The following is a 54,781-nucleotide window of genomic DNA, read 5'->3' as shown; positions in this document are numbered from 1 at the left end:
TTCGTTGAGATCAAAATCCACTCCAACCGTTTTGCCCAGATCGCCAAGGTAGTCGTTGTCTTCCGTGTAACGGCCCAGCGGGAAGGAAGTGCTCACTGCCGGACCATATTCCGTGGCAGACAAAGTGGATGAACGATTTCCCGCGCGGGCTGCCCACGCAGGAATGGTCGTGCGACCGGTGGCCGCGAGATTGGCGGTGCCGTATTGTCCGTTGCGCAGCACAAATCCCGAGATCATGCGCCGCACTCCGCTTGCCGGGTTGGTCGGATTGGAATAGCCGTATGGGCCATACAGAGGAAAACCATCTTTCATCCAACCCACAATCGGCGAGTGTTTGGTGGGCGCATTCGTGCTCTCGGTGTAAGTCTTGGTGGCAGTGTTGTAATCCACATGGTCGCCTACCAGATAACGAGTGGCGATGGGGTTCGCGTGATAATGATAGACGCCGGTGTTTTGCTGATGCGCGAGTGCCGGATCGAAGGTGATGGTTTCGTTCACGTAGGCGTCGCGATTCCAGATGCCATCGCCGGTTGTGCCGCCGCCGCCCGGCGGTGAACCATCGCTGCCCGTAGAGTTGATGTAGGAAACGGCATCGCGCGAATCAAACGCATCCACGCCATCCACGAAGTAACCAATTTCGCCGCCTACAGTGGACTTGGTGGCAGGCACCGTCGGCGTGCGCGGGAAGCGGACGAGCACCTTCTGGTTGGCTGGGACATTGACGAAGAGCGTCGTGCGCGTCGCATCATTGTACCAGGGTCCCATCTGGTGGCTGCCCAAACCGGTGGTGCGGATATAAACCCAGTTGGACGAGGAATAGATATTTTGAATGCCGCAATAAGCGGGCAGGCTTTGGCTCACGGAATTGCGGCTCCAGGTTGTCTCAGTAGTGCCTGTGGCAAGTTGGGCATCGGTCTCGGAGATCCGGGCATATCTGCCGGAGTAAGTCGTGAGCCATGAAGTCAGTTGCGGATCGGCATGGAGGGATTCGGCGATGAACAGAATGGCGGCCATCAAGTAGGGATAGCGTTTCGCATTCATGATTACTGGATTGTTTGATGATTCACTCCAGTAATAAAGCCCACCTCTGTTAAGCCTTTATGTGGAAAGCCGCAGAGAATTGTAAAGGGTGTGTAAAAGCTTAAAAGAATTCAGCAACTCTCCCTGACAGATGGCAAATAAGCATCCCAGAGCAGACGCAGCTCAATGCGACTGCCATCCAGCGGAAATCAAAATTGCCAATTCCGAAATCCCATCACGCCTGACGTTCCACCGCTCAAGATACGTAAATAAAGTCAAAATATTTTAGACGAAACCTGCAGAACATAAACTACCCGCATTGAAAACTCGCAATGCGGGTAGTTTAAAAATGGTGAGATTGCGTGTCGAGGGAAATCGTTTTGTGATAATATTTTGGGGCAGAACCCATTTAAATGCGTCTGCCCCGATAAGCATCCTGTCTCCCGTTGACTCTTTGACACTGCCGGGTATTATCAAAGCCTTATCAACAGTGCTGTCAGGAAGTTTCTTTTGAAATCTGGCTGTCCAGGGCAATCTCAGTGGTCCCGTTTTCATTTATGAAGAACCCAGTTTTTGGAAATCAATCTGTCCCATCAGCGTTGGCGGCTCCGGAGATCATTCGTGCACGGTTCCCGGCACTGACGCGCGAGCATAATGGAAAGCCAGTCGCCTATTTCGACGGGCCGGGTGGCACACAGGTCCCGCAGGACGTAGTGGAGGCCATGGTGGATTATCTCTATCACCACAATGCGAACACTCATTGGAATTTTCCCACCAGCACGGAAACCGACGCGGCACTTGCAAACGCGCGCGAAGCCTTCGCAGATTTCTTCAATGCCTCTCCGCGCGAAGTTGCCTTCGGCAATAACATGACCACCATCACCTTTCACGTTGCCCGCGGTTTGGGACGTGCGTGGGGGCCGGGCGATGAGATCGTCGTGACGGAACTGGATCATCAAGCCAACGTGGCTCCGTGGCGCGCTTTGGCGAAGGAGCGTGGTGTGACCATCCGCTCGGTGCCGTTCGATGTGAAGACCGGTGAACTGGTGTGGAGCGAGCTTGAGCGTGCAGTGACGTCGAAGACGCGCCTTGTGGCAATCGGGGCTGCCTCCAATGCGCTGGGAACCATTTCATCGGTTCGCAATGCTGCGCAGCTTGCTCATGCCAAAGGCGCGCTTTGCTTTGTGGATGCCGTCCATTTTGCGGCTCATCGTGTGATTGATGTGAAAGCCATGGAATGTGATTTCCTGGCCTGTTCCCCTTACAAATTTTATGGACCTCATGCCGGCGTGCTTTATGCGCGCGCCGAAGTGATGACTTGGCTGGATGTTCCCAAATTGGATCCGGCGTCCAATGAAATTCCCGAACGAATGGAAACCGGAACACAGAACCACGAGGCCATTGTTGGAGGCGGTGCAGCCGTGGAGTTTTTGGCGTCCCTGGCTTCAGGTGCGACGCGACGGGAGCGGCTTGTTCTGGCAATGTCAGAACTGCACGCGCGAGGCGATGCTCTATTTGCGCGGCTTTGGAGTGGGTTAAGTGAAATTAAAGGCGTGACCTGCTACGGACCACCTCCCGGACAGCCACGCACCCCGACCGTTTCATTCGTCGTTGCCGGGAAGCCTTCTGCAGAAGTGGCGCGAGCGTTGGCCCAGGATGGCGTGTTCGCTTCCAATGGGAATTTCTATGCCACCAATGTGCTCGAACGCCTCGGTCATACACGTGAAGGCTTGGTGCGAGCCGGATGTGCCTGCTACACTACCGAAGGCGAAGTGGATCGCTTGATTGCCGGTGTGCGTCGCATTGCCTCCTGATTATTAGGCATTCCGCAGAAACATCTTGCCCGGCAATTGGCGGATGAGGCGTTTCATTTCCAAGCCGAGGAGCGCTACGGACACGGCGGAACTGGGCAGGCCGGAGTGACGGATGATTTCGTCGATGTTCGATTCCTCGTTGCTGAGGGCATCATAAACTTTCTGTTCGTTCTCCGAAAGATTGAGTGCGGGCAGCACGCCGGTTTCACTCGCTCCGGGTGGACGATTTGTGGAGGGAAATAGATATTCGAATTCGCTGAGGATGTCTTCCGCCCCTTCGCAGAGCTTCGCGCCTTTCTTGATGAGTTCGTGACAGCCTTTGCTGCGCGGGGAATCGATGCGGCCGGGCACCGCGAAGACCTGCCGTCCGGCTTCCACCGCCATGTTGGCAGTGATGAGGGCACCACTGGTAAGGTTTGCCTCAACCACGACCGTGCCGAGAGTCATGCCGGCGACGATGCGATTGCGAATGGGAAACGTCTGCTTGTCTGCATTGCGGTTGAACGGAAATTGTGAAAGCACCGCGCCATTGGCAGCAATGCGTTCAAAAAGGTCTGCGTTTTCAGGTGGAAAAACCAGGTTGATGCCGGTGCCGAGCACAGCAATCGTGCGACCCTTCGCGCTGAGCGCCCCTTGATGCGCGGCGGTATCGATGCCGCGTGCGCCGCCGCTCACGACCGTCACGCCGATATAAGCGAGTTGATAAGCGAGCTTGCGTGCAATTTCGAGGCCGTAATGCGTGGTCAGGCGTGAGCCAACCAACGCGACGCCATTCTTGTCCTTGGTCGAGAGACGACCTTTTACATAGAGTACGTATTGTGTTCCAATATGTAAAAACGTATGATGCCCCCCATGAAAACGACGACAACGGTGGGACGAAAAGCAATCAGCTATATACGTTTCAGCTCATTGAAACAAGAGGAGGGGTTCTCCTTGGCTCGTCAATTGGAGGGCACGAAGGGATTCTGTAGCCGCCACAATCTTTTTTTGGATGAATCACTGACAGTAAAGGACCTTGGTCTTTCAGCCTTCAGAGGTAAGAATGCTGACAGTGGAAATCTTGGAGTTTTTCTAGCCGCAGTCCGTGAGAACAAAATTCCCAAAGGCACGGTGCTCGTAGTGGAGGCTTTGGACCGTCTAACTCGAAACAACATCGTGGAAGCCTCGCATCTGCTGACCGACATTCTACGACAAGGAATCGACGTTGGATTGGTGACGGAGGACAAAGTCTATTCCTACGATTATATAAATAAAAACCCGTTCGAGTTCATCGTCGCTACCACCTACCTTATCCGGGGTGGTGACGAGAGCCGGATGAAATCGGAACGCATCAAAGATGCTTGGTCACGCAAGAAACGGTGCATAGTGGAAACGAAGGAGGCTGTTAAAATTCCGGCCCCTTGTTGGTTGAAACGTGAAGGCCAGAAGTGGTCTGTGATTTCCAAGAAGGCCAAGGTGGTGAAAGAGATTTTCGCAGCCTACTTGAAGGAAAGCCTTGGGATTTGGAGATTGTCTCAAACCATGAACTCGCAAAAGGTGCCGGTGATTACGAATGGAGCTACGCCTGCATCAAAGTGGCATCGCATCACATTGCACCGAATCCTCACGGACAAAGCCGTGATTGGAACCTATACAAAGCTGGACGAGCCCGTTGAAAATTACTTTCCAGCCATCATTCCACAGAAGGACTTTTATGCTGTGCAAGCCAAGTTGCAGGAACGCCGTCATTATCGTGGCCGCCATTCGCTGAAAGATGTGTCGTTGCTCAAAGGTATTTGCAAGTGTGGAAAGTGTGGCTCCACGATGACTCGCATCACCCGCACACGCAAAATCAAAGGAGGGGGTTCCAAACTTTACCGGTATCTATACTGCCACAACTCAATTCTTGGCTTGTGTAAGCCCGCAACATCGGTGGACCTGAATGAACTCGAACGCATCTTTTTGCATTACATGTTCACAAGTGAGACGGCTCTCACATTTTTGAGTGAATGCAAAGCCGACGACTCAATTCAAACTGAACTGAGGACGATAGACGGCCAGATTGAAGACAAGGCTGCCAGACGTGATAGGCTGATTGCCGTGATTGAATCGGATGCAGCCGCAACGCCATCCTCCGTGCTGGAACGTATCGCCAGCTTGGAACAAGAAATCAAAATGCTTCGTGTTAAGAAAGACAGCCTGACTGCCACTCTGAATCGCAATCCTCAGGGAGAGGCCGCACTCAATGATTTGTTTGTAACTGCCGAAAAGGTCCTGAAAAATAAGCCCGCCGATAGGTTGAGATTGAGGGAACTGATTCGCCAGTTCGTCCGGTCCATGACCGTTTACCCCGAACATCGCAAGGCCATCTTTACCACGATTGCAGGTAAAACACGCGAAATGACTTGGAACAAACGGCCACGTGATCCCGTGACTAACGGGAAGCCTGTTCCGTTCTACATGAGAACATACAAGAATTCCTAGGCCGATAGTTGGTGCAAAGAAGGTAGGCAAAACTGAGCTGATAAATATAAAAATTGGCTCCCTGCAAATAGTCAGAATGCTTTTCCCTGCCCGCATATACTTATTAACGAGGGGAAGACTCGACACGTCCTCCCTTTGGTGGTTTCAGTCAGACACGAAGGAGTGAATCGAACTTTTAAAAAAACCCCCTACCGAATTCTTTAGGATTTGGGCTTGGTAATCAGTGTGTCGAGACACGAAAACGAAATGAACACGAATACATTGTATCAATATGACCCGAGTCGAGAACGACTCAACCACATCAAGACATGGAAAATCATGGGACATCTGTCATTCCGTAGTCCCGTTTCCTCAGTCAAAAGAATGGAAATGTTTCAGGCCGTCATCCATTTGCTCGCACGCCGTTACAAGATGCCGGTTGCAGAGCTTAGGTGGGTGCTCAAACAAGAGGGTGACTTTACAAACAAACGCTACCACTTCCATTTCCTGCTCGATGGCTCCAACCTGTCGAACAAGGATGTTGCCAAGCTCGCTGTCAATTTTGGAAAACTTTGGGAAAAAGCCGGTGGAGGAAACCACGATGTTCGCCCCTATGCCATCGAACTTGACCCAAACGGATACCAGAGGGCCGTAAACTACCTGACCAAGGTTGAAGGCTTCCGTGTCCCATTTTCGAAAGTTTTCGATGCGGGAGAGAACTGCCATTTAAAATTTAGTGAGGCCATGGACAGACATATTGCTGCTGTCTGCACCGACTCAGAACCTCAAAAGAAAGATACGCAATGAATAAAAATATAAATAACACCGCAGCTCGCTCGCCAGATGAAAGGGCCGCATGGATTGAAAAGGTGGCCAATGAAATCATAACAGAGGCCGAGAAAAGTGAGGCACAGAGACGCCGACATAACGAAACTGAGATGGAAAAACTTAAAAGATTCCTATCTGCTGCTCAGGAGAAGGACTCAAAGGCCGAAAGGGGGAAGTCATGAGTTTTGCTCCACAAAAGAAAATCAAATCGGACGCCGTGCTCGACCAAGTGTTTCGCCAGGCTTTCACTGACGTGCTCTATGAGGAGGCCAACAAACGGCTCTGCCCTCACTGCTCCAAGGTCTTGGAGAGTGCTGCACTTGACCGTTACCAAATGTTGGTGGCCAAACGTCGAGAGGAGATTGCTTCTCTCCAGACCAAAATTCAAAAGAAACGTCAGGTTGATACTCGACGCAAGGAACTTGAAAAACAAAACCGAAGGAATCGAAATGAAAAGTAATAACAACGAAACGCCGGAATTTCTAAAGGGTGCCATCGTGGACGATAAGGGCCTACCGCTCCGCATGAAGGTCGAGGGTGAACGTCGGCTCGACCGACCCTACGATGCAACCAAAAAGTTCAAGCTGGTTTGGAATCGACTGCAAGGTGTGGTGATTGTGCCGGAGTAGGATTAGACCTCTGGAACTTGAACAACACCCTATCATCGCCAAACGCTTTTGGAGAGTAGGAGGTTGGATGTTCCGGATTCATGAGAAGTCCGGGCCCCATATTTTCGAGGAGTTCGTATTCTTCAATCAGGGGTTTAAATTTTTTGACCCCATATTCGCTAAGGCCGTTATAGTGAAGCAGAACGTGTTCGTAAGCCGAAAGTCGTGCCCGAACGATGCTGGTGTAACGCTTTTTATCTGCAGGCCGACTGTCATCCACAAACTTGATGATGTGGTAGAGACTCCGAAAATAGTGACCCAGCACCTCCGGATTTGAATCAAACACTCCTTGGTAACACTTAACTGCTGAGGCTTCGGTGTGATGCTCCATCGGCCCGCCTTCAACATCCTGATAAGCCACCACTGTTCTTCGATGCATCACTCGAAAGATGAGGCTGCCTTCCGCTTCAACGTCCTCGCACCGCAGGGTTTTCACAATTTCATCGTGCAACGTGAGGAGTTGAAAAAAATGATTTTCAAAACTCTGCTGTTCAAATTGCCTTTGCTGCAATGTGAGTTGTTGTTGCTGTGCCAAAAAGGCTACGAAAATAATTAGCAACCCTGCCAAGGACCAGAGAGATGCAGTCGTCCCTTGGAGATAACTTCCGAAGTTCCCCAAATCGGTGAGATGGTCCAGTCCTGGTCGTGGAGTTTGATAGCCCAATCGTGCAGCCACAAATCCAAGAATCACAAAAACGATTGCCGCAACAATGCAAATCCAAATCCCATATCGCACGCCAGTTTGGTTCCAAGTCGGATTCGCTTTTTCAGATTTCTGATTCATTGCATGTTTAGGCTCCCGCAATGCCCTCGCTGTGACAATTACAATGTTGACAGCCCTTTGTAGTCAATCGTCGGAATCCTGCTCGATTAAAGGTAACTGCTACCTCGATAAACCATACGCCTCCCTCAAAAGGATTCGCCTGCTGCCGATGATGCCAAAACTGCCCCTTAGGCTCCGAGGAAGAAACTTAAAAATTCTCCTTGCAACCTGACATCTAATTAGGCTAATTAGTTGTTTAGATGGAAAATGATTCTCAGTTCGTCAGACAGCAAGTGGCCACCACAGCATTGCCAATGCAAGTGGTATGCAAGTGGACAAGGCCTCTTTTAGACGAAGGATACGTGCCGTTTCCTAAGAAATTGGTTCGTTGTCTGCACCGATTATTTACCGACGCCAACGCTGCCAAAGATTTGGCCGTCATCCTCGCAGTCGTGGACTACCATCGCCCCAAGCTTTCCAGAAACCCGAGTATCGAATACCTGTCTTTTTTGGCTGGGCTTGAAGTGGCTGAGTTTGAAGCCAGTCTGTCTCGCTTGGAAGAGAGGGGGTTTGTTCGTGTTGTCGTCATACGAGACGAGCTTGGTGGTGTAGAAATCTCCTATGCTGGACTGCTCGCAGAAATTGATAAACTAACACGAGGAGATGCCCAATGAATTATTTCACAGAAGTTCACGGATGGTGGTATGTCGGGGCCGTGATTGTGGGCCGTCCGCTCATGGTGTTTTCCAAAACTGTCGCAGTGGTAGTAATCGGTTGGTGTCTTTCACCAGAGCTGGCCAAGATGGCCATCCCGCTTGTTCTTCGTCCTGTGCAAATGCCCTGGCCGTCTCGGGCTCTCAAAGCTAAACGTGGTGTTGATGCCAAAAAAAATGGTGCCCTTCTGACTTAGAACGCGAAGACGCTGCTTCGAACTACCTAGGGTTGTTTGCATTGGGTCCGCCATTTTTTCCGCCAGACCGATTTTGTAACGCGAAACTAGTATAATAAATTGTGCTGAGCTGAATTTTTGGATAAACTGTCGTCCCCGACACGGACTGGGGGTCTGGGGGTATTTAGAAAAACTTTCTATAATTTCAGTCAGAACATCCCCCACCGCAGGCCAGACGCAAATTCTGCACGAATGTCACCGCTTCTGAGTTCCGGCCCAACTGGTCTGCTCATTTCTATAAAAAAGCAGTCAAGATTCCGGATGCCACATGTTGAACTTGTCTGCCCATGTTCTCATGACCCTTCGCGTGGCTCGCAACGTCAGACGCAAAATCTGCAAGAAAGAACCCACGCCGGAGGGGAAATCCGAACGTGGGCTTTGTAACACGAAATGATTACCCATAAATATCAGCCGAGGTGACCAAATTGCTGAAAAACGGCCAGTTCTCGCAGCTTTTACAAATCGAAGTGTCGGTTTTATTTTGTAAAAAATGCTGTCGCCAAACGTATCGGCAATTTGTTCAGTGTCCCCATGATTACAAAACGATATATCTCCTACCTGAGAGTTTCCACCACCCGCCAAGGTGAATCAGGTTTAGGATTAGAGGCCCAACGTGCTGCCGTCACAAATTTCGTTTGTTCCATGGGGCCAGAGGCCGAAATCGTAAGGGAATTTGTGGAGGTTGAATCAGGTAAAAGGAGTGACCGTCCTGTTCTGGCCGAAGCCGTCCGTGAGTGCAAGGCTAAGGGTTGCATCCTGCTGGTGGCCAAATTGGACCGACTTTCCCGCAATCTTCATTTCGTGACCGCCCTGCAAAACTCAAAGGTGGATTTCGTGGCTGCTGATAACCCTCACGCCACCCCTTTTCTGATTCATATCTTGGTTGCTGTCGCAGAACACGAACGAACCATGATTTCCGTCCGCACCAAGGCCGCACTGGAGGCAGCCCGCAAACGTGGTGTGACCTTTGGTAATCCCCAGTATCGTGATGCCATCCCTAAGGCTAACAAGGCTTGGAAGAAACTGGCCGCCGACCGGAACACGGAACTTCGCCGGACGGTCACAGAGGTCATGGAAAAGACAGGGCTTACAAAGTTGGCTGAAATCGCAAATGCCTTGAACCTCCGAGGAATCAAAACAAACCGTGGCTGTCAGTTCACCCCTACCCAAGTTCACCGGCTGTTGCAGCCTACCTGATTAAAACTGATCCCGACTCCGCCTGGCGGAGTCGGGATACTGGTATCCGTCCATTCCTTTCCAAAATCATTGGTCCAACTTTATCGGCGTTCTACCGTGGTAAATAAACACCTCATCCAATGAGGAAACAGGCTTGTTACTCTCTCTGACAAATTTGTTGGTCTGCTGACCTTTGACCCACATCAAACCATTGTCGCAGATGGCAAATTGGTTCCCATCCCAAGTCAGAATCCAACAGTCATCGCTCTGTTTTTCAAGCGTGTATGAATCCGGTTTATTTTCCATTAATTTACCAAATGGTGTTATCATTTTGAGCCTGTCGTTGAATGCCCATGAATAGATTTTCCCTTCGGGAAGGACACTAAAGAGAAAGTAGTGGTTTCCCGGTGACACACCATCTGGGCGATTTAGGTCATTCTTTGCGTTTTCAGTTTCCCGTTCCAGCGAGTCGTCATAGACCTGTTTGTAAATGCCCAGAACATGTTTCGCAGCATCTTCTTTGTTCTGAAATTTGGTGGGTTGGCCCACAGACGAACCGCAGCCGCTAACTAGGAACAAGCAGCTCAACGCAATGCCGAGCAAGTATGCCTTGGGACATTTGTGAATCGTTTTCATTACAATAATTGTGGATACTGATTTTGTTAATTTAATAGATGGTTTCATAATCGCCGGGAAGCAACACCTCTTCCACCGCTCCCAGCAAGCCTCAAAACGGTTGGGATTTCACACCTACTGGTGACAACACGCAAGCTGAAACTAGTCGTTACCGACATGGTCGTTTCCTTTGGTTACTGCTTCTCTGACTTTGCATGCTGGCAAATCAGAAGCACCGCCGCCTCTTGGGTGAGGCCGTTCGAGCCAAACGAAAGGAGGCTGGATTCAGTCAAGAAAAGTTGGCTGAGAAGGCTGATTTGAGTGCAGTGTTTGTCAGTCGAATTGAACGAGGAAAAGAATCCCCCACTCTGGACAACTTGGTGAAAATTGCCAAAGCCTTGGGAACTCACGTGAGGGATTTAGTGGCAGGGTTCTGACCGTCCAGAGAAAACGGTTCCTCAATTGAAGGCTAATTGACTTTCACCGATCCCGACGGAGCCTGGCTCCGTCGGGATTACTGGTTGCAATCGCACGGATGATTCGTTTGATGCACCGTGACGGGTTTCTCTTCAGGTCACATTCCCAAATACGGATTACTTTCCATCCTTTCGCCCTCAGCATCTTATTCACCCGTCGGTCACGTGCCCGATTAACTCGAATCTTCTCAATCCAAAAGGCCTTTCTGCTTTTAGGCTGCCGGTAACATTTAGGACATTTGTGCCAAAAGCATCCGTCCACGAAAATTGCCACTCGCTGGCCTAAGAAAGCGAAATCTGGCCTGCCCACCAAGCTCATGTGTCGTCGCCATCCATGAGCCGAGGACCGTCGGAGGAGTGAAGCCAAATATAATTCTGTGCTCGCATTGCCCCGACTACGAACGCGAGACATTACATCAGAACGCTCCTTTTTGCTGAGAACGTCCATTCTTCAAAAGTTGTTTTCGCACCGATGCTCCGACCACGTGAGCGAGTTCGACAGGAACCGCATTCCCAACCTGTCTCATGCCTTCGGTCCACGAACCGCAAATATGGTAATTGTCGGGAAATCTCTGAATCCTTGCAGCCTCACGTGTGGTGAAATAACGCACCGTGCCGTCGTTAAACAGAATCATGTTCTCTCCCCCCGGAACGCCATGTCCGCCTGCTTTCAGAGCTTTCGATGGCTCGTCAATGGGGCTGCCCGTATGTCCCGGATAGGAACGTGCCTTTAACCTAAGTTCGTGGTTCGTTAGCCCAACGCCATATCCTTCCGGCTTCAACTGTGGTTCGGGTAAACCAACCAGTGCATCCCTAACGGTTCGCATCCGTTCGTGCATGTTGAACATATCGAACTCTGAGCTAAGAAATTGAACTTGTTTTTTCAATGTATCAGGAATTTTGGGCCGGTGCTTCTTCGCAATTTTGTGCTGCTCCCAATAGTCACCCGTCACCCATTTCGCTTTGACCAACGCATCATAAGAATGGGTTGGTTTTGGAAATGACCATTCAATGCCCAAATCGTGACGAAACCCTACGATGAAAACACGTTCCCGAAATTGAGGGACACCATAATCAGCCGCATTTAAAAGCCGAAACACCACTCGATAAGCCAATTCGCCCGCCTCGCCTGCCTTTGTATGGTGTCGTTCCAGCCTTGAAAGATGGTCACGCCAATCTTCACCAACCCGACGTAAAATCGTCGGATATGATAACTGTAGCACAACAAACTCGAAATACTCCGTGAAACTTTCCCTCAACAAGCCTTTTACGTTTTCAAAAATAAATGCCTTAGGTTTCAAAGTTCTGACTGCTCGCACGGCTTGAGGAAACATGTCCCGTTCGTCCTGCCTTCCTTTGTGTTTGCCGCCGATTGAGAATGGTTGACACGGTGGGCCTCCTGTTACCACGTCAACAGCATCAATTTCGGCAAAATCGACCTCGCGCACGTCGCCAGCAAATAGTTTCGCACCGTTCAAGGTTTCGAATCCATTGTCGGCATTGAACCGCAAAGTTTCGCACGCGTGACGATTGAACTCGACCAGAGCTCGAGGTTTAAACCCCGCATGGTGCAATCCAATTGCGAGTCCGCCTGCACCTGCAAACAATTCCAAGCTCCTGAGAATTTGTATTGAATCACTCATTCAGAAAACCGCTTGGCTTTACTATAACTTAAAATTTTTTCAAGGATATCCTTGGTTTCTGGTGATACTCCTCGAAGCCGTTCGGCCCAAGGTCTTCCTTTGTGGAGGACATCCCATTCCGAACGTGCTTGTTCGTATCTTCCTTTGCCGGGGTCATGATTTCCAAAGCCATCCACGACGGAATTCCAAAGGGGCATGTATCTTCGAATCAGGGCCGCCTCAACAGTGCCTATGAGGTCACTTTGGGCACCTTCCATAACCATGAAACGGCATGTAAAATCACCCAGCTTTAAACTCGGAGTGTGCTTGATGCTCTTTGCATGTTCTCGGAGCCTTGAATGCAACTCCTCGCCCTCCTCATCTGCAACGGTTCGGCCCTGTCTCCATCCTCTTGGAACTGCTTTCCCTACATATACCGCTCGGGAGCCTGCATTCAGTTTGTTGGTCTTCGCAATCTCCAGATAGGGCTGAAAGTCGCCGCTATAATAGAGTGCATAAACACCCGAGCCCGTGAAAGATTGCATTGGGGGCAGGGTGCACAACGGAGTTTGGTTGAAGAACATGAACGCTTCGTCAATTAGCTTCAAAAAATCCTTTGACTGAAGACGGTGATTGCTGATGTTGAATTGCTTGGCTTCCATCCTTCATAGCCAAGCAATCATCTACGAAAGCCGCAAGTAGATTATGAGTGCCACAGCCTTTCGCCGAAGAGCCGCATTAGGAAAGGTCTATTGCGTCAGGGAAAAGTTTACTAAATTGTTCCGCAAAATACGAAGGGAGGATCATAAATCTGGCGCAGCAACTCGGGATATTCATCATCCGCCTGTGTGAGCACATGGCACCCGTAATCAGTGATCCGTTTGAGTTCACCGGCGAGATCGATGGACTTTTCCCAATTGGCTATACATTCAGCGGTTTCCTCGCCAATACCGCGGACCCGCATGAGCTGCTGTTTGGAAGCGGACAGAATGGCGGGTGCGTTGCCGAACTGTTCGAGCAATTGCCGCACTCGAACCGGCCCTACATGGTCGATCATATTGAGCGCCACCAGCGCTTCCCTGGAATCCATGCGGGTTGAATACAAGCAAGCAGAGGAAGGAGCAAGCCAAACGTGAGACGGGATGGCAAAAGATTAATGCAGGTGATGGGGTGCATGCAAGTCATTAATCCCACAAGGTAGCACTTTTCCTGCTAGCCAGATAAATATGAGCAAGGCACGATGATATGTGATAAGCTAAATAAATTTTTAAAGCAGATTTTAAATGTCGTTGTTCAAGAAACAAAAAACAGCAGTGGAAGCCATCGAGTTGCTCGGTGATTTGCATCCACTCGTGGAGCAACTGGGGTCGCTGGATGGACTGGTGACGCTGGCCGGGGCCTCCGACTCGCTGCAGATGCAGCAAATCAGCAATTTGGAGGAGTTGCGGACTTTTCTACGAAATTATCACGCGCGCATTCTCAGGCCGCTTGAGTTGCCTTACATTCAACGCGCGTTCCTCCACGCGAGCCGCAATGAGATCCGCGAACTCGTGACGCTTGATCAGCAATTGGGCCGGGAATCGATCCTGAAGAATTTTTCTGCCGCCAGCAAACGGGTGGGACGAGGGCAATTGCAGAAGCTCAGGCCTTTGAAGGATCAGCGTCCGGTGCAGCGGTATTTAGTGGCCGTCGATGAAGGGCAGGCGACCGGTTGGCATACGCTTGTCTACGGGTTGACGCTGGCAGTTTATTCCCTGCCCCTGCGACAAGGTCTATTTGGTTACGCCCATCAAACCACCCGAGGGTTCATCTTCGCGGCAGCACGGACGTTAAAGCTTACCGATGAGGAATGCCGTTCTCTCTTTGAAGAGGTTTGCAACGACTTGCCGGCCGCCGTTGAGCCGCTGCTGATGCAGGGATTGGTGGCCTGAACGGAAGCGAGGGCGGAGAATGGATTGCTTCTGGAAAAGCCGAATTTTTGAAGAATATTCGCTTTTTTCCTGCTCAAAGGTTCATTTCAAATTACGTTGGCACCTTTTAAACCAAAGTGTCTGGCTGCATCCAACAGGCGGATATCATTGGAATAAATCTCTTTAAAACCGTTTTCTGCCGCGGACGCCAGCTGAATTGAGTCCGCAGCTCGCAAGTGTACTGCCGCCGGAAGGGCCAGATATGCTTTGCTTAACCGTGCAACAATGCTGGGAGACAAAGCAAGCCATCTGAATGCGCCTGCCTGACATTCCTTTTCGAACTCGGCCAGCAAAAGCCGCAGCTCTTGTTGATTGAGAACACCTTCCCTGAATTTGCGATGGAATGCCGCCGTGGATTCCGCCTGTCCATGCAAACAGCAAGCGATTTGGTCCGTCGCAGCCAAAGCGCGCACTTTCTGCCATCCGGGGTCCTGAAGATACAGCCGAACGACATAACTGGTATCAAAGTAGATCATGAAATGGTGTCATCGCGGTCTTCCGAGATAGCCAGTGTGCTGTCCACACCGCGGCTCAATTTGCCGCTGGCGGCAAGTTTCTGGAATCGGGAAGAAAGCTGGCGTCTGGCAAAGTAGGGTATTTCCCGAGCTTCAACTTCAGGAACAATCCTAGCCACGGTGCGGCCATGATCGGTGACCAAAATTTCACCGTGACGAGCGGCGTCCCGAACCCACTTTCCTGTTTTCGCGTGAAGCTCTCGAATGGTGACCGTTTTCATGTGACACAGCGTGACACAACCGGGTGCATAATTCAAGGTTCTAAATAGTCGCGTCGATAGAAGGTCTTTGCGTCGCCCCGCCCTGAAGTTCTATTAGATTCAGTACAAGTGCACTTCAGGTTGCCAAACACTCCTGATTCCGGCATTCTATTTATATGAGCGACAAGCAAGTTGCCTTGGAAACTATCCAGCGAATGCCGGAGAATGCCACACTCGACGACATCACGCATCGTCTTGAATTTCTTGCAGCCGTTCAGAAGGGTCTTGATCAAGTAAAGCGTGGGGAAGTTGTCTCCCATGATCAGATCAAAAGGGAATTGGCCTCATGGCTTTCAAAGTAGTCTGGACCGAGCAAGCCAGAGAGGATCTCCGGGATATCGTCCAATTCATAGCCGCTGACAATTTCGCAATCGCAGAAACGTTCGGCTTCCTCATAGTCTCAAAAGTGGATCAGCTGATAAATTTTCCCTTTTTGGCCGAGTGGTTCCCGAGATTGGAAAAGAATCCATACGCGAGATTATTGTTCGTCCATACAGGGTTATTTACGAAGTTGCCGAGTCGCAGCAGACAGTAGCCGTTGTACGCGTTTGGCACGCGGCTCGTGGAGAACCGGAAATCGGTTAACGATTTAGGGAGACCGCTCCGTACTGGGTTGATTGATACGAATTAACCCGGCGGCCAGGCCAGATCTCTCCCGCCGAGAATGTGGCAGTGGAGATGCGGGACAGACTCACCAGCGTGAGGACCGTTATTGATGACGAGACGGTAACCGGAATCCTTGACTCCCAGTTTGTCGGCGACTTCTGCAGCCTTGAGGAGCAGGTGACCCAGAAGCTTGGCATCATCCGGTTTCGCATCGGCGATGCGCGGAATGACTTTCTTCGGAACGATCAGCGCGTGAGCGGGGGCACCGGGTTTAATGTCCCGAAAGGCGAGCACGAGATCATCTTCGTAAACGATGTCCGCCGGGATTTGGCGGGCAATAATTTTTTCAAACAGGGTCATAGAATTCCAAGATGTAATCCGGGTGTCAGAATCCCGAATTCAGCAGCAGTGCTACTTTACCACAAGGGCGCAACTGGTGCCATGCGTCTCCTTGCACATGCAAGTGCGGAGAAATTCAACAATCTGATCTTCCACCTGCTGGCAACGGACACTCCAACGCTGGGCGCCAACGAGCTGTTTCACGCAATTGCGCAGTCCCTGGAAACAAAGCATTTGGGGTGACTGCTGCAGTTGCGTGCGTAATTCATCGCGCAGCCTGGGAAAGAACAGGAGTTCGCAACCCTTATCAGAATCGGCGACCAGCTTGGTGAGGTCGGACTGCACGACGCGCGGGATGGCCGTCTCGAGCGACGGTGTTTGCGCATCGAGCTTGAACCCGCGCAGGACCTGTTCCAGGGCTTCGGAGAACTCCGCGATCGTCACCGCTTCGCGCTTGAGATCGTTTTTAAAGAAATGAAACACGGCGGCGGCGGCGTGCTTGATGAACTCCGGGTCAAAGAGCTGGGCCGTTTCGCCCATGAGTTCGACCGAGATCATCTCGGCGGAATAGGGAATATTCTCGCCGTCACTGGTGCGAAAGATGAGGCAATCATCAGCCAAAATAATCATTGGGCGCTGTCCTCCAATTTTTTGACTTCCTGGACGAAGTCGGTGGCTTCCTGGAAATTGCGATAGACACTGGCGAAGCGGACGTAGGCAACCTGGTCAATCTCGCGCAGGCCGGCCATGACGCATTCCCCGATAAATGCACCTGGCACTTCGCGTTCGTACTTCTCGTTGATTTCGTTAACAATTTTTTCCAAAAGCATTTCAATTGCCTCCGGACTGACTGGACGCTTCTGAAAAGCCTTTTTCAGTCCGCTGAGCAACTTCTCACGAGAAAATTCCTCACGACGCCCATCACGTTTGACGACCATAAGGTCTTCGCGCTCGATTTCCTCATAGGTGGTGAAGCGATGGTCACATTGAATGCACTGGCGGCGTCGGCGGATGGTGGCACCCTCGCGAGAGGCGCGAGAATCAATGACTTTATCGTCCTGACAGCCGCATTTCGGACAACGCATAGGTAACCGGTGCCACTTGATATTGTGGTAATTAATTTTTAACATACTAAATGTGGTGCAGTCAAGAGAAGTAAAACTGATTTATCGCTGAAAGTGCTTTGAAATCAATCAAGTAGATAAGCTAAGCTTTTGGCCGTCAAAGTTCCAAAGGAGTTAAAGCCGCCCGTGGCGAAAAAAGTTTGCAGGATTTGGAGGCGAGGGACGTGTGTCTGAATGAAGAAACGAGAGTTTATCTTATGAAAAAGACATTAATCATATTGATGGTTGGGAGCACTTGGTTGCCAGGTGCATTACTGGCGCAATCGGAACCGCCTGCCGCACCACCTGCGAGAATTTTGCGGGAACCACCTGCCGCATCAGCGCATGCTGCCCACTCCCAAGGTGAACAAGCCGATAAGCCGAAGTCCGAATTAGCACGATTCAATCTGGATTTTCCGGGCGGCGTGCCTGCGGACTTAGTGGCGGCAATTGTGGAAGCCAACGGTAAGCCATTGAATGTAGTCATCCCTGAGGAACATGCCTCCGTACACATACCCGCGCTAAAGATGAGGCAGGTTACGGTGCCAGAATTGTTTGAGGCAGTTGGAATGGCCAGTCAAAAGACGGTGGCTTATGTAACCGGCACCTATTTTGGCGGAGTGAATGGAAGAGCGAGCTCACAATATCAGCAGAGCGTCACGGCATATGGATTCAAAACAGCCGGCCCGCCGAGAGAGGATTCGATCTGGTATTTCTACAATCAAGTGCCTCCCAAACCGCCTGCCGAACTCGAGGAAAATGGAACCATTTGCCGGTTCTTTCAACTGGCTCCCTACCTGCAAACGTATAAAATCGACGATATCACCACGGCCTTGGAGACGGGGTGGAAGATGTTGGGTCAGGGGAAACCGCCTAAATTAAGTTTTCATAAGGATACCAAACTCTTGATCGCCGTAGGCGAGCCGGAGAAGTTGAAAATGATTGATGCAGTGTTGGAGCAATTACCTCTAAAGGAAGCGCCACCCGCAGCCGCTGAGAAAAAAGAACCTACACCAGCGAAAAGTGGAGAGCCCAAGCGGCCATGACGGATTGCTGAGAAGTGCGGGTTTACATGTTCCGCTCCAACCACGAAGTGTGCTCAAGGAAAGTTCCAAAGTGGAAAGTGCGCCCGACGAGCGGACAGATGTCGCGCGATTGACCTCCGATATGGCTGCAAATGATGAGGCCGCCTATCGGAAGTTCTACGAGCTCTATTTCAATCGCCTGTTGCGGTACTTGCTGGTGTTGAGTTCCGGGAATGAAGAGGCGGCGCGGGAGGCCCTGCAAACGACCATGTTGAGAGTGGTGCGGCATGTAAGGCGGTTTGATCCGGAGGAGGTCTTTTGGAGTTGGTTGACGGTGTTGGCGCGGAGTTCCGTGGTGGATGCCGAGCGAAAGCGGAAGCGGTATTTTGGGTTGTTGGAACGGTTCTTTTATAGCAAATCTTCCAACCCTCCAGGAATCGATGAGACCGAAAGCGGGTTGATCGAATTGTTGGAAAAAAGCCTGGAGAAACTTTCTTACGAGGATCGTGAGTTAATGGAAAGGAAGTATGGCGAAGGCGAATCCGTGAAGTCGATTGCCAGCGGGATCGGTGCCACGGAAAAAGCGGTGGAGTCGCGATTGGGGCGGATACGGCGTCAGTTGAAGGAAGTTATTTTGCACCATTTGAAGCATGAGAAATGACGGACAAAACGAATTGTGGAACGACATTCTCTCGGAAGTTGCGCCGGGAGAATTTCGGGAAGCCCTGTTGAACCAGACGTTAAGGCGGGTGCGGCGACGGAAGCAGGCGCGACGCCTGGGCCAAGGTGTAATGGCTCTGGCATTGGTCATTGGAACAGGTTTGTTGCTGTGGCAGGGAAAGACAAATAAAATAGTGAAACAGCCTAGTCTGGAGATTTCAGGGGTAGAGATGATCAGTTCCCGGCCAATGGCTGCCTCGATGATGGTGCAAAGTGTTCCCGGTCTCGTGGAGTTGGTCAGTTCAAAATCAACTGAAATGGCTTTTGTCGATACGCAATCGCCGCAACAAGAGTTTCGGAAGATCAATGATGACGAATTGCTGGCGTTGACCGAAGGCAAGCCTGCGGCGTTGATCAGGAAAGGGCCACACGAAGCGGAATTGTTGATCGTGGATGCCAAGGGGCAAAGCATCATAACCGCAGGAGAAGAAACCCTTAGGCAGTAGGGGGAAGCAGCTCAAAAAGAGGGGCTGGCGTCAGGTGCGTTTCGCCGTTATGCTGGCGGTCTTTGAATGCCAAAGTTTAGTAATATAGCTGCGTATAAGTTTGCCTCGTTGACTGATCTGAAGACGCTTCGGTCACGGTTGATAACGGTGTGCAAGGATTGGAACTTGAAAGGTACAATTCTGTTGAGCACTGAAGGGATTAATCTATTTGTCGCGGGTGCGCCGGAAAAGGTGGAGTTGCTGCTGGCGGAACTGCGCAGCATTCCCGGGTTGGAAAAATTTGAAGTAAAGGTCAGTGAAAGCGATCATCAACCATTCAACCGCATGCTCGTGCGGATTAAAAAGGAGATCATCGCGTTTGGTGTGCCGGGAATCGATCCCGGAAAGCGCACCTCGCCGAAACTGGCCGCCAAAACGCTCAAGCAATGGTTGGACGAAGGGCGTCCGGTGACGTTGCTCGATACGCGAAACGATTACGAAGTGAAGCTCGGCACCTTCAAGAATGCATTGCCAATTGGCATCGATCAATTCCGTGATTTTCCTGCCGCGGTCAGCAAGCTTCCCGCCGGAATGAAAGAGCAGCCAATTGTTATGTTTTGCACCGGCGGCATCCGCTGTGAAAAGGCCGGACCATTCATGGAGCGGGAGGGTTTCAAAAACATTTTCCAGTTGGACGGCGGCATCCTGAAGTATTTCGAGGAATGCGGTGACGCGCATTACCAGGGCGAATGCTTTGTATTCGATCAAAGGGTGGGAGTGGACCCGACGCTGCACGAGACCGACTCGACACAATGTTTTCAGTGCCTCACGCCCTTGGACAAGGAGGACCAGCAGGACAGTCGATTCGTGGCGGGAAAGTCGTGTCCTTATTGTTTCAAGACCAGCCTGGAGCAGGATGCGCTGAACCTGGCGCAACGACGCGAAGCGATTCGCCGCGCAGTGGCGCCTTTGCCTGGCAGTCAGCCGTATGACAATTATCGTCCGCTGAACGTGCCGCAGCATTGCGACGGGATGAGTTTGTTCGACTTTTTGCATACGATTCTTCCTCATATTCCACGGGCGGATTGGGAAGGATTGGCGGCTCAGGGATTGTTGGTGACGGACGACCATTTACCGGTGACGGGAAAGCATATCGTCAGTGCAGGAAAACGAATTCTGCAAAAAATGCCGAATCTCACCGAACCGGAGGTGAATGGCGACATTCAGATTTTGCATGAGGATGAGGCGCTCATTGTGTTGAACAAACCAGCACCGTTGCCGATGCACGCGGGTGGACGGTTCAATCGCAACACACTCGAATACATCCTGCACCAGGTTTATCACCCGCAAAAGCCACGGGCGGCGCATCGATTGGATGCGAATACGAGCGGCGTGGTTTTGGTGACGCGGACGCGGCATTTCGCCTCCCATTTGCAACCGCAATTTGCGCATGGTGAAGTGGGGAAGTTTTATCTCGTGAAAGTGCAGGGCACTCCGAAGGAAGATAGTTTTAGCTGTAACGCCCCAATCAGTGCTGAACCCAGTGAAGCGGGTGCGCGGGAGGTGGATTTCGAGGAGGGACTTCCCTCCAGAACCGAGTTTCGCGTCCTGCAACGAAACGCAGATGGAACGACGCTGCTGGAAGCGCGTCCATTGACCGGGCGCACCAACCAGATTCGCGTACATCTCTGGCAAATGGGATTGCCGGTGTGCGGTGATCCGGTCTATTTGCCCGGCAATAAGTTGGGCGAGACACAGACCTTACGCGTGGAGGATGCGCCACTCTGTTTGCATGCATGGCGGGTGACTTTCCTGCATCCACTACACCGGCAGCGCATGGAGTTTACGGCTCCGAAACCTGAGTGGGCCATGCAGGTTCAGGGTTAGGAACCGCTGCAAAGGTCAACAGGACGACATTTATTTAGCTGCCGCATTCAAGCCCTCAGGATGAAGGTCCAGTTGATGCACCAGGAAAGCCCATTTGTCTGATTCTTCTTCGATGGCTTTGGCGGTGGGTTTGCCGGCACCATGCCCGGCGCGGGTTTCAATGCGGATCAGAACGGGTTTTGGTCCGGCCTGGGCCGCTTGCAAGGTCGAGGCAAATTTGAAACTATGCGCGGGAACGACGCGATCATCGTGGTCGCCGGTCAGAATCAGCGTGGCAGGGTAATGGGTGCCTGGCTTGATATTGTGCAGAGGGGAATAGGCGAACAACGTTTTGAATTCATCCGCATTATCAGCAGAGCCGTAGTCGGAGGTCCAGGCCCAACCAATCGTGAACTTATGGAAACGCAGCATGTCCATGACCCCGACCGCGGGCACCGCGGCGCCGAATAAATCAGGCCGTTGAGTCACGCAGGCGCCGACCAGCAAGCCGCCATTGCTGCCACCGCCGATGGCCAACTTATCCCTCCTTGTATATTTGTTGGCGATGAGCCATTCGCCGGCAGCGATGAAGTCGTCGAAGACATTCTGCTTTTTCGACTTCATGCCTTGCTGGTGCCATTCTTCCCCGTATTCACCGCCGCCACGCAGGTTCGCAACGGCAAACACGCCGCCCATTTCGAGCCAAGTCATCGAGGAGGGACTGAAGCCGGGTGTGATGCTGATATCGAATCCGCCATAGCCGTAAAGATAGGTAGGATTGTTGCCATTGAGCTTTAGTCCCTTTTTGTGAGTGATGAACATCGGAATACGCGTGCCATCCTTGCTGTGAAAAAAGACCTGCCTGGTTTCAAACTCAGAACTGTCCAGGTGAATCTTGGGCTGGCGAAAGACAGTGCTCGTGCCGGTGGTGAGGTCGTAACGGTAGATGGTGCTGGGCACGGTGTAACTCGTGAACGAGTAGAATGTTTCCCTCTCGTAACGTTTGCCGCCAAATCCCCCGGCCGTTCCCAGGCCGGGCAATGCAACCGTTCGGATCAAACTGCCATCGAGAGAATAAATTTTGATTTCTGAATGGGCGTCCTTGAGATAGTCCGCAATCAACTGATTATTCACCGCCGAGACGCCTTGCAGGCGATCGCTGGTTTGCGGAACCACTTCAAGCCAGTTCGCCTTGTCCGGTTTGTTGATATCAATGGAGATGATCCGCCCGCGGGAAGCGTTGAGATCGGTGTGGAAATAGAAGATGGAGCCGACATTATCGATGAAATGATAAGCGGCGTCGAAGTCGTTCAACAGTTCGACCACGGGACTGTTGGGCGCCTGGAGGTCGCGGTAAAACAGGCGGTTGCGCGTATCAGTGCCTTGTTCGACATGAATAATAAGGTAATGACCATCATCGGTGACTTCGCCGCCGAAGGTCCAATCCTTGTGGTCCGGGCGTTCGTAAATCAGCACATCGTCAGATTGAAGAGAGCCCAGGCGATGATAATAGAGTTTGTGAAAATAATTGGCCGCTTTGAGTTCGTCGGTCTTGCTGGGTTCGGCGAAGCGACTGTAGAAGAAGCCTTGATTATCCTTCCTCCACGAAATGCCCGAAAATTTTGCCCAGTTGATCTCGTCCGGCAGATCCTTGCCAGTGCGAATATCGCGCACTTTAAACTGCTGCCAATCCGAACCGGCTTTGGCCAGGCCATAGGCAACCAGGTTGCCGTCATGACTGACATGAAAACCCGACAGCGCAACCGTGCCATCGCTGGAAAGGGTGTTGGGATCCAGCAACAGCACGGGTTCCGCATCCAATGTGGACATCGTAAAAATGACCGATTGGTTTTGCAGCCCCGTATTGTGGCTGACGAAGTAACGGCCACCTTCCTTGAAGGGAATGCCGAAGCGTTCGTAATTCCAGAGTTGCGTGAGACGTTCCTTGATGTTGGCGCGTTCAGGGATTTGTGCCAGGTAATCAAATGTGACCTTGTTCTGGGCTTCCACCCATGCCTTGGTGGTGGGAGCGTTGTCGTCCTCAAGCCAGCGGTAAGGGTCCGCGACGCGTGTGCCGTGGTAATCATCCCATTGATTGGTTTTGGCCGTGGCCGGATAAACGAGCGGAGGGAGGGTTTCGTGTGAACGAGTGTGCATACAGCCGGAGAGCAACCCGCTGGCCAGCAGCAGGCAGAGGAATAAAGATAAAAATGGAGTGGATGGTTCGGTGCGTAGATTCATGGCTCGACAGTACAGCGTTTCAGGCAATCAAAGTGGCCGCGCGTGTCCGCAGTGTCAAAGCAAAAGCTGCGCCAGGCAGAATATTGATTGGATTTAGCCGTTGGAAATGGCAAGGTGCAGCCCATGCGCCATTTGCTCGCCAAGCGAACTGCTCACCCGGGAAACAATAAGGGTCTGGGCCACCTCTTTTGCACACTGCTATGTACTCTCGCGCTGATAAGTCAAAGCCAGGGGGCGCCAGGTGCAGGGACCAGCGAGGGCCATCACAAAGTTCAGGTGAATGATCCAACCCTGGCACGGGAGATTCAGGCTGAAGGCGGAAAGCTGGTTGCGGATTACGGTGGTTATCAGGTGTTCCAGGTGCCACAGTTGAGTCTGGGGCTTGCCACCAATCACCACGCAGAAATTCGTGATGATTATAACACCATCCAACTAAATGCAATTCATTTGGACAGCACGAAGGCGGAGGTGAAAGCGTTGAGGAAAAGCCTGGGCAATTTTCAAGGCAAACATCTGCATCTGGTGCACTTTGTGGGGCCGGTGCAGCCGCAATGGCGTGATGAATTGGAGGCTGCGGGAGTGAAGATTGTTTCTTATATCCCGGAGAATGCCTATTTGGTTTATGGTGATGCTGCCAGCCTCGCGAAAGTTCAAGGTCTCGCGACCTCTGCGCCGCATATTCAATGGGACGGTGTTTACGAGGATGAGTATAAGATCCATCCGGGTGCTCGCACGGTGGGCAAGCATGGCAAAGCACGCCTGATTGGCACCGAGTTTTTTGCAATTCAGCTCATTGATGATGCGGAAGCCAATACCAATACGGTGCAACTTCTTGAGCAATTGAAGCTGGAACCAATCCAACAGCAGCACCATGTATTGCATTACCTTAATCTGGTGGTTCGGCTCTCACCCGCAGACCTGATGAAGGTGGCGGCCCAACCGGATGTTATTTCCATTCAGCCCTACTTCTCGCATAAAAAGCTGTGCGAAAGACAGGACCAGATTATTGCGGGCAACCTGACCGGGAGTGTTCCCAGTGGGCCGGGTTACCTGGCCTGGCTGGCGAGCAAGGGATTTACGCAGGCGCAATTTACTGCTTCCGGTTTTGCCGTGGATGTGAGCGACAGTGGCGTTGATGATGGAACCACGGTTCCCAACCATTTTGGGTTGTACACTGGTGGACTTACGAGCAGCAGCAGCCGGGTAATTTACAACCGTCTGGAAGGTACCGCGAATGCAGGCAGCACACTCAGTGGTTGTGATGGCCACGGAAATCTCAATACACATATCATTGGTGGTTACGACAATCTTGCCGGGTTTCCCTTCGCGGACAGTGCCGGCTTTCATTATGGCCTGGGGGTGTGTCCGTTCGTCAAAGTGGGTTCATCGGTCGTTTTCGACCCAAGTAACTTTACGAGCCCAATCTATAACAACCTGATTGCAGATGCTTATCATAGCGGTGCGCGTGTCAGCAACAACAGTTGGGGCAGTTCATCAGCGGGCGCCTACGATATCGATGCTCAATCATACGATGCGCTGGTGCGGGATGCTGAGCAGAGTGGTTCGACTTTTCCAGTGGCTGGAAATCAGGAGATGGTGATTGTTTTCGCGGCTGGCAATGACGGGCCGGGTGCCTCCACCGTCGGTTCGCCGGGTTCGGCGAAGAACGTGCTTACAGTCGGGGCGGCTGAAAATGTGCAGGCGTTTGGGGGAAGCGATGGCAGCGGCATTAGTGACACGCAAGCCAACAGTGCCAATGACATCATTTATTTTTCCAGCCGCGGTCCCTGCAGTGATGGACGCCATAAGCCGGAAATTGTAGCTCCGGGAACCCATGTGAGTGGCGGCGTGGCTCAGGCGGCAAACCCGGCTGCGACCGGCACTGCTGATGGTTGCTTTACGGGCGAGGGCGTTTCCGGGGGCGTGGGCATTCCCTATTTCCCAGCGGGACAACAATTCTATACTGCTTCATCCGGCACCAGCCATTCAACGCCGTGCGTTGCCGGTGGCAGCGCTTTGTTGCGCCAATATTTTATCAATAATTTTACCAACCCGGCCAGCCCGGCGATGACCAAGGCCTACCTGATGAACTCAGCCCGTTACTTGAATGGCGCTGCTGCGAATGACACGCTCTGGTCGGACAGCCAGGGAATGGGCGAGATGAATCTAGGCAGGGCTTTTGATGGAACGCCTCGCATTCTGCGTGATCAAGTGGTTGGTGATTTATTTACCGCCAGCGGACAAACCCGCACCTTTACTGGAACGATTTCTGATACCAACAAACCTTTCCGCGTGACTGTGGCGTGGACTGATGCGCCAGGCAGCACCACCGGTAATGCTTACAACAACGACTTGGATTTAACCGTTACCGTGGGAGGAGTTTCTTACAAAGGAAACGTTTTCAGCGGCGCCTTTTCTATTCCCGGCGGAAGTGCGGACACCAAGAACAATGCTGAGAGCGTAATCGTGCCGGCCGGAGTTTCGGGACCGTTTGCTGTCACCATCACGGCGGCGAATATCAATTCTGATGGCGTTCCCAATAACGCCAACGCGGTGGACCAGGATTTTGCATTGGTCATTTATAATGTGAATGGTGCATCCATACCGGTGCTCTCAGGCGCGGGTGTCACACTGAGCGCCGAGACCTGTTTCCCGACCAACAACGCGGTGGACCCGGGTGAGTCGGTGACCATGAGTTTCGCCCTGCAAAACGTTGGCACGTTGCCTACCACAAACCTTACCGCCACACTTCTGGCAACCGGCGGTGTGACTTCGCCGAGTGGTTCCCAAAATTATGGGGCGCTAACCGCTGGCGGCGCGGCAACCGGCAGACCTTTCACATTCACCGCCTCGGGGACATGCGGGGGAACCATAACCGCGACCATGCAACTGCAGGATGGCGCAACCAGCCTGGGCACAGTTAATTTCCAAATTCAACTTGGCCTATTTAATCCCACCAACGCTCTGACAGAAAACTTTGATGGTGTGACCGCGCCTGCGTTGCCGTCGGGATGGAGCACAACCTCCTCGGGATCAGGTACCGGTTGGGGCACCTCCACCGCTTCACCAGATACTTCCCCCAATGGTGTATTTGTATCAGAACCTGATGCCCCGGGAATCAGTGCCCTGGTGTCCCCGAGCATCGCCATTATTTCATCTGTTGCGCAAGTGACCTTCCGGAATAATTACGATCTGGAAGAGGATACCTCAGGTTCCGGCCTGGCTTATGATGGTGGAGTGCTGGAAATTCAAATCGGCGCCGGTGCATTTACGGATATTCTGGCGGCAGGCGGCAGCTTTGTGACCGGCGGGTATAACCGGATCATTGACAGCACCGATGACAATGCTGCCCTGGATGGAAGGCAAGTCTGGAGCGGCAGTTCCGGCGGCTTTATTACGACCACCGTGAATCTTCCTGCTGCAGCAGCAGGTAAAAACATAGTATTAAGATGGCGCGCCGCCACTGATTCCGGGAATGATTTCGGTGGCACCGGGTGGTATATTGATTCTGTTTCGATCGCCGATGGTTTTTATACCTGTTGCAGCTCGATAGCCGATTTGAGTGTTTCGCAGAAGATTTCGGCGAACCCAACCGCGATAGGACAGAATGTGACCTACACAACGACGATAACCAACCTGGGACCATCGAGTGCATCGAGCGTGACCTTTACAGATGCGTTGCCAGCCAACGTTACATTCGTGTCAGCATCTCCCGGGTGCACCTTGATTGGCACCAACGTGGTTTGCAATTTGGGCACGGTGGGAAGCGGGACTTCAAGTAATATTATTGTGACAGTGAATCCTACAGTAGCGACATCGCTGAATAACAAGGTGGCGGTTGCTGCTGCCACGTCGGATCCGAACACAAGCAACAATACCTCCACGCTGGTGTCGCTCGTGCACAACCCGGTGGTCATCACCACGCAGCCGACGAACCAGACAGTGCTGCCTGGTGGGAGTGCGAACTTCCAGGTGGGAGTGACAGGAACCGCGCCCCTTGGTTATCAGTGGTTGTTCAACGGCACCAACCTGGCCGGTGCGACCACCAGCATTTTGGGGTTGGCGAACGTGCAGACTAATCAGGCGGGCGCTTATAGCGTGGTGATTACAAATGACGTGAGTTCCATCACCAGTGGAATCGCCAACCTGAGGGTGCTGGTCTCCCCCAGGACCACGGGAATCACGACAGGTTCTAATAACGTTGCCGTCTCATTTACGACGGTGGCGGGTTTGAATTACACCCTCGAATATAAGAATACGTTGAACGACACCAGCTGGGTGATTTTGCCGGGGACAACTCCGGGAACTGGCGGCACCCTGACCCTCCACGATACAAACGCGCTGGTGGGCAGCCGGTTCTATCGCATCCTGGTTAATTAATGTGCCATGGCAGAATGTTGAGCCACCAGTTGCCTTAAGGAATGGGACGGGTCTGATTCAGGTCGGACTCGGTCATGAGGTTGCCGGGAGAGATAAACAGGGCAGGACGCCTTGATGGAGAGCCAGCGGTTTTAGCTCGGCACGTTCACGGAGGAGATGCCACATTTTTTCGACGGCTTCGGCCAAAAGTTCCACGTCGCCTCGTGCATCGTGACGGCGGACGCCGTGATTGGAAATCTGGAGCCGGTTCAAGACAGAATCCAGTCCATGACCGCCCGGGCACTTGCCCCAGACCAGGCGCGACAGGTAAATCGAGTCATGATAATTAACCGCGCGGGTCGGCAGGGCGTTCCGGGAACAACCGGCGTGCAGAAACTTCATGTCAAAACGGTGTCCGTTGTGGGCGATCAAGGTGGCCTTGCCGGCATAACGCGAGAAGTCTTTCAGCACGGTTCCGACTCGGGGAGCATCACCAACATCCTGGTTGGTGATGCCGGTATAACTCGTGATGAAAGAGGAAATGGAGCGGCCAGGATTGACATAAGAAAAGAAGGAATCCGAGCTGCAAACGACACCGTTCGACATGCGGACAGCGGCAATCTGGATGATCTCGTCCTGATACGAGGAGAGCCCGGTGGTTTCCAAATCGAAAATAACGTAATCCTGGTGCAATCTGCCCGAAGATAGCAGGTGTGGCCTTGGATTCCAGAGCGATTGTGTATTCAGACATCAATTGAAAGCGGAGCTTTCGCAAACAAGCTTGTCATTTTTAGCGGTGAATGAGACAGCAGATGCCGGAGAGTTGAGCAGTGTCAGGAGTGAAAAGTGGTGAAAGGAAGATAAAAAAATCTCGGTTTCCACATAGAGTAGAAACCGAGATTTGAATTTAGCTGCGGCTTATTTGAACAGCATGTTAGCGATGTCCGCCACCGCCACCCATACTCGAACCACCTCCGCCACCGGAGTGACCTCCACCACCGCCGCCGCCCATATGACCTCCACCTGAAGGCATCGCAGAGCCGCCACCACCATGGAATCCCCCGCCACTGCCGTGCATCATCCCCGGGCTTCCCATTGAACTTGGCGGAGCGTTGAAATGGGCTCCTCCAGGTGAACTGAATGCATGGCTGGAAGAAAACGAACGCCCCATGGAGGGTGGAACCGCGGCTGCATTCGGCATCGTCGTTATCGTGCGTTGATGGGAGGTGAATCCACTCGCGGGCAGATTATTCACGCGCATGCCAGTCCCGGGCACCATTGCTGAACTTCTCGGCGCCCCAAAGGTTGTTCTACTGTTCGGACTAATGCTGGTCCACCGAGAGGCTCCCATACCCGCGCTGGATCTGCCGGTCCATTGACCGGGCGCAGTGGTCAAGGTGCGCTGATGTGCCGTGAACCCGCTCGCAGAGAGATTGTTCACGTGAGTTCCGAATGTGCTCGCCGTCCTTGAGGACAATCCGCGAGTTGTGAAGGCGGGAGTGAAAGGTGCCGTGCCCGCCGTATGTTGAAAGTTCATATGCGCGCTCCGGGCCACCACAGGGTCAGTTGCGGCCGATTTTCCGAAGAAGGTTGTTTTGCCGTTGACACCATGGTGAAAGGCAAACCGATTGTCGAAATTCCCATGGGCGAAGTTCTGGTTGTGCCCATGGAAAAACTGGCCATTGTGATCATGGAAAAAATGATCATTATGATGGAAGTGATGATTGTGAAAGAAGAAATCATCGTTATCGAAGAGGAAGGTCGCGCCAAACGGGAAGAAACTGAATCCACCGAAGAACCCAATCGGCTGCCACCACCACCAGGGTGCAGGCTGAACCCAGCCGGGACCCCAATCGTAGTAATAACTGGAGTAATAGGGGGGAGCATACGCAGGAGCACCATAATCCGTGGGAGCGGCATAAGCTTCTGGAGCGGTTTGTGGACTGACGCTGCCCACCGGGTAGCCATTGGTGACAACCATATTAGGCAGCGGTTGTTCAGACGGCTGATTGGTGGCAGTTGACGGATTTGCCAACAGGTCACTCGCTTGAGTCTGGTAGGCTTTTTTGGCGGTATCGAAAGCTTGAGCAAAAGCGGCTTGACCGCTGAGGAGTTGGCGGACCTTGGCCAGACCGGCCTTGGCATTGTCCGGAATGTTCACCTGATCGGCTTTGATGTCATACCAGGCGAGAATCTCACCGGCAGTGCTTTGGATAAACTTGTTCCCGGGTGCCAGGGGCACCGCAACATTAATGGCAGAAATCGCATCCTGCATCTGGCCGCGGCGCGCATCGATATAAGCAATGACTCCATAAGCAAGGCCGTTGTTGGACTCAAGGGTGGTCAATGTCTGGGCTTGATGATAAGCCATTTCGGGCAAGCCGAAATCAACCATGCGGGCAACATAGGCCTCGAAGAGTCTTGGATCATTGCGATCAATGGCACTGCCATTCGCATAAGCGGCTATGGCCGCTGAAGGATCAGGAGCTTGCTGGATTGCCTGAATGGCACCCGCATCTCCGGTAAGAGCAGGGGGTGGGGGTGCTGCCCAAGCTGTAGCCAATAGCCAACCTCCCATGCCAAGTAATAATGAGAATAATGAGATTTTTTTGAACCACGTTTTCATAACACCTAGGAATTGATTGTTTAATCATTTTGCTGCCTGCTGATAATTCCTAGGTATTCCCACTTCTGACCCTATATATGAGACGAACGGAACAGAATTATTATTCTATCCTTCTACAATATACATCCAACCTTAAGAGTGTGCGTGAAAAAGGGTTGCGACAGGTTAAAAACTATTTTGGCCATGTCTGCGAAAATGGTGCATGTGGTCTGGACGCGGGAGTCCAAAGATGTTGGATTTTTCGAGAGCCCAGGAAGGTTTACTTGGGTTAAATCCCCATTTGATTCAACTGAATTTGGCAGCAGCTTGCCTCGGATGCCTGAATTGCAGCCATTGTCGCATTAGGCTCACTCAACCAATAACAAGGAGATCGTATGAAGATTCAATTAATGTCCCTAGGTGTTGCCATTGCGTGGTTAACGCAGGCAGCTTTTGCCCAATCACAGCCGTCCGGAGCCGCAGGGTCGGCGTCGGAACACTCTTTCCAGGCGTCAAAGGTTATTGGAAAAAGGGTTAAGTCGGCTCAAGGGGACGAGATCGGGAAAATTTCCGATTTGGTCATAAATCCGCAAACCGGTGAAACGTTTGCGATGGTGGATCTTGGCCGTCGCAGAGGGATGGCGCCGATACCCTGGCAATTGATCAATATGGGGGCCCCGGATCAAAAAGATGTAATGGTGAACAAGCCGAAGGATGTATTGAGTTCCGCACCGACAGTGACTGACCAGCAATGGGGAAGTTTTAATGATCCGAAATTCACGCAGCGGATTTACGCTTATTTTGGTGTGACGCCCGCAGCCGCCACGGGAGCGCCTGCACCTGCACCAGAAGGATCAGAAAAGGGAACTGGTCACGGACAGGCTCCGAAACCCTCGGAAAATCCCAGTGAGCCAGCACCCGCACCCAAGGCGGGCGAAGACAAACCTTAATCCCAAGTACGCACGCGGATTTAACCGAGCCGGAAAGGACAGCCTTCCTCTCCGAAACGGGGTTCCTGGTATTATTTAGATTCGCCACGCGCTGGCCGCAAATCTTCAAGTGCCCCTAAAATAGCCTTTTGCACGGCGGGATGGGAAAGATTGCCCAAGTGGCCGCCTTGCTCGAAAACGGTCATGAATTTCGGATCAAAGGTGGCTCGCATCCAATCAAAATCTTCATCCGCAATCAGGAAATCGTTGCGGTTGATGACGAGACGGATTTTAGGGTTGGAGTGTAATGCCGGGCCGTACGTGCGCAAGTCGCCAGCTTTGGCCAATGTGGCTGGCACCGTCAAGTCGATGCCCCGGGTTTTATAATAGGGAATTACAAAATCTTCGAAGTAATCCTTATAGGAATATTCCATGATTTCCTGATAGACAGGTTCCCGCCTTAAATTCTTGATTGGACGCTTCAGAACTCCCTGATTGTATCGCTGCTGACTGCTGAAAATGACGTCGCGCAGGATAAACCGGAAAGTCAATCCGATCAGAAACTTGGACTCAACGGCGCTGAAGGGAAGTGTGGTTTGGGGGCGGAGTGAGGTGCTGCCCAACGCCGCCACTTTTAAAAAAGTATTTTGAATGTCCGCAGTTCGCTCGGCCGCCGGCCATTCCAATGGGGCCTGGTAAAACTCGTCCAGCTTGGAAACGCCATAAAGCAGGCGTGCTGGCGTATTAATGCCGACGTACCGATCAAATTTAATCAGGGGGGATTGATTGGTGGTTTCAGTGGCAGCAACGAACATGGTATGGAATCCCCCCATGGAATAGCCCATGAGGGCTCTCGAGCCCAACCGACCGTTGTAGGCCCCAGTTAACCAATGGTCAATCTCGGTGAGGGCGACGTGCAGATCGTGAGTATCCACCGGCGTATAGGCGGGCACGGCTGCGGTGGACGCGTGTTCCATGAACTCGGAATGGTAAACGCTGCTGACGCACACAGCCGTGAAACCGTGTTTGTAAACCAGTTCGGCCAGCGCAATGGAAGTCTCGGCCAGACGATGGGAACCAAGGCCGGGAACGATATAGACGACGGGGGCCTTACCCGGTTGCAACCAATAGGTAAACTTTAAGTTCTTGCCGGTGGTGGGTATGAAAACCGATCGGGTTTTTCCTTGAGTCGGAAACTCCGGGTCTTTATAGGTGAAAAAAACCGACTGGAGCGTTTCCAATGAAGACTCGTCCTGTTCCCCTTTAACCTGAAAATTGGCGACTTGGTTTTTGCGGACGAAGGTCCAGGCGTACTGCAACATGGCATAGGGATCCATCTCCGCATCGGCGAAGCGGACATATTCATCCACGGAATCGGTGAGGTTATTGTAGGTGATGCCCATGGTGACGTAGGACAATGGGGGAAAATAAAGTAAAGGGTTGGCTAGATTATCGCCAATAAGACCGACGGCATCGCGATCGTTGCTGGGGCCGTAGATTGGCAGCATCAAGTAAACCTGAGGCTTCCAGCCCCATTTGCCGAAGGTCTGGCCAAAATCCGCGTCGGATTTTGGAATATTCCATCTGCTGGCTACATCGATAAGGCCGCCGACACCAACGACTGTATTGCAAAAAAAGCGATCCGTTTCATGGCGGGCTCCGGCCCATCTGCCTTGCAGCAGATTGTTAATCAAACGGTCCGGATAAGTGAGATTTCTGCCAAAGTTGCCGATCCCTGTTCGGACCGGCCTGATGACAACAAATCGATAGGCTTTGCTGGTGGGCTGCACAATGCCGATCATAACTCCCTTGTTGAAAGTCCACATGACACGGTTGGCCGGTTCAATGGGGTCGGGAACAGACGGCGGAAGCTCAATGTTTCCGCGAGTGGTGTCATGTGTATAACTGGTCGGGACGGTGGCAGGTCGTTTAATCAGAGATGGGTTTGCTGGCGGGAGATTGGTGAGCACTTTATCGGTTTGGTTCGTGGTGGAACCTGGCGGAGAAGCGGGAACGCTTTTGCCGGGAGTTTTTGCTTCCCCGGGGCGGGAGAGTCCGAGTTGGGCGGCGAGGTTGCCAGTGGCAGCCAGGAAGCAGGCAATTGCAGCGAGTAAACTGAATGGTATGCGTCTCATTGACTTTCTTTAGCCAGATTTGAATTCCGCCAGGCTTCCGCAGAATGTTGCAAATCACGCCGTATTCATATGGGGTTTTCTACCGCCACGCCGGTGACGAGGATTGTTTGGGTATGGAAAGTGGAGGTGCCAGCCTTCTGGCGGCGAACTGCCGAACCTTCCGCGAAGATGGCAGGGGCAAAAGAAATAAAAATGTCTAGATTCCTGGTTTGATGCGTGTAATTCTGTCCGGCCAGTGAGTGGACTAAAACACCAGATTGTGGTCGTAGATGATGACAGAGACGCGCGCTTTCTCCTGCGCTATCTCATCGTTCGCCATTACCCGAATGCTACCGTCTCGGAAGCTGCTGATGGTGAAACTGCGCTAAAACTTTACAGCCAGACAGCCAACCTGTTCGTAGTGGATTATCGCATGCCCAGGCTGGATGGCTTGGAAGTGACGCGGCAACTCCGGAAACAGTCCAAGGTGCTTCCGATCATCATGGTTTCGAGCCTTCAGATTTCCGAACAAGAGGTTTTGGCTGCAGGGGCGAATTCGTTCGTGGACAAGGTGGGGTTGGTGAGCCTTTTGCCGAAACATCTTTCCTCGGTGTTGCCGCAGTAGGTGGGCGCTGGCAACCTAATTTGCACAGGTGAGGGACCGATCGATCAGGACAATGCGAGCAGCCTTTCGCTGGGTATGAGAATCGCCGGATTGCTGGGCTAAAACCTGATTGATGACTTCGTTATCCTGGGGAGAAGCAAGACCTTTTTTCAAAATGGTCAGGTGTTGGATGGCATTGGAGATGTTGTACCAGTCGGCATCCTTTAAGAGCTCCTTTTCCTCCGGCGAGCCCAGGCGCGCCCAGGCATCCACACTGCCTAGGTACTTTTCAAAGACTTTGAGTTTTTCGGCGGTAATCACGGAGTTACAAATTAAAGAATAATCGGCTCAACGTTCCCGGTTATACGGAAAATAAGGCCGCGGCACTGATCGTCATCTGGCCAAAGACCGCTCTCACCTGGACTTAAATAGTCCCGGTCGGCCGCCCGACGCACTTCAATAAGGCGTGCAGTTGTCATTTCATTCAGACTCTTGTAAACCAATGCCAAACCTCACAAAAAAGTATATACGAACCAATGGCTGGTTTGGCAACAGAGGAGTGAGCCAAAAGCGTGCCATCATTCATTTTAGTAATGCTGAAGCAAAGCTGGACGACCAATTGGCGGGTGGCAGGCTAAGTATTTCGATGTGGAAGGCGGGGCTGAGCGTCCTAAAGGAAGCTTCAACATGATACAACTCAAGCTGAACAATGGAATACTTGCCATTGTTTGGAAGCACTCAAGCTGGCCAATCTTGAACAGCGCCTTTCGCCGAAAACATGTGAATTTCCTAGCAAAAAGCGCCTTTTATGACTTGGCACACAACTTGCATCAAGCCTCTCATGTGTCGTACCAACAACTGAAAATTACTTCAAGAATCTGCTAGGACGCATCTCTTTCCCGCGTCGTAGTAGTTCTGATACTTCTAACTGCAGAGATGATTCGTATCCCCAAAACGAACTCTGCAGTTTTTTCTTTTTCCCCTGAGTCCTGCTCAGCTTCGAGACAGAATCCACAGAAAAGTGACGTTTTTAGCAAAAAAGCGGGCTGGGGACACGTGTCACCAGTACTGGTGACTGGTGAGGACAGAGAAAAAGGATAGTATCAATAGCGTTGACGATGCAAAGTGCAGTTGTTTCGTGTGTGTAATTAAGGCGTATGTCTGCGGCGCCGCATCGAAGATAAGAAATAAAGAATTTGTTCTCATCAGGCCTGACGAAAGTCAGGCCTGTTTCTTTTTCGCTCATAGCGGTTGAAGGTGCGCGTGGAGAGCGTCGAGGACAGACTTGCAAAGACTTTCCAGGCTCATAAGCAACCGGTGACTGTGACCAGTGTGCAGGGGGAAAGATTGGCCACGCTGTTTAAGGCTCCGCTTTTTGCAAGGCCGAGAACCCAATTTCCTGCATAACACCTTTTGATCTTCTTGATCACCTTCGGTTCATCATAAACACCCGGTTCAATGTCGCAATGGTGACCTTCGCATCTTTGGTCAGGATTACCAGGGTGGGCTCATGGCTTTCGAACACGGCCACTTGGCGAAACTAGACCAATTATACTGCTCAAAGTCAGAGTCCATAACCGGAAAGCTGCGTTCCGCTTCGCATTGGAAAACAGCGTCAGCTGAGGACAATTTGGCGGGCAAACACTTGAAACAAAGGCCGGAGGCTCATGGCGGGCACGAAGATTGCTCAGCAAAAAGAATAACATGACAACTCATGCGCACGACGACGGAATATCCGGTTCCGCTAAAAGGGCTTTGCCTCAAAATAATTCGGCTGTGTCTCAAGTTCGCACAGCGAAAAAAGCGGCAGTTCCCGCAGCAAGGGACGTTGCGAAGGTGAACCGCATTTTGCTGGTGGAAGACCAGCCGGATTTCGGCCGGCTGATACGCGAGTATCTTTTGGATTCGGATTCGCCACGGTTCGAGGTGCGGCATGTGGAAAGCCTGGGCGCCGCCATGGAGGCGTTAACCGAGCAGCTTTATGATGCCGCATTGCTGGATCTGACCTTGCCGGACAGCATCGGTTTGCAAAGTTTTCAAAAGGTTTTCCAACTCAACCCCAATTTGCCCGTTGTGATTCTTACCGGCATCGATGACGAGGACGTTGGTGTGGCCGCCATTAAAAGTGGAGCCCAGGATTTCCTGCCCAAGCAGCATCTCAACCTGCTTTTGCTCACGCGGACGCTACAATATGCCGTTGAACGCAAGCAGATGGAAGTTCAGTTGCGTCAGTCGCAGAAAATGGAAGCCATCGGGCAGCTTTCCAGTTGCATAGCCCATGAATTTAACAATCTCCTCACCTCCATTCAGTGCAATCTGGCGTTACTGCTGGACTCAGAAAAACTAACGGACGCCGCGGAAGAAAAGGAAAGCCTCATTTCCATCAAGGATGGGGCCAATCATGCGGCCGCCTTGACGCGCCAATTGCTCACCTTCAGCCGCCGTCAAATTATGGAGCCGCGCGTGGTGGATTTTAACCAGGTGCTTGAAGGGTTTGGAAACATGCTGAAGCGCCTCCTCGGTGAGGCCGTGCATGTCTATTTTAGCTATGACACAGGACTTCCGAGCATCAAAGCGGATGCCGGCATGCTGGAGCAGATTATCCTGAACCTTGCCGTCAACGCACGCGATGCCATGGAGGCTGGCGGGGAGGTGGTGATCGAGAGCCGGTTGGCCAGGATTGATACCGCGCATGTGGCTCTGCATCCGCAGGCCCGCACTGGAGATTTTGTCTGCCTGAGGGTCGCCGATACCGGCTGCGGCATCGCCCCGGAAAACCTGACGAAAATTTTCGAGCCATTTTTTACGACCAAGGAAATGGGCAAAGGCACAGGCCTGGGCCTCGCAAGTGTGTTGGAGATTGTGCGGCATCATCAGGGCTGGATAGAGGTCGAGAGCGTCCTGTCCAAAGGGACTGCGTTTCGCATTTATTTCCCGGTGACCGAAGCGGCGCCGGAGGTGAAAAAACCAGAGGGGGAAACCGGAAGCCTGAATGGGACAGAAACCATCCTGCTGGTGGAAGATGATCCGACAACCAGGCAGTTGGTTGGAATTTTGCTGCGGCGTTATGGATATAACATCATTGCCTCAGCCACGGGTGCGCAGGCTTTGCAACTATCCGAGCAGGTGCTTGCCGGTGTGCAATTGCTGTTGACCGACGTGGTCATGCCGGAAGGAATCGATGGTGTGGAACTCTCGAAACAGCTGCAAGGCAGGAATCCTGATTTGAAGGTCGTATTCATGAGTGGTTACAGTGCCGAAGTGCTCACGAAGAACATCACCCTGCCCGAAAGGTTAATGCTGGTCCAAAAACCATTTGATCCCAAGTTCATGTTGCGCGTGGTCCGGAATACGTTGGATGCGAAGCGGACAGCGTAGGCGGTTTTAGGATTGCGGCTCCGCTGTGAGCTCATCCGCGGTCTCTTTGTTGAAAAAGGGTTGCGCGCGCAAAGCTTCACGGCAGGCGGTCAGCCGCAGTTCACGCTTAAACCCGTCCGGGCGGTGGTGCAGCTCAGGTGAATAATCATGTCGGAGTTGCTCGATACGGCCGGTGACCGGCGAAGGATCAAAGCCGTGGCCGGGAGTCTTCGAGGGTTTTTCAGGAGGGTAGAGCGGTTTGGGAACCCAGCCGCAAGACACCTTCATCAGGGCATAGAACAGGAGCATAACGCCAAACAAGATAAAATATTCCGTCCACATGCGCTCGTTGCTTTCTGGTGCTCAAAGCCTTGGTGGCTCACTACCTTTGTGATGTTTTTAATTTAGCACAAGGAGCTGCCATTGGGAAGCTTCAAATCACCGCAATAAACTCGACTCAATCCGCCCTGTTGGATCATTGAATCTTCAACAGTTCGTCAGAGCTCCACGCCTCCTGACGTTTGGCATTTGCGGCACGAATAGCCTTCACAGTGGCCGAATCCACTGGCGAACCACCATTATCCCACTCGCGACGAATGTAAGTAAGAATGGCCGCGAGTTGCTCATCATCGAAGAGGCCCATGCTGGGCATATCGAGCTGATAACCTTTGCCATTTACCTTGATGGGGCCATGGAGACCATTCAGCGCGATACGCACTAGACGTTGTTCTGAACCGAGCACCCATTCGGAATCCACCAAGGGCGGTGCCAGGCCTTCCATGCCCATGCCGTGCGATTGATGGCAGGCGGCACAGCTTCCCAGGAACAATGGTTTGCCGGCTTCAAAGCGCTTCTGCTGCTCGGTGGTGAGCGGTGGAATGACGGGCTCGGGTTTTGCGCCCGGCTTGCCAGCCCAGGTGAACAGGGCGGATATCTTCTTTCCACGAGTAGAGATTTTGTCATTGGTATCTCCCGCCAACACAGTAAGCGCCTGGGGTGCTTTGGCGAGCTTCACAGGTTTTTTAGTCGTGACACCAGCTGTGGAGGCGATGCCATCCAACAGCGATTGTTGCTGGGCGGCAATTCCGCAGTCGGCGATCAAGGCGAGCAGTTGCTGCACGCGCTCGGGCTGGCGCTGAATAACCACGCAAGCCGCCAGGCCACTGAGAACCCGCGCTTGCATGCCCTGAGGCTTTTTCCAATCAAGTGTGGAAACCAGCTTCCGTAGCAGCTCCAATTCGCGGCCATGTACACTGCTCAAAATGGCGTCGGGCAGGAACGCATTTGTTTGGGCGGTCGTAGCGAGATTGGCCAGAACGAAATCTGCCTGCGGATCGTGAGCCTCGCCCAGGGTGAGTGCGAGTTGCAATTGAACTTCAGGCGCCGCATCTGTCTTCAAAGCAAATAGTTTGTTGAGAACTTCAGCCTTCTCTTCCGAGTCGAAAAAGTTTTCGCACAGGCGCATGGCTGCCGCACGGACACGCGCGTCTTTGTCCGTCAAAGCTTTTTGAGCCGTGGATTGATCCAGGGCTTTGAGGCCATCAAGCGTCCAGAGCGCATGCAATCTTCCCAGCGGCTGAGCACCATTCAGAGCCAGACTCTTGAGGGCGGGAATGGTGACGGGATCATGTTTTTCAACCAGCAATCGTTGCGCGGTGAAACGCCACCAATCGTTGGAATGTGACAGGTGATCGATCCATTGCAGCGGAGACTCGACGGAAAAGTGGGCCTTGTTCATTGCGTCCCGGCCATCAGGGACAACGCGGTAGATGCGGCCAAGATGAATCGGCTTGTCCAAATTGCGTTCCGCAGACTGATTGCGGAGATAGGTGGTCAGGGAAATGCGATGCTGCAGCACGCCACGGTAAAGATCCACAATATAGAGTGCTCCGTCGGGCCCGGTGGTGAAGTGGACCGGGCGAAAACGTTCATCAGTGGAGGCCAGAAACTCTGCCTTGTCGTAGGGATTTTTGCCGAGGACGGCACCATTGGTTTCGGAGAGAATGTTGCGACGAACCAGGTTCCCGGCCGGTTCAGCGACAAAGACATTGCCGTAAAATTCCTGGGGAAAAAGATCGCTGTAAAAGACGTAGGGTGAACAGGCGGCGGTATACTCCTTCAAACGACCGTCACGCAGCATATCAGGACGGTAACCGCGATTGATTCCGGGGTTGACGCGTGCAGGCCACACGAACTGATTTTCAGCCGCGTTGACGTTGTTGCCATGGGCCTGGAGGAAATTTGGGTTGCGCCCGATATAGGTGGAAGGAATGGCATCGTAACGCAGTTGGTCACTGTTGGAATTATAAAAGAGGCGACCGTTTTCATCCTGGCTGAGACCCCATTGGCCACGAAATATGGTGACACCATGTTTCCATTCGCCTTGATCATATTTGAAGCGTGTCATGTAAGCCGCGCCATAAATCCAGTTGTCAATGCCCCACAACAGACTGTTCGGCTCCCGTTCAGGATTGGCAAGTTCAGGACGCTTCGGATCGACAGCCACCCCGAAGTCCGAGGCGATCTCAATCTTTTCATCAGCCTTGCCATCTCCATTTGTGTCCCGCAGGAAGTAAAGATGTGGCGGCGCTCCCACCAGCACCCCACCGCCGACAAAAGCCAGGGCGCGAGGCAGAACGAGCCCATCCGCAAACACGGTGCTCTTGTCCATTTTGCCATCGCCATCAGTGTCAGTAAGCACAACCACCCGCCCCACAGGAGCATCTTCGCCGTTGCCATCCAGGTCGGGCATGAAACCCCGCATTTCAACCACCCAAAGCCGGCCATCCGGATCGAACTGCGCCACCACCGGATCCTCGACCAGCGGCTCGCTAGCGACACATTCGATGTGAAAGCCGGGCTGCAGCTTGAAACTCTTTAGCGCATCCACCACGGAGAGCGCGGGCGATGGCGGAATTAACTCGCGAGGGACAAGCGACTTCTGGACTTCTCCTCGCTTATCCGATTTGTCGCCGATCTGAGCCTGCGCGAGCGGGCAAGTGGCGGCTAAAAAGGTGAGTACAGTTCTTCTGAACGACAGCTTCATGCGTATGAATTTTTAAACTAAAAGGAAATGATAGCAAGCAGATGCGGCAAACGCAGGCAGCGTTCGAAAATCAAAACTTTGTTCCCCTCGCCTCCATCCAAAACTGTTTCCAACTGCCCGTAACTGATAACCGTCCTGGCAACAATTTCTTGTCGGATTTCCCAATCGGCGGGTGCTATCAGGAGAATCAGTATAACGGAGAATGTGCGGATGGTGCGGCGGCAGAACTTGGGAAACTGCCTGCCTATCGTCATCGGTTCATCTGTCCAGCAATGCAAAATAGAATCAGATATCGGCAAATCTGCAGAATCCCTAACTGAAGTTTAACTTGGAATTTAAAATTATGTTCATGGTAGGCGTCGTCTTTTCACTTATCGGTTTGGTATGCCTGTTCTTCAGTTTTTGTTTGTTCCGTGGCGCTTTTCGCAAACGAAATGGATGGAAAAGCGCCCCTGGCATTGTGGTTGGCTATGTTGAATCCATCAGGGACGGCCAGAGGCACTACCGATCTCAGGTGCAATTCACCGCCAAAGGTGGAAACCCGGTGGTTATTACTTCAAACATCGGCTCCAACACCCATCTTAACAGGATTGGAGATCAGGTGAAGGTTTTGTATGATTTAAACAATCCCGCTCAAGGCGTGATCAAGTCGTTTTCGACTTTGTACATGCCCGGCATTGTGCTCGCATTTATTGCAGTCTGCTTTTCAGGGGTGGGTGGTCATATTTTATACTCCCTTGACTCATCGAAAATGTGAAACTCAAGCGACAGGCAATTCAAAACAAACCAGGAAATTGATATGGTCGTTCCGGTGGTGGCGTTGATCATCCTTGGATTGGTCATCTGGGCTGTCCAAACGAAGCAGGCTGATGCTCTTATGAAATCTCTCGCACGAACCGCGCCGTTCGTATCCTTCGTATTTTGCATTCTTGGCGGCGTGGTGCTGGTTCTTGACGGCATTGATCAGGAGAACGGATTCGTGTGTGGGATTGGATTGTTTTTCATTGGTATGGCCTTCTTTGTTGGCCCTATGCTTTGGTTGGTTGCTGAGAAGTATCGCTCGAAACCAAATGACAAATGACACCGCAGCCTCACAAGTCACCTGAGCCAACCATTATTGCTGTTGCAGCTGGCTCCATTTTAATTCTGGTAATGGTGGTCACGTTGCTTTCCATGTCGCTATCGAAAGCGCAGTCCAACGCGCCTCCTTCAATCATTCTTCCGGCAGCGGATTGGAATGTTCGTGAGCACGTGCTCGCTTCACTGGTAACCACCAACAAGCCGGGCGACTACCCCTTGCCATCAGCCTGGGCCGGCGTCGAGAAGGTCACTGCCCGCACTGGTTGGCATGCGAGGAAGGACGAGGTGGCCGGGCAAACAAATCGGTGGTTCCATTTCGATAAGTTAACGGTGTGTCCGGGTCCTATATTCCCAGTCATGCGGGAAGATCGCTATATTTGGGATGCTGCCACAGGGCGGCGCTCTGGGCCTGCGTACCGCCCTTCACTTCCCACCGATAGTGAGTTGCTGGGAATGCACGACGATGCGTCTGTTACTAATTTCCTTGGTTTCAATCCTTTTAGAAGCGGCATCTCCGGGGCACCTGGCATCCGTTACTTCACACTTGGCCCTTATAACACGATCAAAACCCTCAACGTGACGTTCATGAAAGGGACCGGCTCAAATATCAATAGTATTCTCATCAGGCGCGGCACCTTTCAATCCGAGGAGAGATTGAAATGACAAATGAGAAACATTAAAGAAATCCTGTTCGCCGTTGCGATCGGCCTGCTGGCGGTTTCGACCAGCCCGGCTGAGGAGAAGATTCACGGGGTGGTGCTGGATGACGCCGGGCGGCCGGTGGCGGGCGCGCGGGTGCTTGATGCCACCTCGCAAGTTGTGTTTCTGATGGATGGCAAATTTGGGTGTGGCGCATTCAAAGGCACCACTACAAACACCGACGATGTGGGGCGCTTTTTGCTCAGGGGAGTTGGCGAAAACAAAACACGTGTCATAGTTGTTTCGGAGGATGGCCAGATGATCCAGCCGGTCGAAGCTTCAGGGCCGGGGCAGGCTTTGAAAATCACACTGCCGAAACCGGCAACCTTGCTCATCCGCTATGACATTCCCGGAGACGTGGCGGAGGCATATTTTGAGCTGACACTTCGCACCAATAAATTGAAGTTGCCACTATGGAACTATATCACCCTGAAGACGACGGCAAAGGTTTCCAACGGCGGACAAATCGTGTTGAGCAATCTCACTGCCGGCACATACGATTTTTCTCGAATAAGGATAGGAGGTCCGACAAATTCCGGCTTCATGTTTATGTCTGGCGACCCTGCCGAGTTCGTAAGAAGCGACCTCCAGCGACTCGACCTCAAGTCAGGCCGCACTCAACAGGTTCACGTTGTGCGCTCGCTGGGACAGCGTGTTCAGGGGCAGGTGACCGGCTTGGAACCAACCACAAACCTGGCTGGGGCATACCTCTACTTGGGTTCAGCCACGGCCATCGGCAGTCCCCTCGACTTTAAATCAAAATTGGAACCCTGCTTCGACGCTGTGGAATTAGGCGAGGATGGACATTTCCAGACTGCACTCCTGGAGCCGGGCACGTATACGCTGGTGGCGGAGGTTTTCAACTTGGGCGAACCCCCGCCTCGCAAGCCCGTCGCAGATGATGAACCAGAATTTTGGGGGTTCGAGGGGCTCTCAAGATCACTGCGACTTGCTTTTGTGGGCTCTACCAAAGTGACCGTCACCCGGCAGTCCCCGCCGTCGGTGGTAAAGTTCAGACTTCGCCCCTGGGTTGAGCCACAAAAGTGAGACAGCCTCAAGCCTTATGAACACACAAAGCAAGGAAAGGCGGAGTGACTCAGGTTGGAGAATCAAAAAGATACCACATGAGGATACTAAGGTGCGGGGTGTTGTATCCTTTCTACCAGCATGCGGTGCGATTGGGTTCATCATTGGTTTTTCGATGCTCTTTTTGATTTTGTTTTTCCGCATGCGAAGCCTGGCTGGTTTTTATAATGCCGCGTCGGCCATGATCGTCGCCGGTTTGGTGGTTATGTTCATGGGATTATGGTTGTTCGCACGGAAGAAACGACGCGGCTGGAAGATTGTTTATGGCCGCTGTGTGGACCGGGAATTAAGGCAGGTCCTTTCCGCGGGTGAACATGGCGGGTGGGTTTGGGATTGGAGGATTGTTTGCGAATACGAATCCGAGGGCACAACCTATCGCGTGACTCCAGTGGTTGGCTGGAGCAGTCACGCCACCGAGAGGAAAGCTTTGAAGTATTTGGAGAAAAGGATTTCTCCGACAGGTTCTTGCAGACTAGGCGTTAATCCGAAAGTTCCACTTCAAGCAGAGTTGCTGAAAAGCCGGGGCATTGCAGAGAGGTTTCTATATGGAAGGCGTTCACGTAGATGAACTGCGTCATTCAGCTAATTCACCCGACACCTATTTGCTGGTGCCATACAAGCCTTAGTTGAGAGCCGAACCATCGCGGAAAGGTTTGTGCGATTCATATAATTCAAGCCGTTGAGAGGCCTCTTTGAATCCAGTTTCATTCGGGATGCTCGAGATCAGATTCAAAACGTTCTTTTGAGTCACGACCGCTTCATCAAACCGGCCCGCCTCGGCGTAAGCGGCGGCCAGTGTGGCGAGGAGCGCTGGTTTGGAATTGTGAGTGAGTTCGCAGGCATGTTGGGCGAGGCGAACAGCTTCGGTGCCGTTGCGGATGTTCGGATCAGGATTGGTGACAAGTATCCAGGCGATGCGATCTAAAAGCTGCGGTTGCTCGGGATTGCTTTGCAGAAGTTTCCGATAAATAACCAAGGCGTCCCTGGTTTTTCCTTGGGCCAGCAAAGCGCCGGCTAGGGCATAACTAACGAGAGGCAAATCAGGGTTTTCCCGCAGGGCAGCTTCGTATTCCTGCTGAGCTTCAGGCCAGCGATGCAATTTGGCATAGGCGTTTGCTGTATTGTAGTGAATCGTGGGATTGGCGGGGTCGAGTGCCAATGCATGTAGAAAAGCGGCGAACGCCTCATTGGCTTCGCCTGTTTGCATGAGTGCGGTGCCGAGATTATTGAGTGCACGGGAATTGTTCGGATTGAGTTTCAGTTCCGCGCGAAATTGATCGATCGATTCGGCTGATTTTCCCTGATTGGCAAAGATGACACCTTGATCGTAATGCGCATTGAGATAATTCGGTTTTAAGTTTGAAGTTTCGTCATAGTGACGGAGAGCATCATCGAGGTAGCCATTTTTTTCCAATGCAAGAGCGAGGTTGAAATGGATATCGGCAAATCCCGAGGTCAGCGGGACATTGGAGGACTGGAGCGAAACATTAGGAAACTCATGGTTCGCAATTTCCAACGCGTGTTGAAACAAGGCTTGGCCATCTTTCCAATAATGCTCCTGCTGCCAGGTGAGCGCGAGGCAGACGCTGAGAGCACCTGCACTCGCGAGTGTGAGGAGTTGGGTTTTGTGCTGAGCCAGTTCAGTTAGGCCCCACGTCAGGAGAACTGACAGACCGATGGAGGGAATGTAAGTGTAGCGATCGGCCATGGATTGCACGCCGACCTGAACCAATCCAATTACAGGAGCAAGAGTGCCAAGGAACCAAAACCAGCCCACCAGGAAGTAAGGACGCCGTGAGGCACACCCCAGAGCTAAAATGGTGATGCCGATCACGAATGAAACCGCACTGGCAACGAAGGCGGAAGGCCAGTGTCCTGGGTGCACGTAAAGGACCGAGAGGTCAGTTGGCCAAAGGAATTTCAAAACATAACGGAAGTACGAGACAAATGCATTTGCCATGCGTGCGCCAAGCGGAAGCTTGACCATCGAGGAAATTGTGCCGCCCTGATACTGAACCATGACAGTGATGACGCTGACGACGATGGCCAGGGTGAAGAAAGGGATTTTCTCGAAGGCAAGTTTTCTCCAGGCCATGAGGTCTTTAAGTTGGGCGCGTTCGAGCGGCCAGAAATCAAGCAATAGGAGCACGCAAGGCAGAGTCACGAGCATCGGTTTGGAAAGCAGGCCGCACGCGAAACAGAAAAGGCTGATTAAATAAAAGGCCTTGGAACGCTGGCGAACGTAGCGGGAATAGCTCAAAAGGGTCAGCAGAAAAAAGAAAGTGCTGAGAACATCCTTGCGCTCAGAAATCCAGGCCACCGATTCCACATGCAGCGGATGCCAGGCAAACAGGGCGGCGACCATCATACTGAGCCACGGACGCCGGGTCATGCCAAAGAGCGTCCAGAACAGCAGGAGTGTGTTGGCGGTGTGCAGCAGCACATTAGTTAGATGATGGCCGACAGGCTGTAGCCCGTACAACTGCACATCAAGCATGTGCGAAATCCAGGTCAGCGGATGCCAATTGCCGGCATGTCCGGTGGTAAAGGCCCAAAGCAGGTTCGAGAGTGTCAGTCCGCTGTTTACGTGATCATTTGCCGTGACGTATTGGGGATCGTCGTAGGTGGTGAAATGATTACCGAGCGATGGCAGGTAAACAGCCAGAGTGCCAAAAGCCAATAGCAGAGAGATTGCGAAAAGATTTTTTCTGCCATTGCCCATGACAGAGAAAATGGCGCAAGACCGGGGCGTTTGACAAATTCAAAACGATGTCGGCGTCAAGTTCCGATGGGAGGGGTAAAGTGTTCCCAATCTTCCGCCTCGTCTTCGCCCTTGAGTTGGATGCCTTTAAGCGAACAAATTGCGGTTTTGAATTCCGCCTGTTGCAGGGGTTTGCTGAGAAAGGAGCGAGCTCCGAGATCGAAGGCGCGGTTCATCTGTTGCACGTCCTTGGAACCGGTCAAAACCACGATTGGAAACTCGGGTTTGAACTCGGCTTGAATCCAGGCGAGGATCTCCAGTCCATCCAGGCGAGGCATTTTCAAGTCGAGCAGCAGCAGGATGGGCAGGGGATATTTGGCGCGGTCACCATAAGGGCCTTTGCCTTTAAGGTAGCTGAGCAGCTTTTCGCCATCCTGCACGAGTTGCACCGGATTGGTGATATGACATTCGTCAAGGAGGCTCTGTAGCAATTCAAAATCGCCCTCTTCATCCTCCGCCACTAAAATTGTATTCCCATTCATTACAAACCTCTCCCGATTTTGGCATCTTCAACTCCAACATAAAGGCGCCACTAAAAAAATTGTCCAAAGCCAAGAGTGAACCGCCTTAAGGGCGGCCTAACCGTTACAATGCAGACAGTAAGAGGTCGGCTGGGTGGATGTCAAATAGCCTGAGCCCCACAAAGAAAAAATAAGCAAAGGTAATTCGGATGGTTTTTCATGGGCGGTGATCTAGTGCCCTCGAGGGGCGGGACGGGTTTAAGACGGCGCAATTAATTGTTGATCGTAAAGGTCTTGCGGTGGGTATTAGTTTTTATTCTTTTCCGTTTTTTTGATGAGCATGAGCATGCGTTTGGTGGTGGCAAGCGCTTAAGATTTTATTTTTTCCTTTCGGAAAATCAGGTAGAGGCCCAGGGAGATCACGAGGACAGCAACGATCCCGAGAGCGATCCACAGGGCAGGGTTGGCAGAAAAGTGGCGGACCTGGCCTGAGGAAATGCGCGTGATATGAACGATGCTGCCGTTCGTGGCATTGGTAATCGTAGTGGAGTTCATGCGGTCGATCGTTTTGGCGACTGTAGCAACTTACGCATGTTGAAGAGAGGTGACAAGGTTGTGGAAGCATTTCATAATGCAAGCTCCAGCTAAAAATACATGAAGGCGCATCAACTGATTATTTTGTTGGGTTTCGCTTTGGTGGCAGCAAAGCCAGGTGTCGCGGCACAGACCAATGTGATGAAGCCGCTGCCCTATACGGGAGTGAACCTGGCCGGTGGAGAGTTTTATGATCCCGTCAAGACGCCTGAGCCGATGTATGGGAGGAACTTTAGTTATCCCACCAGGGCAGAGTATGAATATTTCGCAGGCAAAGGGATGAATGTTTTTCGGGTGCAATTCTTGTGGGAGACTTTGCAGGCGAAAGCAAAGGAGCCGTTCCGGCAGGCTGAACTGGATAGATTAAAAAGCACGGTAAAGCTGGCGACGGCGCGCGGGCTCACGGTGATTTTAGATCCGCACAATTATGCCCGGTATTACGGCAAGGTGGTGGGGAGCAACGAGGTGCCGTATGACGCATTCGCGGATTTTTGGGGACGACTCGCCAACGAATTTCGAGGCGATACGAACGTGTGGTTTGGGTTGGTGAACGAGCCGCATGATATGCCGACGGAACAATGGCTGCAGGCGGCGAACGAAGCGATCGCGGCCGTTCGCAAGACGGGTGCGGAGAATTTGATTTTGGTGCCCGGCAATGGCTATTCCAGCGCGCACGGTTGGGTGAAGGGGAAATGGTACGGGACATCGAATGGGAGCGTGATGCAAAAGATTCACGACCCGAACAGCAATTATGTATTCGAGGTGCATCAATATTTGGACAAGGACAGTTCGGGGACGCACCGGGAGGTGGTGAGACCGACGATTGGGAGTGAGCGGTTGAAGGAATTTGTGGAGTGGTGTCGGCAGAACAAGCAGCGGGCGTTTTTGGGAGAGTTTGCGGTGGCGGAGGGAGAAACCGGGCGGCTGGCGATTGAAGACATGTTACAAGCCATGGAACGGGATCGGGATGTCTGGCTGGGCTTTACCTGGTGGGCGGCGGGGTCGCGTTGGGGGAATTATATGTTTTCGCTGGAGCCGAAGGATGGGAAGGACCGTCCGCAGATGGAGTATTTGCGGGGGCATTTGCAGAAATAGGGAAGCGGCGGCGAGTCACAAAAAGGCACAAAATAAAGAGCAACAGAGAAGTGTTTATTGCGCCGTACTGACGACTGCCTGGACTGAATCGTCGCCCACGGGAATGACTTTGATGTTTTGCCACGCGAGCAAGGTGTCCAAGGCGTAAATCAGCTCTGACTTGGTCAAAGGTGTTTGGTTGCGGAAAGTAATTAGGAGGCCCGGTGGGAGTCGATCATGGGAAATCAACTTACGATGAATCAATTCGGCATAAATTTTCGTAACGGTCTCTACAAAAGCCGCAGGGAAGTTGACCTCGCCAGTGGGCACTTGGCCGCGCTCCTCCAAGCCGGGCCAGCGAGGTGGTGACGTTTTGATTTCAGCTGAATGTGGCACAGCAATTGAAGCCTGATAAGCAGGAACAATCATGGCGAATTTATCTCCGTCCAGGACGGTGGTGAATCCTTTTTCGGCCAACGCTTTTTCCAGGAGGAGAGCTGCTTCAGCATCGTTGGTGGCGGAGGTATTCAGGGTAAAGGAAGTCTGCGGCAGAGCAGTGGGGCGCAATATGCTTCGATGGGCGGTTTGTGCATAAAGTTCAAGCAGATGGCTTAGATCGAGATTCTCAAACTTCAGGGAAATAGGCGAAGATTTGGAGGGTTGATTTTTCACCAAAGTTGTTTGCTGGCGCAGCCTGCTCACTTCACTGCGCAGGCGGAGTAACTCGTTGAGTTGCGTTCGAGCTAGAGATTGCGCTTCGTTGCGGGAGGCGAGCAGGTTGGAAAAGCGTTTGTTCTCCGCTTCGAGTCGCGATGCTTCATCCATTTGCCGTCGCAACGAGCGATTTTCCTCGAGCAACTTAACCCCGGTTTGATGTTGGATTGCCAATGGCACGGCAATGGCCGCGATCAGGGCGCTGATGAGCAACAGTTTGGTCACCAGTGCCCAGGTGAATCCGCCAGTAGCCACGGTTGCAGCAACCGCAGTGCCGGAGATGGTGGCTATGATGCCAGCGGGGGCAGCGGAGACGGCTTCAGCGGTGAGGAGGCCAGCAAGGGCAGTAACGGTAAGCGTGGCTCCACGTTGATGTAAGAGGGTGCGGAGTTTGTCGAGGGCGCGGCTGACACGCTTTTGCGCGGCGTCTTCGCTGAGGTTCAGTGCGTTGCCGACAGTGCGAAGATCCTGACGGTTGAAGTAGCGGAGAACAAGGGCGTCGCGATCCGTTTCCGCGAGTTCAGCCATGGCGGGCTCCAGCAACGGTGCGATCTGATCCCAGGAGACATCAGGTTCATTTGAAAGCGAATTGAGTTGCATGGCGGTCTGTTCGCGTGCCTGACGGCGTCGTTCGGTGCGAATGCTTTTGGAAGCGGTGAAGCAGGCATGACGATAGAGCCAGCCGGGCAGTATCACATTCGGGGACAGGCTCGATGCCTTGCGGGCAAGATCGGTAAAGACGGTTTGGGTAACGTCCTGGGCGAGATGGGAATCGCCATTGGCCATGCGCAGGGCAGCGGAATAGACCAGATCGATATGGCGGGTGACGAGGCTGTTGAAGGCATCTTCGGAACCTTCGCTAGTGAAGCGTCGCAGGAGTTGGGCGTCGTCAGTCATGTTTTAGTTATTCTACTTTACATATCAGAACCCAAGGCTGGGCAAAATCCGACAAAGTTTTTTCAGGAGGGATCGCAGAGAAGTAACCCACGGTTGGCACAACTGGTGCTAGGTAGTTGTATTACAATTACACGGTCTCCGAACCTGCTGGAGAATTTTTTGTTTGGAATTGAGCACTGGATGTTCTTTGAGGGATAAAGGGTTGACTGGCTGAATATTTTTGACCAGCAAACATGTAAGAGAGGCAAAGGCTTGCTGCGAAATTGCATGATTTAAGCGGTTTACAGCATTGCTTGAAGTCTTGGATTGAAAAAACGTATCTGGAGAGACTGCGGGATGTTTTTAAATTTATACATAATGGGAGGTGGGGATGGGGAAGAAGGGCGGCGGATGGAATTGCAATATGCAGGGCTGCTTCGAAATATTTTTGCAATTTGCGAACCTGACAAGCCATGCAACGGAAGGTGAAATTATGGAAATATTATCACTCACTGGATTAAAGAAACTTAACCAAGCGTGCCTGGGCATCAGCACTTCGAGAGGCTGGCTCGTGGTGAAGCAAAATTCCTATTACTACACTTCCGACATTGGGGGTGCCACCCGCTTCCATTTATGGAATGACATTGGCCGCGAACTGAACCGGCTTGGGTTGTACAATCTTAAATACCAGGTTCTCCCCGTCGAGGCTGCAGACTGATTCCTATTTGTTTATGATTTTCAAAAAGTTTCGTCATGCATTGCGGCACGGTCAGCCGTCGTTGTTTGGGCCAAATCCGCAAATTCGCTTTGGCTGGCGGACAATCAAGGATGAATCTGTGGCCGCGAACTGTTCACAACTGCTTTCCGACCATTTGCAACAGGTGGGGCAGGCAGTGGTGAATGCGGTTGAGGATCTGAGTGCGGTGGTGGATACCACGGAGATGGAACGTGGCATGTATTGAAGCGATCCCAAAGGCTAGGAAAACATGCTCGGCGCCAAGCGGGCGACAATGAGAGCCATGCTCAATAAAAAGGAAACGTAAAACACGTGGCTGAAGATTTTGAAGATTGACCAGGGCGCATTGCTTTTATAAGCCAACATGCCGACGATTATTCCTGCCACAACGTGCCAGCCTAAAACCAAAAGCCAGACGCCGCCGGTGGTGTTGAAATCGTGTTTCTCCTTGCTGTGAATGAAAATAATGACCGCCGTAAAAAAAATCAGGGCAGAAATAAAGGATTTCAGGAAAGGCTTTTCGGTTTTCATTTTATGAAACAAAACAAATCTAGGTGCGGAAGCAGCTCTGTCAACGCGAAAGGGTTTAAGGCCTCAATCGAAGCGCCCATGGGTTCGTTGCCAGGGCGCAATGGCATTGCGAGTGAGAATTGTCTACGAGAACAGGGAACCGGCGGTGAGGCCGAGACCTTCGGCGACGCTGGTGAAGGTTTTGCCGGTGCGGACCTTGTTGGCGCCAAACATCTCGATGAAAAGTTGTTTGACGGCGGTGACTTCAGAGGTGCCGCCGGTGAGGAAGATGTTATCGACCCGGGCATCAGAGATGCTGTGAGCCTGCAGGAGTTCCTGAACGCAATGCCGGATGGCGCTGATGTGCGGTTGGATGAGGCCGTTGAACTCGAGAAGGGAAACTGGTTCGTGGAACGAGACTTCCTTGAGGGCGCAATCAATGGCGGTTTGGTCTGCGGAGGAGAGCCGGATTTTGGCTTCTTCAATTCTTTGGAAGACAGAATAGCCGTAATTCTCGAAAATAAGGGCGCGTAAATTCGCGATGCCCTTGGGATTCGTGGTGCGCCGCTGGACGTCGCGCAGGAATTCCATGGTGCGGCGTTCGCGCAAAAAGGGGATTTGATGCCACTCGCAGATATCGAGGAAAATGTGGTTGGGGAGGTTTAGCCATTTATCATCGGCCCACCACTGTGAACCTTGTCCGAAATGATGCAGGAGCTTGCCGCGCATGAGTTCGGAATCAAACTTGTTACCCGCGAAAGGAACACCCGCAGTGCCGAGGACCGTGGATTCACTGGTGCCGCTTTCACCGGAAGGCGAGAGGGACATGAGCGTGAAGTCGGAGGTGCCGCCGCCGAAATCGCCGACGAGCACGAGCTCGTTCTTTGTGACGAGAGTCTGGTAATACCGCGCAGCCGCGACGGGTTCGAACTCGAATTCGATTTGTTTGAAGCCGACGAGCTTGGCGGCTTTGTAAAGACGTTCCGTGGCAAGTTCTTCGTTTGGCGAATCGCCGGCAAATTTGACGGGACGACCGAGGACGACGCGGTCGATGGGGGCTTCGACAGCTTTTTCGGCAGTTTGCTTGAGCTGCCGCATCATGAGGGCAACGAGATCGGGAAGTTCGTAGCGGCGACCGTTGATGCGGGTCTCGGTGAAGGAGGAAAACGTGAGAAAGGTCTTCAGCGCTTGCAGGAAGCGGCCTTGAAAATTCGAGCGGACGTAGGCGGCGACGGCGTCATCGCCGACAAAAACGGAATTCTTTTCCTCCGTGGGAAAGTAGAGGAGCGAAGGGATGGGCCGGCAGATTTCTGCGTTCAATGGCGAGGGCGCGCGCCGGTCGAGGTCATAAACCGCAACCGCCGAGTTACTGGTGCCAAAATCAATTCCGCAAACGTAATTAGCCATGGTGAATTTGTGCCCGGATTTCGAGGCACAAGTCGGACACTATAACTGATGTGGGAGGGATAAAAAGATAAGAAGTGAAGATTTTTTCAGGAGTGAGAGGTGATGGCAGGACCGAAGTCAAAAAGAAGGAACTTCAGGAATAGCTAATTTTCAAAGAAGTTGAGTTTTATTCGTATTCACTGGACAGAGGTTTTGATTTTGCGGCATAAGTCTCGCGATTGCATCCATATCAGACAAGGACAAGGTGATGAAGGCAACCAGAGGCATAGGCTTGTTGGCGTTCACGCTGGTGACGTTGGCAACGTTCATTTCTAAACAGGACAATAAGGGGAGATTAGTTCTGTCCGTCGTCTCCGCATCAGCCCAAGAACTTCTGGTAACAAATACACCTACGAGGCTGAGGAACCTTCTCCAACCAATCAAGGTGGCTGACCTGACGGGGGCGGAGAGGGCAGAACTGGCCATACATTTCAAAGAGAAATTCAAACCGGCCATTGAGAAGTGGTGCAAGGCTTACGAAGGGCATGTGCCGTTCAGGCCGGAGGACGTGTCTTCGGAGAAATTTTCTGAGAGGTTGGAAAATTATTCTTACAGCTTTGTGATCGATGGTATCAAGCTAACCATTCACGAGATCAATGGGGTGGCGAGAGTTCTTGAAATGGAAACTCCCGCGGCAAAGACATTGCTCCAACCCCGCAAGGAGGGAACTGTGCCGAACGTGAAGGTTTCAATTACCAGTGATGAAGTAATCCGGATGGTCACGGCGGACACAGGCATCGAGTTCAAACCAGAGCAGGTGAGTATAGAACCGACCGGGGAGACCAGAGCGCTCAACGGTGGCGCGATGGTGGAAGTGGGCAGGCCAAGACAGGGAATCAGTTTTTTCGCGGATAAGAATGCCCTCATACTTGCATTTGGTGCTGATGGAATGCTGGTTGGATATGGGGGTTTTGGAGTGTTGCCCACAAACAATAGTGATTCTGCACTCGGCAAGCCTGTTCCACAGACGGTTACCTGCGTCAGAAACCTGCTGCAGATCGGGCTGAGTTTTAGAATGTGGGCGGGAGATAATCAGGATGAATATCCTTTCAACATCAGCACCAAGGAAGGTGGAACGAAGGAGCTTTGCCGATTGGGCAAGGACGGTTTTGATCTGAATGCCGGTTTCCATTTTCAAGTGGCCTCAAACGAGTTGAACAATCCACTGGTTCTGGTGTGTCCTCAAGATACCTCAAGAAAACCGGCCAGGGATTGGGTGAGTCTAAAGACTGAAAACGTGACCTATCGTTTGCGTTCCGGCACGAACATTAACGAGGCTAGTCCAAAGACAATTCTTGCGGTGTGTCCCATCGATGGCAACACGCTCTGGAGCGATGGAAGCGTGACGGAAGGTGAGCATAAGTAACGTCAAGATGTGGCAGTGAAAGATGCAAGAGTTTTATAGGGACAGAGAATTCGAATAAACGAATTATCATGAAACATTCTCAAATTCAAAAAATGCTGGCGCTGGCTGCGATGGTGGTGGGCGGGCTGGCTGTGGTGTCGGGTTTTTTTTGGTTGGTATATAATCCGAAGCCGGAGGAGGGATATACCGACATGCAAAAAGCGCAGGAAATAAACTGTGTCAACAACATGAAGCAGATCGGCTTGTGTTTCCGAATGTGGGCGGGAGATAATGGGGACAAGAATCCTTTTAACGTGAGTACCAATCAGGGTGGCTCGATGGAATTGTGTGCTGTTGGCAAGGATGGGTTTGATCGCAATGCCTGGCAGCACCTGCTTTGTATGTCGAACGAATTATCCACACCAAGAGTTTTGGCGTGTCCCAAAGATCCAGAGCACAAGTATGCTGACGGTTGGGCGCACTTAGGCGCTACCAATGTAAGCTATCTGGTGCGCTCGGGTACGAATATCGACGAGACCAATCCCACGAACATTTTGGCGGTGTGTCCGGTTGATGGGAATACGTTGTATTGCGACGGGCATGTGGTTGAAGGCAAACACAAATACTTTTAAATGTGGTCGTGAAACATCGTAGAACCCTCATCGTGAGTCTCGTGGTCCTGGTGATTGCGGGGACAGCGGTGGGGACGTATTGGCGGCGATGGAGTGAGCCGTGGTATGAGGGGAGGAGTTTGAGGTCGTGGTTGGAAGAGGGGGTGAGCGTGCGGTTCGATGGAGACCAGGAGGTTGCACCTTCGACAAAGGCATCTGAGGAGGCTGTGCGGCACATGGGGACCAATGCCATTCCTGCGCTCTTGCGGATGTTTCGGGCAGAAGATTCGCGACTGACGCAAAAGCTAATCGCGTTGCAAAATGAGTTTGA

At 52.2% G+C, this 54,781-nt stretch carries 58 protein-coding genes and 2 pseudogenes (1 of these 60 cut by a window edge); 33 read left to right on the top strand and 27 right to left on the bottom strand.

Features of this window, described 5'->3' with window-relative positions:
- Window positions 1–1,041: the 5' portion of a YHYH protein gene (locus CFLAV_RS14315; RefSeq protein WP_007415463.1), read on the bottom strand. Its footprint begins 768 nt before the window's first position; the window shows 1,041 of its 1,809 coding nt (coding positions 1–1,041); it begins with the start codon at window positions 1,039–1,041; its stop codon lies beyond the left edge, outside the window.
- 536 nt (window positions 1,042–1,577) lie between these two features.
- Between CFLAV_RS14315 and CFLAV_RS14305 the strand changes: the two genes are divergently transcribed.
- Window positions 1,578–2,834, top strand: coding sequence for a cysteine desulfurase-like protein (locus tag CFLAV_RS14305; protein WP_007415462.1), 1,257 nt, complete (start codon window positions 1,578–1,580; stop codon window positions 2,832–2,834).
- 3 nt (window positions 2,835–2,837) lie between these two features.
- Here the strand turns inward: CFLAV_RS14305 and dprA are convergent, their stop codons facing one another.
- On the bottom strand, window positions 2,838–3,662 hold the full coding sequence (gene dprA / locus CFLAV_RS14300; protein ID WP_272941481.1) for a DNA-processing protein DprA: 825 nt from the start codon (window positions 3,660–3,662) through the stop codon (window positions 2,838–2,840).
- A gap of 24 nt (window positions 3,663–3,686) precedes the next feature.
- On the opposite strand from dprA, the gene CFLAV_RS14295 reads away from it, so the two are divergent.
- The 5 genes from CFLAV_RS14295 (at window position 3,687) to CFLAV_RS34930 (ending at window position 6,733) form a co-directional block, all read left to right on the top strand.
- Window positions 3,687–5,297, top strand: a complete 1,611-nt coding sequence (locus CFLAV_RS14295) for a recombinase family protein (RefSeq protein WP_040548786.1) — start codon at window positions 3,687–3,689, stop codon at window positions 5,295–5,297.
- A gap of 363 nt (window positions 5,298–5,660) precedes the next feature.
- A complete protein-coding gene (locus CFLAV_RS14290) occupies window positions 5,661–6,083 on the top strand; it encodes a hypothetical protein (protein WP_040548784.1) in 423 nt (140 codons plus the stop codon).
- A complete protein-coding gene (locus CFLAV_RS14285) occupies window positions 6,080–6,286 on the top strand; it encodes a hypothetical protein (protein ID WP_007415458.1) in 207 nt (68 codons plus the stop codon). Before CFLAV_RS14290 ends, CFLAV_RS14285 begins: the two co-directional genes overlap by 4 nt.
- Entirely contained in the window at window positions 6,283–6,564 is a 282-nt protein-coding gene (locus CFLAV_RS14280; RefSeq protein ID WP_007415457.1) for a hypothetical protein, read from the top strand. Before CFLAV_RS14285 ends, CFLAV_RS14280 begins: the two co-directional genes overlap by 4 nt.
- A complete protein-coding gene (locus CFLAV_RS34930; RefSeq protein WP_007415456.1) occupies window positions 6,554–6,733 on the top strand; it encodes a hypothetical protein in 180 nt (59 codons plus the stop codon). The genes CFLAV_RS14280 and CFLAV_RS34930 overlap by 11 nt, the downstream gene beginning before the upstream one ends.
- On the opposite strand, the gene CFLAV_RS14275 is transcribed toward CFLAV_RS34930, so the two are convergent.
- Window positions 6,684–7,556: a putative phage abortive infection protein gene (locus CFLAV_RS14275; RefSeq protein ID WP_007415455.1), complete on the bottom strand. Its 873-nt coding sequence runs from the start codon at window positions 7,554–7,556 to the stop codon at window positions 6,684–6,686. The genes CFLAV_RS34930 and CFLAV_RS14275 overlap by 50 nt on opposite strands.
- Before the next feature lie 239 nt (window positions 7,557–7,795).
- Between CFLAV_RS14275 and CFLAV_RS14270 the strand changes: the two genes are divergently transcribed.
- The 3 genes from CFLAV_RS14270 (at window position 7,796) to CFLAV_RS14260 (ending at window position 9,681) form a co-directional block, all read left to right on the top strand.
- Window positions 7,796–8,209: a hypothetical protein gene (locus CFLAV_RS14270; RefSeq protein WP_007415454.1), complete on the top strand. Its 414-nt coding sequence runs from the start codon at window positions 7,796–7,798 to the stop codon at window positions 8,207–8,209.
- Window positions 8,206–8,445: a hypothetical protein gene (locus tag CFLAV_RS14265; RefSeq protein ID WP_007415453.1), complete on the top strand. Its 240-nt coding sequence runs from the start codon at window positions 8,206–8,208 to the stop codon at window positions 8,443–8,445. Before CFLAV_RS14270 ends, CFLAV_RS14265 begins: the two co-directional genes overlap by 4 nt.
- A gap of 570 nt (window positions 8,446–9,015) precedes the next feature.
- On the top strand, window positions 9,016–9,681 hold the full coding sequence (locus CFLAV_RS14260) for a recombinase family protein (protein WP_007415452.1): 666 nt from the start codon (window positions 9,016–9,018) through the stop codon (window positions 9,679–9,681).
- A gap of 66 nt (window positions 9,682–9,747) precedes the next feature.
- Here CFLAV_RS14260 and CFLAV_RS14255 read toward each other — a convergent pair whose 3' ends face one another.
- Window positions 9,748–10,344: a hypothetical protein gene (locus CFLAV_RS14255; RefSeq protein ID WP_150107419.1), complete on the bottom strand. Its 597-nt coding sequence runs from the start codon at window positions 10,342–10,344 to the stop codon at window positions 9,748–9,750.
- Between the two features lie 146 nt (window positions 10,345–10,490).
- Between CFLAV_RS14255 and CFLAV_RS37625 the strand changes: the two genes are divergently transcribed.
- Complete coding sequence (locus CFLAV_RS37625) at window positions 10,491–10,712, top strand: helix-turn-helix domain-containing protein (protein WP_007415450.1); 222 nt, start codon at window positions 10,491–10,493, stop codon at window positions 10,710–10,712.
- Window positions 10,713–10,755: 43 nt separating this feature from the next.
- Here CFLAV_RS37625 and CFLAV_RS37620 read toward each other — a convergent pair whose 3' ends face one another.
- The 4 genes from CFLAV_RS37620 to CFLAV_RS14235 all read right to left on the bottom strand — a co-directional run bounded on the left by CFLAV_RS37620 (window position 10,756) and on the right by CFLAV_RS14235 (window position 13,463).
- The gene (locus CFLAV_RS37620) at window positions 10,756–11,163 is read right to left on the bottom strand and encodes a very short patch repair endonuclease (protein WP_202796901.1); all 408 of its coding nucleotides are present in this window, start codon (window positions 11,161–11,163) and stop codon (window positions 10,756–10,758) included.
- A gap of 4 nt (window positions 11,164–11,167) precedes the next feature.
- Window positions 11,168–12,394, bottom strand: a complete 1,227-nt coding sequence (locus CFLAV_RS14245) for a DNA cytosine methyltransferase (protein ID WP_007415449.1) — start codon at window positions 12,392–12,394, stop codon at window positions 11,168–11,170.
- Window positions 12,391–12,918, bottom strand: a complete 528-nt coding sequence (locus CFLAV_RS14240) for an Eco29kI family restriction endonuclease (protein WP_237712402.1) — start codon at window positions 12,916–12,918, stop codon at window positions 12,391–12,393. The genes CFLAV_RS14245 and CFLAV_RS14240 overlap by 4 nt, the downstream gene beginning before the upstream one ends.
- Window positions 12,919–13,145: 227 nt before the next feature.
- Window positions 13,146–13,463: a helix-hairpin-helix domain-containing protein gene (locus CFLAV_RS14235; protein ID WP_007415447.1), complete on the bottom strand. Its 318-nt coding sequence runs from the start codon at window positions 13,461–13,463 to the stop codon at window positions 13,146–13,148.
- Between the two features lie 193 nt (window positions 13,464–13,656).
- Between CFLAV_RS14235 and CFLAV_RS14230 the strand changes: the two genes are divergently transcribed.
- The gene (locus tag CFLAV_RS14230) at window positions 13,657–14,304 is read left to right on the top strand and encodes an urease accessory UreF family protein (protein WP_007415446.1); all 648 of its coding nucleotides are present in this window, start codon (window positions 13,657–13,659) and stop codon (window positions 14,302–14,304) included.
- Window positions 14,305–14,390: 86 nt separating this feature from the next.
- Here the strand turns inward: CFLAV_RS14230 and CFLAV_RS14225 are convergent, their stop codons facing one another.
- Window positions 14,391–14,819, bottom strand: a complete 429-nt coding sequence (locus tag CFLAV_RS14225) for a type II toxin-antitoxin system VapC family toxin (protein ID WP_007415445.1) — start codon at window positions 14,817–14,819, stop codon at window positions 14,391–14,393.
- On the bottom strand, window positions 14,816–15,079 hold the full coding sequence (locus tag CFLAV_RS14220; RefSeq protein WP_007415444.1) for a type II toxin-antitoxin system Phd/YefM family antitoxin: 264 nt from the start codon (window positions 15,077–15,079) through the stop codon (window positions 14,816–14,818). Before CFLAV_RS14220 ends, CFLAV_RS14225 begins: the two co-directional genes overlap by 4 nt.
- A gap of 155 nt (window positions 15,080–15,234) precedes the next feature.
- Between CFLAV_RS14220 and CFLAV_RS14215 the strand changes: the two genes are divergently transcribed.
- Entirely contained in the window at window positions 15,235–15,420 is a 186-nt protein-coding gene (locus CFLAV_RS14215; protein WP_040548781.1) for a hypothetical protein, read from the top strand.
- Window positions 15,405–15,703 (top strand): annotated as a pseudogene (locus CFLAV_RS37855) (type II toxin-antitoxin system RelE/ParE family toxin). Before CFLAV_RS14215 ends, CFLAV_RS37855 begins: the two are co-directional and overlap by 16 nt.
- A 42-nt stretch (window positions 15,704–15,745) precedes the next feature.
- On the opposite strand, the gene CFLAV_RS14205 reads toward CFLAV_RS37855, so the two are convergent.
- From CFLAV_RS14205 to nrdR, 3 genes are read right to left on the bottom strand one after another with little or no spacing between them, the layout of a single operon-like run.
- Window positions 15,746–16,084, bottom strand: a complete 339-nt coding sequence (locus CFLAV_RS14205; protein WP_040548770.1) for a histidine triad nucleotide-binding protein — start codon at window positions 16,082–16,084, stop codon at window positions 15,746–15,748.
- A 51-nt stretch (window positions 16,085–16,135) separates the two neighbouring features.
- On the bottom strand, window positions 16,136–16,693 hold the full coding sequence (locus tag CFLAV_RS14200) for a hypothetical protein (RefSeq protein ID WP_007415440.1): 558 nt from the start codon (window positions 16,691–16,693) through the stop codon (window positions 16,136–16,138).
- On the bottom strand, window positions 16,690–17,148 hold the full coding sequence (nrdR, locus tag CFLAV_RS14195) for a transcriptional regulator NrdR (RefSeq protein WP_040548768.1): 459 nt from the start codon (window positions 17,146–17,148) through the stop codon (window positions 16,690–16,692). The genes CFLAV_RS14200 and nrdR overlap by 4 nt, the downstream gene beginning before the upstream one ends.
- A gap of 236 nt (window positions 17,149–17,384) precedes the next feature.
- On the opposite strand from nrdR, the gene CFLAV_RS14190 reads away from it, so the two are divergent.
- From CFLAV_RS14190 to trhO, 4 genes are all read left to right on the top strand, one after another.
- Window positions 17,385–18,212, top strand: a complete 828-nt coding sequence (locus CFLAV_RS14190; protein WP_007415438.1) for a hypothetical protein — start codon at window positions 17,385–17,387, stop codon at window positions 18,210–18,212.
- Window positions 18,190–18,852, top strand: a complete 663-nt coding sequence (locus CFLAV_RS14185; RefSeq protein WP_150107418.1) for an RNA polymerase sigma factor — start codon at window positions 18,190–18,192, stop codon at window positions 18,850–18,852. Before CFLAV_RS14190 ends, CFLAV_RS14185 begins: the two co-directional genes overlap by 23 nt.
- Window positions 18,842–19,357 (top strand): hypothetical protein, encoded by a 516-nt coding sequence (locus tag CFLAV_RS14180; RefSeq protein WP_007415436.1) that lies wholly within the window; start codon window positions 18,842–18,844, stop codon window positions 19,355–19,357. The genes CFLAV_RS14185 and CFLAV_RS14180 overlap by 11 nt, the downstream gene beginning before the upstream one ends.
- Window positions 19,358–19,423: 66 nt before the next feature.
- Window positions 19,424–21,223 (top strand): oxygen-dependent tRNA uridine(34) hydroxylase TrhO, encoded by a 1,800-nt coding sequence (gene trhO, locus CFLAV_RS14175; RefSeq protein WP_007415435.1) that lies wholly within the window; start codon window positions 19,424–19,426, stop codon window positions 21,221–21,223.
- 30 nt (window positions 21,224–21,253) lie between these two features.
- Here the strand turns inward: trhO and CFLAV_RS14170 are convergent, their stop codons facing one another.
- A complete protein-coding gene (locus tag CFLAV_RS14170) occupies window positions 21,254–23,443 on the bottom strand; it encodes a prolyl oligopeptidase family serine peptidase (protein WP_007415434.1) in 2,190 nt (729 codons plus the stop codon).
- 87 nt (window positions 23,444–23,530) lie between these two features.
- Between CFLAV_RS14170 and CFLAV_RS14165 the strand changes: the two genes are divergently transcribed.
- The gene (locus tag CFLAV_RS14165) at window positions 23,531–27,823 is read left to right on the top strand and encodes a S8 family serine peptidase (protein ID WP_050785756.1); all 4,293 of its coding nucleotides are present in this window, start codon (window positions 23,531–23,533) and stop codon (window positions 27,821–27,823) included.
- Between the two features lie 72 nt (window positions 27,824–27,895).
- Here the strand turns inward: CFLAV_RS14165 and CFLAV_RS32325 are convergent, their stop codons facing one another.
- Entirely contained in the window at window positions 27,896–28,495 is a 600-nt protein-coding gene (locus CFLAV_RS32325; RefSeq protein WP_007415432.1) for a 3'-5' exonuclease, read from the bottom strand.
- 241 nt (window positions 28,496–28,736) lie between these two features.
- The gene (locus CFLAV_RS32320; RefSeq protein ID WP_007415431.1) at window positions 28,737–30,428 is read right to left on the bottom strand and encodes a tetratricopeptide repeat protein; all 1,692 of its coding nucleotides are present in this window, start codon (window positions 30,426–30,428) and stop codon (window positions 28,737–28,739) included.
- A gap of 374 nt (window positions 30,429–30,802) precedes the next feature.
- Here CFLAV_RS32320 and CFLAV_RS14150 point away from each other — a divergent pair, with 374 nt between their 5' ends.
- Complete coding sequence (locus CFLAV_RS14150) at window positions 30,803–31,357, top strand: PRC-barrel domain-containing protein (RefSeq protein ID WP_007415430.1); 555 nt, start codon at window positions 30,803–30,805, stop codon at window positions 31,355–31,357.
- 71 nt (window positions 31,358–31,428) lie between these two features.
- On the opposite strand, the gene CFLAV_RS32315 is transcribed toward CFLAV_RS14150, so the two are convergent.
- Window positions 31,429–33,471, bottom strand: a complete 2,043-nt coding sequence (locus CFLAV_RS32315; protein ID WP_007415429.1) for an MlaA family lipoprotein — start codon at window positions 33,469–33,471, stop codon at window positions 31,429–31,431.
- Window positions 33,472–33,706: 235 nt separating this feature from the next.
- Between CFLAV_RS32315 and CFLAV_RS14140 the strand changes: the two genes are divergently transcribed.
- The gene (locus CFLAV_RS14140) at window positions 33,707–34,075 is read left to right on the top strand and encodes a response regulator (protein ID WP_007415427.1); all 369 of its coding nucleotides are present in this window, start codon (window positions 33,707–33,709) and stop codon (window positions 34,073–34,075) included.
- Between the two features lie 15 nt (window positions 34,076–34,090).
- Here the strand turns inward: CFLAV_RS14140 and CFLAV_RS14135 are convergent, their stop codons facing one another.
- Complete coding sequence (locus CFLAV_RS14135) at window positions 34,091–34,375, bottom strand: hypothetical protein (protein ID WP_007415426.1); 285 nt, start codon at window positions 34,373–34,375, stop codon at window positions 34,091–34,093.
- 181 nt (window positions 34,376–34,556) lie between these two features.
- Here CFLAV_RS14135 and CFLAV_RS14130 point away from each other — a divergent pair, with 181 nt between their 5' ends.
- Window positions 34,557–34,745 (top strand): hypothetical protein, encoded by a 189-nt coding sequence (locus CFLAV_RS14130; protein ID WP_007415425.1) that lies wholly within the window; start codon window positions 34,557–34,559, stop codon window positions 34,743–34,745.
- 1,013 nt (window positions 34,746–35,758) lie between these two features.
- Window positions 35,759–37,432: a hybrid sensor histidine kinase/response regulator gene (locus CFLAV_RS14120; protein ID WP_007415423.1), complete on the top strand. Its 1,674-nt coding sequence runs from the start codon at window positions 35,759–35,761 to the stop codon at window positions 37,430–37,432.
- Between the two features lie 6 nt (window positions 37,433–37,438).
- On the opposite strand, the gene CFLAV_RS14115 is transcribed toward CFLAV_RS14120, so the two are convergent.
- The 3 genes from CFLAV_RS14115 to CFLAV_RS14105 form a co-directional block, all read right to left on the bottom strand.
- Window positions 37,439–37,720, bottom strand: coding sequence for a hypothetical protein (locus tag CFLAV_RS14115; protein WP_237712401.1), 282 nt, complete (start codon window positions 37,718–37,720; stop codon window positions 37,439–37,441).
- Between the two features lie 166 nt (window positions 37,721–37,886).
- Complete coding sequence (locus CFLAV_RS14110) at window positions 37,887–40,457, bottom strand: DUF7133 domain-containing protein (protein ID WP_007415421.1); 2,571 nt, start codon at window positions 40,455–40,457, stop codon at window positions 37,887–37,889.
- 17 nt (window positions 40,458–40,474) lie between these two features.
- Entirely contained in the window at window positions 40,475–40,711 is a 237-nt protein-coding gene (locus CFLAV_RS14105; RefSeq protein WP_007415420.1) for a hypothetical protein, read from the bottom strand.
- Window positions 40,712–40,800: 89 nt separating this feature from the next.
- On the opposite strand from CFLAV_RS14105, the gene CFLAV_RS14100 reads away from it, so the two are divergent.
- The 5 genes from CFLAV_RS14100 (at window position 40,801) to CFLAV_RS14080 (ending at window position 43,890) form a co-directional block, all read left to right on the top strand.
- Window positions 40,801–41,214 (top strand): DUF3592 domain-containing protein, encoded by a 414-nt coding sequence (locus tag CFLAV_RS14100; RefSeq protein WP_007415419.1) that lies wholly within the window; start codon window positions 40,801–40,803, stop codon window positions 41,212–41,214.
- A gap of 42 nt (window positions 41,215–41,256) precedes the next feature.
- A complete protein-coding gene (locus tag CFLAV_RS14095; RefSeq protein WP_007415418.1) occupies window positions 41,257–41,538 on the top strand; it encodes a hypothetical protein in 282 nt (93 codons plus the stop codon).
- Window positions 41,535–42,200 carry a hypothetical protein gene (locus CFLAV_RS14090; protein ID WP_007415417.1) on the top strand — a complete coding sequence of 222 codons (666 nt, stop codon included), beginning with the start codon at window positions 41,535–41,537 and terminating at the stop codon, window positions 42,198–42,200. The genes CFLAV_RS14095 and CFLAV_RS14090 overlap by 4 nt, the downstream gene beginning before the upstream one ends.
- Window positions 42,201–42,203: 3 nt before the next feature.
- Window positions 42,204–43,283 (top strand): carboxypeptidase-like regulatory domain-containing protein, encoded by a 1,080-nt coding sequence (locus CFLAV_RS14085; RefSeq protein ID WP_007415416.1) that lies wholly within the window; start codon window positions 42,204–42,206, stop codon window positions 43,281–43,283.
- A gap of 154 nt (window positions 43,284–43,437) precedes the next feature.
- Window positions 43,438–43,890, top strand: a complete 453-nt coding sequence (locus CFLAV_RS14080) for a hypothetical protein (protein ID WP_237712400.1) — start codon at window positions 43,438–43,440, stop codon at window positions 43,888–43,890.
- A 54-nt stretch (window positions 43,891–43,944) separates the two neighbouring features.
- Here the strand turns inward: CFLAV_RS14080 and CFLAV_RS32310 are convergent, their stop codons facing one another.
- The 3 genes from CFLAV_RS32310 to CFLAV_RS14065 form a co-directional block, all read right to left on the bottom strand.
- Window positions 43,945–46,044, bottom strand: a complete 2,100-nt coding sequence (locus CFLAV_RS32310) for a tetratricopeptide repeat protein (RefSeq protein ID WP_007415414.1) — start codon at window positions 46,042–46,044, stop codon at window positions 43,945–43,947.
- Window positions 46,045–46,100: 56 nt separating this feature from the next.
- Window positions 46,101–46,565 (bottom strand): response regulator, encoded by a 465-nt coding sequence (locus CFLAV_RS14070; protein WP_007415413.1) that lies wholly within the window; start codon window positions 46,563–46,565, stop codon window positions 46,101–46,103.
- A 348-nt stretch (window positions 46,566–46,913) separates the two neighbouring features.
- Entirely contained in the window at window positions 46,914–47,099 is a 186-nt protein-coding gene (locus CFLAV_RS14065; RefSeq protein WP_007415412.1) for a hypothetical protein, read from the bottom strand.
- Window positions 47,100–47,198: 99 nt separating this feature from the next.
- Between CFLAV_RS14065 and CFLAV_RS14060 the strand changes: the two genes are divergently transcribed.
- Entirely contained in the window at window positions 47,199–48,233 is a 1,035-nt protein-coding gene (locus tag CFLAV_RS14060; protein WP_007415411.1) for a glycoside hydrolase family 5 protein, read from the top strand.
- Window positions 48,234–48,287: 54 nt separating this feature from the next.
- On the opposite strand, the gene CFLAV_RS14055 is transcribed toward CFLAV_RS14060, so the two are convergent.
- Entirely contained in the window at window positions 48,288–49,823 is a 1,536-nt protein-coding gene (locus CFLAV_RS14055; RefSeq protein WP_007415410.1) for an RNA polymerase sigma factor, read from the bottom strand.
- Window positions 49,824–50,295: 472 nt separating this feature from the next.
- Between CFLAV_RS14055 and CFLAV_RS14045 the strand changes: the two genes are divergently transcribed.
- Together CFLAV_RS14045 and CFLAV_RS14040 are read left to right on the top strand one after the other, a co-directional pair.
- A complete protein-coding gene (locus CFLAV_RS14045) occupies window positions 50,296–50,520 on the top strand; it encodes a hypothetical protein (RefSeq protein WP_150107416.1) in 225 nt (74 codons plus the stop codon).
- 13 nt (window positions 50,521–50,533) lie between these two features.
- The gene (locus CFLAV_RS14040; protein WP_007415408.1) at window positions 50,534–50,764 is read left to right on the top strand and encodes a hypothetical protein; all 231 of its coding nucleotides are present in this window, start codon (window positions 50,534–50,536) and stop codon (window positions 50,762–50,764) included.
- Between the two features lie 14 nt (window positions 50,765–50,778).
- On the opposite strand, the gene CFLAV_RS14035 is transcribed toward CFLAV_RS14040, so the two are convergent.
- Both CFLAV_RS14035 and CFLAV_RS14030 read right to left on the bottom strand, forming a co-directional pair.
- Window positions 50,779–51,069, bottom strand: coding sequence for a hypothetical protein (locus CFLAV_RS14035; RefSeq protein ID WP_007415407.1), 291 nt, complete (start codon window positions 51,067–51,069; stop codon window positions 50,779–50,781).
- 123 nt (window positions 51,070–51,192) lie between these two features.
- On the bottom strand, window positions 51,193–52,455 hold the full coding sequence (locus CFLAV_RS14030; RefSeq protein WP_007415406.1) for an Hsp70 family protein: 1,263 nt from the start codon (window positions 52,453–52,455) through the stop codon (window positions 51,193–51,195).
- Between the two features lie 247 nt (window positions 52,456–52,702).
- Here CFLAV_RS14030 and CFLAV_RS14025 point away from each other — a divergent pair, with 247 nt between their 5' ends.
- The 3 genes and pseudogenes from CFLAV_RS14025 to CFLAV_RS14015 all read left to right on the top strand — a co-directional run.
- Window positions 52,703–53,860, top strand: a complete 1,158-nt coding sequence (locus tag CFLAV_RS14025; RefSeq protein ID WP_007415405.1) for a hypothetical protein — start codon at window positions 52,703–52,705, stop codon at window positions 53,858–53,860.
- A gap of 68 nt (window positions 53,861–53,928) precedes the next feature.
- Window positions 53,929–54,471 carry a hypothetical protein gene (locus CFLAV_RS35965; RefSeq protein ID WP_192812800.1) on the top strand — a complete coding sequence of 181 codons (543 nt, stop codon included), beginning with the start codon at window positions 53,929–53,931 and terminating at the stop codon, window positions 54,469–54,471.
- A gap of 8 nt (window positions 54,472–54,479) precedes the next feature.
- Window positions 54,480–54,781 (top strand): annotated as a pseudogene (locus CFLAV_RS14015) (hypothetical protein); the annotation flags it as partial.

The organism is Pedosphaera parvula Ellin514, from assembly GCF_000172555.1.
Classification (GTDB): Bacteria; Verrucomicrobiota; Verrucomicrobiia; order Limisphaerales; family Pedosphaeraceae; genus Pedosphaera.
Note: the sequence above shows the minus strand (reverse complement) of the source record. Positions and strands in the feature narration are given on the sequence as shown.

What these genes read in the sequence shown, in the direction of transcription:
- CFLAV_RS14305 (WP_007415462.1), top strand. Translation starts at nt 1,578, where the DNA reads ATGAAGAACCCAGTTTTTGGAAATCAATCTGTCCCATCAGCGTTGGCG.
- CFLAV_RS14295 (WP_040548786.1), top strand. Translation starts at nt 3,687, where the DNA reads ATGAAAACGACGACAACGGTGGGACGAAAAGCAATCAGCTATATACGT.
- CFLAV_RS14290 (WP_040548784.1), top strand. Translation starts at nt 5,661, where the DNA reads ATGGAAATGTTTCAGGCCGTCATCCATTTGCTCGCACGCCGTTACAAG.
- CFLAV_RS14285 (WP_007415458.1), top strand. Translation starts at nt 6,080, where the DNA reads ATGAATAAAAATATAAATAACACCGCAGCTCGCTCGCCAGATGAAAGG.
- CFLAV_RS14280 (WP_007415457.1), top strand. Translation starts at nt 6,283, where the DNA reads ATGAGTTTTGCTCCACAAAAGAAAATCAAATCGGACGCCGTGCTCGAC.
- CFLAV_RS34930 (WP_007415456.1), top strand. Translation starts at nt 6,554, where the DNA reads ATGAAAAGTAATAACAACGAAACGCCGGAATTTCTAAAGGGTGCCATC.
- CFLAV_RS14275 (WP_007415455.1), bottom strand. Translation starts at nt 7,556, where the DNA reads ATGAATCAGAAATCTGAAAAAGCGAATCCGACTTGGAACCAAACTGGC.
- CFLAV_RS14270 (WP_007415454.1), top strand. Translation starts at nt 7,796, where the DNA reads ATGGAAAATGATTCTCAGTTCGTCAGACAGCAAGTGGCCACCACAGCA.
- CFLAV_RS14265 (WP_007415453.1), top strand. Translation starts at nt 8,206, where the DNA reads ATGAATTATTTCACAGAAGTTCACGGATGGTGGTATGTCGGGGCCGTG.
- CFLAV_RS14260 (WP_007415452.1), top strand. Translation starts at nt 9,016, where the DNA reads ATGATTACAAAACGATATATCTCCTACCTGAGAGTTTCCACCACCCGC.
- CFLAV_RS14255 (WP_150107419.1), bottom strand. Translation starts at nt 10,344, where the DNA reads ATGAAACCATCTATTAAATTAACAAAATCAGTATCCACAATTATTGTA.
- CFLAV_RS37625 (WP_007415450.1), top strand. Translation starts at nt 10,491, where the DNA reads ATGCTGGCAAATCAGAAGCACCGCCGCCTCTTGGGTGAGGCCGTTCGA.
- CFLAV_RS37620 (WP_202796901.1), bottom strand. Translation starts at nt 11,163, where the DNA reads ATGTCTCGCGTTCGTAGTCGGGGCAATGCGAGCACAGAATTATATTTG.
- CFLAV_RS14245 (WP_007415449.1), bottom strand. Translation starts at nt 12,394, where the DNA reads ATGAGTGATTCAATACAAATTCTCAGGAGCTTGGAATTGTTTGCAGGT.
- CFLAV_RS14240 (WP_237712402.1), bottom strand. Translation starts at nt 12,918, where the DNA reads ATGCAATCTTTCACGGGCTCGGGTGTTTATGCACTCTATTATAGCGGC.
- CFLAV_RS14235 (WP_007415447.1), bottom strand. Translation starts at nt 13,463, where the DNA reads ATGGATTCCAGGGAAGCGCTGGTGGCGCTCAATATGATCGACCATGTA.
- CFLAV_RS14230 (WP_007415446.1), top strand. Translation starts at nt 13,657, where the DNA reads ATGTCGTTGTTCAAGAAACAAAAAACAGCAGTGGAAGCCATCGAGTTG.
- CFLAV_RS14225 (WP_007415445.1), bottom strand. Translation starts at nt 14,819, where the DNA reads ATGATCTACTTTGATACCAGTTATGTCGTTCGGCTGTATCTTCAGGAC.
- CFLAV_RS14220 (WP_007415444.1), bottom strand. Translation starts at nt 15,079, where the DNA reads ATGAAAACGGTCACCATTCGAGAGCTTCACGCGAAAACAGGAAAGTGG.
- CFLAV_RS14215 (WP_040548781.1), top strand. Translation starts at nt 15,235, where the DNA reads ATGAGCGACAAGCAAGTTGCCTTGGAAACTATCCAGCGAATGCCGGAG.
- CFLAV_RS14205 (WP_040548770.1), bottom strand. Translation starts at nt 16,084, where the DNA reads ATGACCCTGTTTGAAAAAATTATTGCCCGCCAAATCCCGGCGGACATC.
- CFLAV_RS14200 (WP_007415440.1), bottom strand. Translation starts at nt 16,693, where the DNA reads ATGATTATTTTGGCTGATGATTGCCTCATCTTTCGCACCAGTGACGGC.
- nrdR (WP_040548768.1), bottom strand. Translation starts at nt 17,148, where the DNA reads ATGCGTTGTCCGAAATGCGGCTGTCAGGACGATAAAGTCATTGATTCT.
- CFLAV_RS14190 (WP_007415438.1), top strand. Translation starts at nt 17,385, where the DNA reads ATGAAAAAGACATTAATCATATTGATGGTTGGGAGCACTTGGTTGCCA.
- CFLAV_RS14180 (WP_007415436.1), top strand. Translation starts at nt 18,842, where the DNA reads ATGAGAAATGACGGACAAAACGAATTGTGGAACGACATTCTCTCGGAA.
- trhO (WP_007415435.1), top strand. Translation starts at nt 19,424, where the DNA reads ATGCCAAAGTTTAGTAATATAGCTGCGTATAAGTTTGCCTCGTTGACT.
- CFLAV_RS14170 (WP_007415434.1), bottom strand. Translation starts at nt 23,443, where the DNA reads ATGAATCTACGCACCGAACCATCCACTCCATTTTTATCTTTATTCCTC.
- CFLAV_RS32320 (WP_007415431.1), bottom strand. Translation starts at nt 30,428, where the DNA reads ATGAAAACGTGGTTCAAAAAAATCTCATTATTCTCATTATTACTTGGC.
- CFLAV_RS14150 (WP_007415430.1), top strand. Translation starts at nt 30,803, where the DNA reads ATGAAGATTCAATTAATGTCCCTAGGTGTTGCCATTGCGTGGTTAACG.
- CFLAV_RS32315 (WP_007415429.1), bottom strand. Translation starts at nt 33,471, where the DNA reads ATGAGACGCATACCATTCAGTTTACTCGCTGCAATTGCCTGCTTCCTG.
- CFLAV_RS14130 (WP_007415425.1), top strand. Translation starts at nt 34,557, where the DNA reads ATGCCAAACCTCACAAAAAAGTATATACGAACCAATGGCTGGTTTGGC.
- CFLAV_RS14120 (WP_007415423.1), top strand. Translation starts at nt 35,759, where the DNA reads ATGACAACTCATGCGCACGACGACGGAATATCCGGTTCCGCTAAAAGG.
- CFLAV_RS14115 (WP_237712401.1), bottom strand. Translation starts at nt 37,720, where the DNA reads ATGCTCCTGTTCTATGCCCTGATGAAGGTGTCTTGCGGCTGGGTTCCC.
- CFLAV_RS14110 (WP_007415421.1), bottom strand. Translation starts at nt 40,457, where the DNA reads ATGAAGCTGTCGTTCAGAAGAACTGTACTCACCTTTTTAGCCGCCACT.
- CFLAV_RS14105 (WP_007415420.1), bottom strand. Translation starts at nt 40,711, where the DNA reads ATGACGATAGGCAGGCAGTTTCCCAAGTTCTGCCGCCGCACCATCCGC.
- CFLAV_RS14100 (WP_007415419.1), top strand. Translation starts at nt 40,801, where the DNA reads ATGTTCATGGTAGGCGTCGTCTTTTCACTTATCGGTTTGGTATGCCTG.
- CFLAV_RS14095 (WP_007415418.1), top strand. Translation starts at nt 41,257, where the DNA reads ATGGTCGTTCCGGTGGTGGCGTTGATCATCCTTGGATTGGTCATCTGG.
- CFLAV_RS14090 (WP_007415417.1), top strand. Translation starts at nt 41,535, where the DNA reads ATGACACCGCAGCCTCACAAGTCACCTGAGCCAACCATTATTGCTGTT.
- CFLAV_RS14085 (WP_007415416.1), top strand. Translation starts at nt 42,204, where the DNA reads ATGAGAAACATTAAAGAAATCCTGTTCGCCGTTGCGATCGGCCTGCTG.
- CFLAV_RS14080 (WP_237712400.1), top strand. Translation starts at nt 43,438, where the DNA reads ATGCTCTTTTTGATTTTGTTTTTCCGCATGCGAAGCCTGGCTGGTTTT.
- CFLAV_RS32310 (WP_007415414.1), bottom strand. Translation starts at nt 46,044, where the DNA reads ATGGGCAATGGCAGAAAAAATCTTTTCGCAATCTCTCTGCTATTGGCT.
- CFLAV_RS14070 (WP_007415413.1), bottom strand. Translation starts at nt 46,565, where the DNA reads ATGAATGGGAATACAATTTTAGTGGCGGAGGATGAAGAGGGCGATTTT.
- CFLAV_RS14065 (WP_007415412.1), bottom strand. Translation starts at nt 47,099, where the DNA reads ATGAACTCCACTACGATTACCAATGCCACGAACGGCAGCATCGTTCAT.
- CFLAV_RS14060 (WP_007415411.1), top strand. Translation starts at nt 47,199, where the DNA reads ATGAAGGCGCATCAACTGATTATTTTGTTGGGTTTCGCTTTGGTGGCA.
- CFLAV_RS14055 (WP_007415410.1), bottom strand. Translation starts at nt 49,823, where the DNA reads ATGACTGACGACGCCCAACTCCTGCGACGCTTCACTAGCGAAGGTTCC.
- CFLAV_RS14045 (WP_150107416.1), top strand. Translation starts at nt 50,296, where the DNA reads ATGGAAATATTATCACTCACTGGATTAAAGAAACTTAACCAAGCGTGC.
- CFLAV_RS14040 (WP_007415408.1), top strand. Translation starts at nt 50,534, where the DNA reads ATGATTTTCAAAAAGTTTCGTCATGCATTGCGGCACGGTCAGCCGTCG.
- CFLAV_RS14035 (WP_007415407.1), bottom strand. Translation starts at nt 51,069, where the DNA reads ATGAAAACCGAAAAGCCTTTCCTGAAATCCTTTATTTCTGCCCTGATT.
- CFLAV_RS14030 (WP_007415406.1), bottom strand. Translation starts at nt 52,455, where the DNA reads ATGGCTAATTACGTTTGCGGAATTGATTTTGGCACCAGTAACTCGGCG.
- CFLAV_RS14025 (WP_007415405.1), top strand. Translation starts at nt 52,703, where the DNA reads ATGAAGGCAACCAGAGGCATAGGCTTGTTGGCGTTCACGCTGGTGACG.
- CFLAV_RS35965 (WP_192812800.1), top strand. Translation starts at nt 53,929, where the DNA reads ATGAAACATTCTCAAATTCAAAAAATGCTGGCGCTGGCTGCGATGGTG.